Raw genomic sequence first — 53,523 nt, 5'->3', positions numbered from 1 at the left:
ACCCGCAAGACCCCACGCACCTGATCGGCGCTACTGCCGATGTATTGCAACAGGTGGGCAAGGAACTCGGCCTGAAAATCGACCTGCTCTACGGCGGCAAGCGCTCCCTGGCGTTGGACGAAGTGCGCAGCGGGCGCATGGACATTCTTGCCGACGCGCCGCTGAACCTGGGCGAATTGGAAACCCTCGACTATATCCATCCGGCACTGGTCCAGACCGACTATCTGGTCTGGACCCGCAAGGATTCAACCTTGGCCTACACCACGGCGGCCGACCTGCACGGCCACAAGGGCGCCGTTTCGGAGCGCGCACGGTTGAGCGCCGGCTTCGAAACCTTCGCCGGCCAACAACTGAGCCTGCAGCGCCTGCCGAGCCTGACCCCGGCCTTTCAGAAGTTGCTGCTGGGGGAAGTGGACTACGTTCTCGCCGGGCGTTACTCGGGCATGGCCATGGCCCAGACGCTCGGGATGAGCAATGACCTGATCGCCCGTGATGTGCCCATCGATCAGCCGGGACTGTACCTGGCGATCTCCCACAACTCGGCCTGCAATGATCCGTGGCTGCGCGGACAGTTAGCCAAAAAGATGACAGAATTGCCCGCGTCCGGTGTGGCGCAAGCAGCGTTGCAGAGCAATCTGGAACGTTGGAAAGCGCAATTGCAGCAACCCGTCGGCACCCCAGCAAAGTAAGGATTTTTAGTGACTATTCGACCTCTTTTCGCGGCCCTCGCCGTTGTCGCCCTGGCGGGATGTGCCACCGATCCTGCGCCGAATGAACAAATGCGCCTTACCCAGCAAGCCTTGGAGCAAGCCAGCGCGGTAGGCGCCAACGCCGATGATTCGCCCGAGTTGAAACTGGCCGAGGCCAAGTTCGCCCGCGCCCAGGGCAGTATGGCCGACGAGTCCTACAAGAACGCCCGCATGCGCGCCGAACAAGCCGAACTGGACGCACGCCTGGCTGAAGCCAAGGTGCTGACCCGCAAGAGCCAGGAACAGTTGAACGTGCTTAACACCCGTATCACGCGCCTGCGCAAGCAATTGCAGCTGGGGGAAGCCCAATGAACCCGATGATCCGTGGGTTGAGCTGTGCAGTGCTGTTGGGCTCTGCAGTACTGGGCGGTTGCGCCACCCATGCCGACAGCGAACAGGCCTTGCAACAGGCGGGCAATGACTTCCAGAAGGTCAAGGAAGACGCCAATGTGCTGCGCTTTGCACCCAAGGACGTGATTCGCGCCGGTGAGTCCCTGGCCCGTGCCGACCGCCTGTCTACTTACTGGGGCAGCGGCGCCGACGTGGCGCACTACGCCTACCTGAGCCAACGCTACAGCGCCATCGCCCGTGAACACACTGAGCAGGCACTGAATACCGAGCGTGGCACCAAACTCGAACTGGAACGCCAGCGCCTGCAACTGGCCCTGCGTGAAAACAAGCTGATCAGCGTGCAGCAGCAGGGCAAATGGCTCGAAGAGCAGATCGCTAGCCTGGCCACCACCCAGACCGATCGCGGCCTGGTCATGACCCTGGGTGACGTGCTGTTCGATACCGGCGAAGCAGAACTGAAAAACTCGGCCAACCGCACGGTGCTGAAAATCGTGCAGTTCCTGCAGTTGAACCCCAAGCGCGTGGTGCGCATCGAGGGTTACACCGACAGTACCGGCGGCGAGCAGGAAAACCTCAAGCTGTCCCGTGACCGTGCGCAGTCGGTGGCCGATGTGCTGGTGGACCTGGGGATTGATGAAAAACGCATCCAGGTTGAAGGCTATGGCGACCAGTATCCGGTGGAAGCCAATGCTTCGGAACGGGGCAGGGCGCAGAACCGTCGGGTGGAGATTGTGTTCTCTGACGAAAAAGGTCAGCTGGGCGCCACGCGCTAGAGGTTTGAAGCTGACCAAAATGTGGGAGGGGGCTTGCCCCCGATAGCGGTGGATCAGTCAGAAAATTTCTAGCCGACCCACTGCAATCGGGGGCAAGCCCCCTCCCACATTTGTATTGTGTGTATCTGCAATTCTATTCATCACCCCTACAGTTTTTATTGTCACTCCCGCCCGCGCTCGACTATTGTGTGAACTGTGCCCGTACACTTCCCAACTGTGCCGGTATGTTTCACACAAAAATAAAATGCCCGTGAAATCGAGTGCTGCGTCATGACCAATCTGTTGCTTTACCAACGTATCGCCCAGCAACTGGCTGAGGACATCCGGCGCGGTGTCTATCAACCGGGTGAGCGCGTGCCTTCGGTGCGCAAGATGAGCTCCCAGCTCAATGTGAGCCATGCCACGGTATTGCAGGCCTATGCCAACCTGGAAGACCAGGGACTGATCCGCGCGCGGCCGCAGTCTGGCTACTACGTGCACCAGACGCCGGCGCTCACCGCGCCGACGCCAGACATCGCGCGGGTCGAGCGCCCGGGGTTGGTCACCCGCAGCAGCATCATCCAGCAGGTATTGGTCGAGTCACGGCGCGAAGGGGTGTTCCCATTGGGCGCCGCTGTGCCTAGCGTGGATTATTTGCCAGTGCGGGCATTGCACCAGCAACTGGCCAAGGTCACGCGCTTCCAGAGCCCGCGGGCGTTCAGCTACATGTTCAGTCCCGGTTTCGAGCCGCTGCGCCGCCAAGTGGCGATTCGCATGCGCGATGCGGGCGTGGTGGTGGACCCTTCCGAAGTGGTCATCACCCACGGTTGTGTTGATGCATTGCAGATGTCGTTGCGGGTGCTCACCCGGCCCGGCGACCTGATTGCGGCGGAATCACCGACCTATTACGGCCTGCTGCAATTGGCGGATCTGCTTGGTCTGAAGGTCATCGAGATCCCCAGCGATCCCGCGTCAGGCATGAGCCTGGAAGCCCTGCAACTGGCGGCCAACCAATGGTCGATCAAGGCCTTGGTGCTGACTACGCGCTTGAGCAATCCACTGGGCGGCACCATGCCCGAGGAGCGCCAGAAACAGTTGCTGCGCCTGGCTTCGGACTTCGATATCCAGATCGTCGAGGACGATATCTATGGCGAGCTGATGTTTGAAGTCGGCCGCACCAAGGCCCTCAAGGCCTATGACCGGTTGGACCGGGTCATCTACTGCTCCAGCTTTTCCAAGACGCTGTCTCCCGGCGTGCGCATCGGTTGGATGATCGCCGGCAAGTACCAGCAGGAAATCCAGCGGCTGCAGATGTTCAGCACCCACTCGGCCTGCAGCGTCACCCAGATGGGCGTCGCCGCGTACCTGGAGAACGGTGGCTATGATCGGCACCTGCGCTACATCCGCCAGGAATACCGCAAGAATCTCAACGCCTTCCAACTGGCGGTGCAGCAGTATTTCCCCGAAGGCACCCAGATGACCCGTCCCAGCGGCGGCTTCATCCTGTGGGTCAGTTTGCCCGGACGGGTCAATACCCAGGAACTGCACGTACGCGCGTTGCAGCAAGGCATCAGCATTGCGCCAGGGCTGATCTTCAGCAATACCGAGCAGTTCAACCACTGTATTCGCCTGACCTGTGGCACGCCGTGGAACCGCGAGGCAGAGCGGGCACTGATGACATTAGGGATGCTGGCCAACCAGTTATGCCAGGAAACGGCAGCGGGCCTTTGAGCCCCGCCACGGGCGTAACTCCGATAGCTGGCTAATCACCAGGCTTGTCATGCCGCGCACAACAAGCGAGCATATGGCCCTCTGCCGTTAATGCTGTTGGCGATATGACCTCTATTTTTCGTGCTGCCGTGGTGATTGGCCTGTTAAGCCTGTGTAACGTCGGCACCGTGCTGGCGGCATCGCCTGTGACGCCAGACAAGCCCACCGCCAGCACCCAGCAAAAAACGCCCGCGAAGAAACCGGCCCCGGCCAAAAAAGCCCCTGAAGCAAAGAAAAAAAACGCCACGGTCAAAAAGCGTGCGGCCAAGACCCAGTCGTCCCGTGAAGTGGCGCAGACACAATTGCCCCCGGCACAGTTGGACCTGACCCTGCCTTCGGACATGGTCAGGCACTTGCAACCCCTCGGCACCGTGCCCAAACCCAAGAGTGTGCCGTTGCTGCCGCCGATGTTTGGCGAAAAGCCTGCCGACAACAGTGCCTTCCAGATCAACGGCCGCCTGCTCAGCAATGAGATGAAACTGCAGTTGCGCAACGAAGAGCGGCGCGACGTGGAAGGCGCAGCGCTGGAATTCGAGTTCAAACAGTAAAGCTTTCAGCGCAAACGTGACGTAGGGCTTCGACCGTGTGTCGCAGACTGGTCAGTCACCTTTGTTTTCCGCGAAAAACCCCTGTTAGACCATTTTAAAACGGCTGTTTAAGGGCGTACTCTAGCCCAGCCATCCACATTGAGTCGTCGAGGACCTGCTGGTCATGAATTGCCGTGAAGGCTGTGGCGCCTGCTGCATCGCCCCCTCCATCAGTTCGCCCTTACCGGGAATGCCCAACGGCAAACCTGCGGGTGAACGCTGCCTGCACCTGTCAGTCGAACAGCTGTGCCAGTTGTTCGGGCAACCGGAGCGACCGGCGGTGTGCAGCGATTTCAAGGCGGACATTGAGGTCTGCGGCACCGACCAGGCTGATGCGATCCGCTTGATCGGCTGGTGGGAGCAGATGACGGCGGCTTGATGGGCTCTACTATCGGAACTTCAACAATAAGGAATACAACAATGGGTTCGCTGAAACGAATGGCTGTGCTGTGCGGTTTTACGGTGTTGTTTGCGGCCACTGCCCAGGCTGAGGATTGGCAGGTTGCCAAGGACGAAGACGGTATCAAGGTTTCCCTGAGCGAAGTGGCCGGCTCCAAATACAAGGCCTATCGCGGCGTGACCACCATCAAGGCGCCTGTCGCCAAGATCCAGGCCCTGCAGGAAGACGTAGCCGGTGCCTGCTCGTGGATCCACGAGTGCAAGTCGCAAAAGCTCATCGACAAGAAGGGCGATGAGGCTTGGACATACACCCAATTCAAGGCGCCGTTCCCGGTGACCGACCGTGACTCGTATATCCATGTCACCACCACCAAGAATGCCGACGGCAGCGTCACCCGCACATTGCAGGGTGTACCGACCTACAAGCCTGAAGAAAAAGGCTACGTACGGGTGGCCCAGGTAGAAGGTTTCTGGAAGCTGGTTCCCAAAGGCGACAACCTCACTGAAGTCACCTACCAGGTGCACACCGAGCCAGGCGGCAGCGTGCCGTCGTGGTTGGCCAACAAGTTCGTGGTGGACGCGCCGTTCAACACCTTGAAAGCCCTCAAGGATCACGCTGAAAAGTAAGCGCAGTTGATCAGGTGTCCAGGGCCTTGAGTGGAACGTTTGGCGAGCCCTCAAGGTCCAGATAGAGGTAAGCCCACACATGGGCTTAATCGAGGAGGCACTGATGCAAAAGTGGCAAATTACCTTCGTTGATGATCATGGCGAGACCGCCGTGGAGCAGGTGACCTGCGATCAAAAGCCCAGCCTTGAAGACGCTGCGCACATGATCCGCAACAAACTGGTGCCTGTTGCCGCCGAGCTGGACCTCAATGACCTGGAAGGTCGCAAACCCGAGCCGACGGTCAAGATCCTCAAAGACCAGAACAGTATCCAAATCCTCGACATCTCGCCTGCCGCCTGAACAATCCCTGTATGTCTTTAAAGCGCCGCTGGTGGAGGTGAAAGCTTCGCGCTACTCTGCAATCGAGATCAGCGAATGAATCGCTAAGGTCTGGTCTTGTCAGCTACATGCTTGTTTTCCAGCGGTGATGTTATTGCCGTAGTCCCTGCGCCAGTACGGCGCGGGCTTCGGGAAGCACGGAAAGTCTATCCATCGGTTAGAGGAGCACTTTTCATGAGCACAGCCTATCAAGAAGACATCAGCACCAACGTTCTGCGCCGCATGAAAGAAGGCGGTTTCGACTTCTCACGTTTCCACCCCATCGAGTTCTACGCCATTTTCCCGGATGAGGAACGGGCGCGCAGGGCGGCGGGTGAGTTTCGCGGGGAATCCCTCAATGCTCAGGTCAGCGCGCGCGACGACGGCGCCTGGTACCTGGAACTGAGCAAAATCATGTTCGCCACCTACGACGGCATAGGAGACTTCGAGCAAGACTTTGGGGCGGTGGTCGAGCCGCTGGGCGGGATCATCGAGGGCTGGGGCGTCAAGCAGGAGGTGCGTGGTTTACCCATGTAGCGTTATGAGAAACACAGCGTATCGGCTGACCTTTGGGTCGGCCGATTTTGTTTGTGGCGTGGGAAAAGTTTTTGGAACTTGCGCTGTGTTTTTCAGCACCAAAAAAAAGCCACCCAATGAGGGTGGCCTAAAGGGAAGAGCATTTCGCTGAAGGAGCAGTTCAGCCGATGGACGCGATTATCCGCAGACGCGGCCGGGCAGTGAAATCAACTCTGACTATGCTGTTGATAGTCAAAGCCCGCATTGCGATGAAGCGCGGCACAGGACGGCGGGCTTTCTGCGCACCAGGACGGTGCAAATGGATCCCTGTATATATTTAACTCACTGTTTTTTAAGTGTTTATGCCGCTGGCACGGGCCTTGCGATGGTTCTTGCGTCCGGGTGACAAGGAGTTCGGCATGATCCGCACTTATTACGACGAAATGTACGATGGGGCAGGGCAGGTACGCCCCCATTACCGCGAGTTCGCCCGCTGGTTGGCCGACACCCCTGCTGAACTGCTGGCCCAGCGCCGGCGCGAAGCCGATTTGCTGTTCCACCGCGCCGGCATCACCTTCACGCTGTACGGTGATGAACAGGGCACCGAGCGCCTGATTCCCTTCGACACCATCCCGCGCAGCATCCCGGCCAGCGAGTGGCGGATTGTCGAGCGCGGCTGCATTCAGCGGGTCAAGGCGCTGAATATGTTCCTCGCCGACTTGTATCACGAGCAGCGCATCATCAAGGCCGGGATCATCCCCGCCGAGCAGGTGCTGGCCAACGAGCAGTATCAGTTGGCGATGCAGGGCCTGAATCTGCACCGTGACCTGTATTCCCACATCTCCGGCGTCGATCTCGTACGTGATGGCGATGGCACCTACTACGTACTGGAAGACAACCTGCGCACACCCAGCGGCGTCAGCTACATGCTCGAAGACCGCAAGATGATGATGCGCCTGTTCCCCGAACTGTTCGCCGCCCAGCGCATCGCACCCATCGACCACTACCCCAACCTGTTGCTCGATACCCTCAAAAGCTCAAGCCCTTTGGATAACCCCAGCGTGGTGGTGCTGACCCCTGGCCGTTTCAACAGCGCGTTCTTTGAACACGCCTTCCTCGCCCGGGAAATGGGGGTGGAACTGGTGGAAGGCGCCGACCTGTTTGTGCGCGACGACCGTGTGTTCATGCGCACCACCGACGGCCCTAAGGCGGTGGACGTGATCTACCGCCGCCTGGACGACGCCTTCCTCGATCCGCTGGCGTTCAACCCGGCCTCCATGCTCGGCGTGCCCGGCCTGCTCGCGGCCTATCGCTCTGGCAACGTGGTGCTGGCCAATGCCATTGGCACCGGGGTGGCGGACGACAAATCGGTGTATCCCTTCGTCACCGAGATGATCCGTTTTTACCTGGATGAAGAGCCGATCCTGAAGAACGTTCCCACGTTCCAATGCCGTAAGCCCGACGAACTGTCCCACGTACTGGCCAACCTGCCGGACCTGGTGGTGAAGGAAACCCAAGGCTCCGGCGGCTACGGCATGCTGGTGGGCCCGGCGTCCACGGCGGCAGAAATCGAGGCCTTCCGTGCCCGCATCAAGGCCAAGCCCCATGCCTACATTGCCCAGCCAACCCTGTGCTTATCCACCTGCCCGACCTTTGTCGAAAACGGCATTGCACCGCGCCATATCGACCTGCGCCCGTTTGTGCTGTCTGGCAAGGAAACCCGTGTAGTGCCCGGCGGTTTGACCCGTGTGGCGCTGCGTGAGGGCTCGTTGGTGGTCAATTCGTCCCAGGGCGGCGGCACCAAAGACACCTGGGTGGTAGAGGACTGAAATGCCATGTTGAGTAGAACTGCCTCGGATTTGTACTGGATGTCGCGCTACCTGGAGCGCGCGGAGAACCTCGCGCGCATGCTTGATGTCAGTTATTCGCTGTCGCTGATGCCCCAGGACGGGCGCGGTGATGGTCTGCACGAGTTGGCCATGCCGCTGCTGATCACCGGCACCCTGGACGACTACCACGAGCGTCATGGCCAATTGCACGCTGAACGCTTGCTGCATTTTTTTGCCCTGGACGCGGCCAACCCGGCCAGCATCTACAGTTGCCTCGGCGCTGCGCGGGCAAGCGCCCATGCGGTGCGTGGGCGAATCACCGCCGACATGTGGGAAAACATCAACGCCACCTGGCTGGATATCCGCGATATCGCCCAGCAGGGCCTGAGCCGCTACGGCATGAGCCGGTTCTGTGAGTGGGTCAAGGAGCGCTCCCATCTGTTTCGCGGCGCCACCTACGGCACCATCATGCGCAACGATGCGTTCCGTTTTATTCGGCTGGGCACGTTTATCGAGCGCGCCGACAACACCCTGCGCCTGCTGGACGCGCGCTATGAAATGGCCGGCGACCGGGCCGAAGCCGTTACCGATGGCACCGCCCACGCCTACTACCAGTGGAGCGCCTTGCTGCGGGCGTTGTCGTCGTTCGAGGCCTATACCGAGATCTATCGCGATGCCCCTGGCGCCCGGCAAGTCGCCGAATTGTTGCTGTTGCGCGCCGATGTGCCGCGCTCCCTGCGCGCCTGCAGCGAAGAAATCGACCAGATCCTCGCCAGCCTGCCTGGCCTCAACGGTCGACCGGCCCAGCGCCTGGCCGCCGAGATGGATGCGCGCCTGCGCTTTACTGCCATTGACGAAATCCTGGAGGAAGGCCTGCACGCCTGGCTGACCGACTTCATCCCCTTGGTGCGCCAGTTGGGCGACGCCATCTACAGTTCCTACCTGGAGGCCGCATGAGACTCTCCATCAGCCACGAAACCACCTACCACTACGACGACCAGGTGCGCGCCAGCATCCAGTATCTGCGGCTTACGCCACACGACAGCGAGCGCCAGCATGTCCTGAGCTGGCAACTCGACCTGCCACGGCCGGTGCGCGCCCAGGTGGACCCGTTCGGCAATATCCTGCATGTGCTGACCCTGGACGAACCCCACGACGCCATCATCATCGGTGCCCGTGGCCAGGTGGATATCGACGAGTTGCGCGAGGCCGAGCACGAGAGCCAATCGGCGTTCCCGTTCCTGCGCAGCACGCGTTTGACTGAACCGGATGACGCTCTGCGTGGGTTTGCTGAACAGCATTGCCATCAACGTCGTGACCGCACCGCGTTGATTGACCTGATGCATGCCCTCAACCAAGCGATGATCTACACCCCGGGCGCCACCGAAGTCGACACCAGCGCCGCCGAGGCCTTCGCCGGCCGTGCGGGTGTGTGCCAGGACCATACCCACGCATTCCTGGCCTGCGCCCGCAGCCTGGGAATTGCGGCGCGTTACGTGTCGGGCTATTTGTATACCGAAGACAGCGCACACCTGGCCAGCCACGCCTGGGCCGAAGCCTGGCTGGACGACGCCTGGTACAGCTTTGACGTGACCAACCAACTGGCGCGGCCGGAGCGGCATTTGAAGCTGGCGGTAGGGTTGGATTACCTCGACGCTTGCCCGGTACGCGGGATGCGCCGTGGCGGCGGGCATGAGCAAATGCATGCCAAGGTGTTTGTGGCGCCGACGCCTGTTATCTTGGTCCAGCAGCAGTAACAATATGGGAGGGGGCTTGCCCCCGATGACTGTGTGTCAGCAGATATTTCATTCGCTGAACCACCGCTATCGGGGGCAAGCCCCCTCCCACATTAAATCTGTGCACATCTCAGGGTTGTGGTTTACGCCCGGCCATATGCTTCAAATACCCCACCAACATTTCCAGCTCATTGTCCGGTAGTACGCTGGCAGCAAACGCCGGCATCTTCGCCTGCGGCCAGTGCCGCAAGCTCTGTGGGTCGCGGATATACCGCTTGAGGAAATCCCCGCCGAAATATTCGGTGGGGTTGTAGGGAATATTCAGGTCCGGCCCCACCTGGGCATCCCCGGCGCCATTGAGCCTGTGGCAAGCCAGGCAGTTTTTTTGGAACAGCGCAAAGCCCTGGTTGATGGGATCATTGGCCGTCAATTTCGGGTCGGGCAACAGCGCGGGAAAGCGCTCGGCCACGGTCTTCAATTGCTTGATCCCCGAGATCTGGAACGGCCACTGCTCCGGGCTGATATGCCCGGCCTGCGGGTCGGTCCATACCAGGTAGAACGGCCCGGCGCTGGGCTTGCCATCCGCCAACGCAGGCCATGGGTGCGCCGGGTCTTCCACCGCGAGCCAGGCGCGGGCGCCGGTTTTTTTCAGCAGGGGGGCGGCCGTCAGTTCGGCGGCGAACCCATCCAGGGCAACGGCTTGCAGATGGCTCTGCGGCGCCAGGCCTGGCAGGAGCACCGCCAGCGGCACGGCGCGATAGGTCATGCCGCGCTTGTAGGACACGTCATCAACGATATGTACGGTTTGCGCATCAGGGTGCGCGAGCAGTTCGGCGGTCTGCCAGGTCTTGCTGGCATGGTCCAGTTCGATGGTGAGTTGGGCTGCCGAAACTGGCAGGGCGATCAGCAAGGCGAGGAGGGCGAGGATCGATTTCAAGAGAAGGGCCCGATGCAAGGTGGCGATGGGGCCCACGATACCGGAAATTTGCGCGCAAAAAGACAGCCCCTGCAACAGGACCGCTATGAGCAATGTCCCGGCAGGTGCTGCCAAAAGCTGCAGTCCTGATGCTGTGTGTACACGTAATACGAGGGTTGAGTGGTTACCCGATAACCTTGGTTAAATTGGGCAAGATCAGAATCAATGTGGTGGCGAAAAGAATAAGCCCCGCCTGGCGTACTTTCGTATGTTTGAACATGGCTGACTGCCTTTTGTTGTTATTCCTGAGCGTCAAATGCGTGCCGGTCAATTTCAGTATCGCGATGTGACGTGACACTTTTCTTACGGCTGCTCCAGCAAAACCCGGCAGCAGCTTCCTACTGATTCAACCTTAGAGCCCTCGTTCTGCGTGGCTTAGATCCATTTCATATCAGCTAATCCACAATTGCGCTAAAAACGACATGAGGCCTAACGCCATCTTGGCGCCAGACCCTTGGCTAGACAGCTAAAACGATTAATCACGCGGCAGCCACGGGGGCCTACCGTTCGTCCGAGCGAGGGGGTCAAACGCAATGAGCGCATCGGTCATTGAAACCGTGTCAATCGGGCCTAAGGTAGGGGCACACACCCACAGCGGTTCGAGGACATCATGACCCAGGCTTTGATCTTTGATGCGATACGTACGCCCCGTGGCAAAGGCAAGGCCGACGGCGCCTTGCACAGCGTCAAGCCGGTAAACCTGGTGGCCGGTTTGCTCACCGCGCTTGCCAGGCGCAGCGACCTCGACACCCACCAGGTCGATGACATCGTCCTGGGCTGCGTCACCCCCATCGGCGACCAGGGCGCCGACATCGCCAAGACCGCCGCGCTGGTGGCGGACTGGGACATCAGCGTCGCGGGCGTACAAATCAACCGCTTCTGCGCCTCAGGCCTGGAAGCGGTGAACCTTGGTGCGATGAAAGTGCGCTCCGGCTTCGAGGACCTGGTAGTGGTGGGTGGCGTCGAGTCCATGTCCCGCGTGCCCATGGGCAGCGATGGCGGTGCCTGGGTGCTCGACCCGCACACCAACCTGCACAGCCACTTCACGCCCCAGGGCATTGGCGCGGACTTGATCGCCACGCTGGAAGGCTTTACCCGCGAGGACGTCGACGCCTTCGCCCTACACTCCCAGCAGAAAGCCGCACGGGCGCGCGCAGACGGGTCCTTCAACAAGTCGCTGATCGCGGTGCAGGACCAGAACGGTATCGTGCTGCTGGACCATGACGAATTCATTCGCGCCGACTCCACCCTGGAAGGCTTGGGCAAGCTCAAGCCCAGCTTCGAGATGATGGGGCAGATGGGGTTCGACGCAACCGCGTTGCGGGTCTACAGCCATGTGGAGCGTATCCAGCATGTGCATACGCCGGGCAACAGTTCCGGGATTGTCGACGGCGCCGCACTGATGTTGATCGGCTCCGAGGCCAAGGGGCGCGAACTGGGCCTGCAACCGCGAGCGCGCATCGTTGCCACGGCCGTTACCAGCACCGACCCGACCATCATGCTCACCGGCCCCGCGCCTGCTACGCGCAAGGCCTTGGCCAAGGCCGGTCTGCGGGTGGAAGACATCGATCTGTTCGAGGTCAACGAAGCGTTTGCCTCGGTGGTGCTCAAGTTCATCAAGGACATGGGCATCGACGCCGGGCGCGTCAACGTCAACGGCGGCTCCATCGCCATGGGCCACCCCTTGGGCGCCACCGGCTGCGCGATTCTCGGCACCCTGCTCGATGAACTGGAGGCGCGCCAGCAGCGCTACGGCCTGGCCACCCTGTGTGTGGGTGGCGGGATGGGTATCGCCACCATTATTGAGCGCCTCTGAGCCCAAGGAATTTGTCATGACCCAAGCCATTCGTTACGAAAAAGGCCAGGACCAGATCGTGGTGCTGACCCTCGACATGCCCGGCCAGAGCGCCAACACCATGAACGGTGTGTACCGCGACGCCATGGCCGCCACCGTGGCGCGCCTGGAGGCGGAAAAAGACAGCATTGCCGGCGTGGTGATCACCTCGGCCAAGAAGACGTTTTTTGCCGGTGGCGACCTTAATGAGCTGATCAAGGTGGAGAAGGCCCACGCGAAGGGGTTCTACGACAGCGTGCTGGTCTTGAAAGCGCAACTGCGGCGCCTGGAAACCCTTGGCAAACCGGTGGTGGCCGCCATCAACGGGGCGGCCCTGGGCGGTGGCTGGGAGATTTGCCTGGCGTGCCATTACCGGGTCGTGCTGGACGACAAGTCGGTGCAATTGGGCTTGCCCGAAGTGACCCTGGGCCTGCTGCCGGGCGGCGGTGGGGTGGTGCGCATGGTGCGTATGCTGGGGCTGGAAAAGGCGTTGCCCTACTTGCTGGAAGGCAAAAAGGTGCGGCCGCAGCAAGCACTGCAAGCGGGTTTGATTCATGAGCTGGCAGCGGATCGCGAAGAAATGCTGGCCAAATCCCGCGCGTGGATCCTGGCCAATCCTGAGGTTAAACAGCCTTGGGACAACAAGGGCTACCAGATCCCCGGCGGCACGCCTTCAAGCCCGAAAGTCGCGCAGATGCTCGCCATCGCGCCGTCGATCCTGCGCAGCAAAACCAATGGCTGCTTCCCGGCTCCGGAGAAAATCCTCTGCGCTGCGGTGGAGGGCGCCCAGGTTGATTTTGACACCGCACACCTGATCGAAACCCGTTACTTCACGGAGTTGGTGACCGGCCAGGTGGCGAAAAACATGATCGGCACCTTCTGGTTCCAACTGAATGAAATCAACGCGGGCCGCTCGCGGCCGCAAGGCGTTGCGCCCTATGTCACCCGCAAGGTCGGCGTGCTTGGCGCAGGAATGATGGGCGCGGGGATCGCGTATGTCAGTGCCAGTGCGGGCATCGACGTGGTGCTCAAGGACATCAACCTGGCAGCCGCCGAAAAGGGCAAGGCGCATTCGACAGCCTTGCTGGACAAGAAGGTCAGCCGTGGACAACTAACCGCTGCGCAGCGGGACGCCACCTTGGCGCGGATTCATCCTACGGCATCCGATGCCGACCTGGCCGGCTGCGACCTGGTCATCGAAGCGGTATTTGAAGACCGCCAGCTCAAGGCCAAGGTCTCGGCCGCCGCCCAAGCCGTGGTCGGCGCCGCTGCCGTGATCGCCTCCAACACCTCCACCTTGCCCATCAGCGGGCTGGCCAAGGCGGTGCCTGATCAAGGCAGGTTCATTGGCCTGCATTTCTTCAGCCCGGTGGACAAGATGCCGTTGGTGGAGATCATCAAGGGCGCCCATACGTCAGACGAAACCCTGGCGCGTGGTTTCGACTTCGTACTGCAAATCAAGAAAACCCCGATTGTGGTCAACGACAGCCGCGGTTTTTTCACCTCGCGGGTATTCGGCACCTTCACCAATGAAGGCATCGCCATGCTCGGCGAAGGCGTGGCGGCAGCCATGATCGAGACCGAAGCGCGCAAGGCGGGTATGCCGGTAGGGCCGTTGGCGGTGTCGGACGAAGTGTCCCTCAGCCTGATGAGCCATATCCGACAGCAAACCACCCAAGACCTGCAGGCCGAAGGCAAGGCACTGCCGAGCCATCCGGCGACGGCGGTAATCGATCTGTTGGTGAGCGAATACAAACGCATGGGCAAGGCGGCAGGTGGCGGTTTCTACGACTACCCGGCCGGTGGCCAGAAACACTTGTGGCCTGAGCTGAAAAGCCGTTTTGAACGGCCCGATCAACGGATTTCGGCCCAGGATGTGCGCGACCGCTTGTTGTTTATCCAGGCTATCGAAACGGTGCGCTGTGTGGAGGAGGGGGTGTTGTTGTCTACGGCGGATGCCAACGTGGGGTCCATCTTCGGCATCGGCTTTGCCGCGTGGAGTGGTGGCGCGTTGCAGTTTATCAACCAGTATGGCTTGAACGACTTTATCGCCCGCGCACGCTATTTGGCTGAACAGTATGGTGAGCGCTTCACCCCGCCTGGGTTACTGCTGGAAAAAGCCGCACAAGGTTCGACCTTTTAGGTGATCAAAATGTGGGAGGGCTGCCTCCCACAGGGGACTTGCTTTGCACCTGGGTTTCGAGGCAGGCTTGGGTGTGCATTATTCCCTTCACCGTGTCAGGTATTTTTTATGTCACTACGCGTCTGCATTCTGGAAACCGATGTCCTGCGCCCGGAGTTGGTGGATCAATATCAGGGTTACGGGCAGATGTTCCAGCGTCTGTTTTCCCAGCAGCCGATTGCGGCCGAGTTCACCGTGTACAACGTGATGAACGGTGATTACCCCGCTGATGACCAGGTGTTCGACGCCTACCTGGTCACTGGCAGCAAGGCCGACTCCTTTGGCACCGACCCGTGGATCGAGACCCTCAGGACGTACCTGCTCAACCGCTACGAACGTGGCGACAAGTTGCTGGGGATCTGCTTTGGCCATCAACTGCTGGCGCTGCTGCTGGGTGGCAAGAGCGAGCGGGCCAGCCAAGGCTGGGGCGTGGGTACCCACAACTACAAGATGGCCGCCAAGGCGCCGTGGATCAGCCCCAGGGTAGAGGAGTTGACCCTGCTGATCAGTCACCAGGACCAGGTGACTGCGCTACCGGAAAACGCCACCGTGATCGCTTCCAGCGATTTCTGCCCGTTTGCCGCGTATCACATCAATGACCAGGTGCTGTGCTTCCAGGGCCATCCGGAATTCATCCACGATTACTCCCGTGCGCTGCTGGATATCCGCCAGCAAAACCTCGGCGAACAGATCTACACCAGCGGCGTGGCCAGCCTGGAGCACGACCACCACGGCGTCACCGTGGCGGAATGGATGATGCGCTTTGTGGCGCACAAGCCTGAGGCCAAGGCTTAAAGCCAGCCAGACCGCTTGAAGCTGGCCCACAGGCCGGTGCAACCCAGCGCGATAAACCCGAGCACCGCAAAATAGCCGTAGTGCCATTGCAGCTCGGGCATGTTCTGGAAGTTCATCCCATAAATCCCCGCCACCGCCGTGGGAAACGCCAGGATCGCTGCCCACGCAGCGAACTTGCGCTGCACCACGCTCTGGCGTGAGGCCTCCAGCAATACACCGATCTCGATGGTCTGGCTGGCGATATCGCGCAGGGTGGTGAGGTCTTCCATCTGCCGCGTCACATGGATCTGCACGTCACGGAAGTACGGGCGCATATTCTTGTCGATGAACGGGAAGCTCAGCTTCTGCAGTTCCTGGCTGATCTCCACCATCGGCGCCACATAACGCTTGAGCCGCAGCACATCGCGACGCAGGCCGTGAAGGTTCTGGATATCCCGCTCATTGAGCGAACTGCACAGCACATTGCGCTCCAGCTCATCGATCTCGGCATGGATGGCTTCGCTCACCGGCTGGTAGTTTTCGGTGACGAAATCCAGCAGCGCATACAGTACGAAATCTTCCCCATGTTCCAGCAACAAAGGCCGCGCCTCACAACGCTGGCGAACAAAACCGTAGGACGCTGAGTGACCATTGCGCGCCGTGATGATGTAGCCGTTGCCGGCAAAAATATGGGTCTCGATAAACTCCAGCTTGCCGTTCTCGCGCACCGGTGAGTAGGTGACGATAAACAGCGCATCGCCGAAGGTTTCAAGCTTGGGGCGGCTGTGTTTTTCCAGGGCGTCTTCGATGGCCAGTTCATGCAGGTTGAACTGGCGTTGCAGGTTGGCAAGCTCTTGGGCGCTGGGTTCTTCCAGGCCGATCCACACAAAATGGTTGGGTTTGGCGGCCCAGGCCGCGCCTTCGTCAAGGGTGATATCCGTGACTTTCTTACCGGCGCTGTAGACAGCTGCCGCAACAACTCTACCCATGGTGCTGATCACTTCTTGTTGGGAGGACAGATGTTGGGCAGCTTAGCCTGATTGACGTTCCCCTGTAGCTGCGGCTTTGTAGTGAGCGAGCTTGATCGTGCTGTGGTGCGAAGCGCCCTCAACAGATCTCAGCCTGCCCGCAGTTCCCGATCCATCTGCGCAATACAAGCCTGCATCTGCTCCTGACACGCCTGCATCAGCGCGGGTACGTCATCCGCTGTCATCCCAACCGTAGGAATCGGCGCCAACGAACGTATGAGCACATCTCCACTGTTCCACCTATTAAGCTTCATCTGCGTCACATAATTGCTCACGCACACCGGCACGACAGGCACCCCAGCGGCAATCGCCATATGGAACGCACCTTTCTTGAACGGCAACAGGCCCTTGCCCAGATTACGCGTGCCTTCCGGGAACACCCAGATCGACGTGTCCTCATGCTGCAAGGTGTGAGTCGTGGTCAACATCGCCCGGCGCGCCTTGTGCGCATTGCCACGGTCGATCAACACATTGCCCGCCAGCCAGAACAACTGACCGAACAGCGGTACCCACTTCAGGCTCTTCTTGGCGATGCACACCGTGCGATGGGGCACCACATTGCCAAACACAAACAGGTCGTAGTTGGACTGGTGGTTGGCGATCACCACACAAGTGCCGGGCTTGTTGCGCAGGGAGTCCACATCGGCCTTCACCTTCAAGCCCAGGATCCTCATGGCCGGTACGGCGTAAAGGCGAGCACACAGGCGGCTGTTGTCCGGGTTGAACGGCCGGCAGACTCCAACCAACACGCCCAACACGCCAGCGATCATAAAATGCAGGCCCATCAACAACATACGCAACAGAAAAAGCATCGACACGGCCCATCGAGACAAAAGGTCGCGCAGTGTACGGTTGTGCACTGTATTCGGCAATTAGTGGTGTAGAGGTCGGAGATAGGCGATGTTTAAGTACATGTTTCAACAAGTACCGACACTGCCCGGCTAGAGCGGCTGAGGATGTTTCGGAATTCCATGTAAGAAAAAGCCCGACGTAATGCCGGGCTCTAGAGAGTTGTTGTAGGGCTTAACTCAAAATATGGCCCTGATCCTGGATGATCGCGTCATCCAAAGCCTCCAGCAGCGCCTGGCGCACTTTCAGCTTGGTGTGCTTGTGGGCGTTCATATTGATCTTCTTCAACTGCCGCGCCGCTTCCAGTGCTGCCGCGTGCAACTCTTCGGGTGCCACCACCTTATCCAGGAAGCCTGCTTGCAACGCGCCCTGCGGGTCAAACATCTCGGCATTGATCACCGAGCGGTGAAACGCCGACTTGCGCAGGCGATCCCGCGCCAGCTCGATGCCCGCATGGTGCATGGTCATGCCGATGGCCACCTCATTCAGGCCGATGCTGAACGGCCCCTCCACACCAATCCGATAATCCGCTGACAGCAACAAGAAGGCACCCTTGGCCACCGCATGCCCAGGGCACGCCACAATCACCGGAAACGGATGCGACAACAAGCGCCGCGCCAAGGTCGAGCCGGCAGTCACCAAGCCGATGGCTTCTTTAGGGCCGGCGGTCATCACCTTCAAATCATATCCACCCGACAAAATCCCCGGCGTACCGGTGATCACCACCACCGCCCGGTCTTTTTCCGCCTGGTCCAGCGCTTCATTAAACGCACTGACCACCGCAGGGGAAATGGCATTCACCTTACCGTTGCTCAACGTCAGGGTCGCGATACCGTCTTCGAGGTGGTAAGCAATCAACTCACTCATGACGCGGTTCCTTGTAGGACTTGTTATAGAAGTGCATGCACAAACGTTACCCACCACGCCCGCCCCGGTAAAGCGCCGTGACTGACTACCCAGTCAGCCTTTTCCCACATCCCCAACGCTAGACAGCCTAGGGCAGGGCACAAAAGCCATTCCAGACACGGGCCGCTGGTGCCTGAGAATGGCAGAATCATCGCCCTCTGGTGGGCGCGTTCCGACATATCCAGCTAACCGCATGAAAATTCTGAAAAAAACCTTTGCCATCGGAAAGGCTTTCGACTACATTAGCGCGCCTCGACAGACTGAACTGGTTTGACGAGATACGGTGAAGTGTCCGAGTGGCTTAAGGAGCACGCCTGGAAAGTGTGTATACAAGAAATTGTATCGAGAGTTCGAATCTCTCCTTCACCGCCAAATTACGAAAACGCAAACCCCTGATTTTCCTAGAGAAAGTCGGGGGTTTGTGGTTTTTGGCGTCCCAAAAATAGCCCCATGGGACCACCATGGGACTGGCGCTCTATTTTGGTGCGAAATTGCGCCGTTCAGTGACTGAACTTGAGCGTCGTATTTCGCACGTCGCATTGAGGACATGAGCGGCCCCGGTTTTGCAGCCGCCATGTGGTTCCCGTCTCTGCTGAGGTGGCATAAAATTCTTAAGCCATCTTAGGGTTGAGCGGGGGTTATGTATGGACAAGATTGGGATGCGCCTCAAAGAAGAGCGTGCTCGGTTGAATTACACACAGCAGAGGTTCGCAGCCATTGGCGGCGTTCTGGCGAATGCGCAGTCTAAGTATGAGCGGGGTGAGCGAAGCCCGAGCGCGCTATATTTGGCGCAGCTAGCTCAAGTCGGCGTCGACGTCTTATATGTGTTAACCGGTCAACGGTTAAGTCGCGCTGAGGACAGTGATTTTGGTGTGGCATTTAACGGATTACCCGCGCGCGAACGCAGGGTGATAGCTGAACTAGTTGAATGCATTACTAGGCGCGCTTGAGAGAAGAATCCAATGCCCAGCGCTTATGAACTCTGAATCTTTTTAGCGATAGCTTGCAGCTCGTCCCATGGCCTGTGTTTCTGACCCTGGTACCAGCAGCTCGGAGCGTGCAGGAACAGTTCGGTCTGATTGTTTTCACATTGTTGGGAACCGCAACTCCTACAGGAAACGACCCCTCCAGAAATTTGCCATCTACTATTCCAATTTATCAAATCGTCTTGCGCGGTCATGAAAATCTCTACAAACGCGTACTTTTTGTAAAGGATACTGGAGTCTGGCATTTGTTCCGCAAAATTTTGGCGGATAGCCCGCGTCACAACTGATTCTGATAACGCCACTTATGTAAAAAAGGCCCCTACACTGATATCAGGTGTGGGAGCCTTTTTTTGTGGGCATGGAAACCACTACCCCCCAGTCTGGTGTACCAGACGCCCTAGCACTGGTTTCACGCACTGACCGCCACCGGCTCGATAAGGATACGACCCGTGAAAGCTACGTTGGACCCTGACACGCAACACGCCTTAGAACTATTGTTGACCACCGCCCAGTACGACACTGAGCAAGGCCGTGTGGCGGCCAGCTTTCTGCTGAGCTGGTGGAACGATATCGACCCCCCCAGATTTGCCCTCACTGATGTTTGGGTTCTCAATCAAGAGCTGGCCCAAGCCTGCGCTCAGCTGTTTTCATGGCTGGCAGTTCACCATGTCCCCCCTGACCTCCTCGGCTTTCGCGTGCCCTTTGAAGCACTGGCCAGCGCCTGGCGGGACCGCGTATGAGCCTCATATTTTCCATTAGCGGCATCAGCCTCCCTGATCTGATCCGCACTAAACTGGCCAATCATCTAGCACGCTTGAGCCGGGCGGTGGATCTGCAGGCCCTCGACTTGGCGCAGGAACGCGCCGAAGGGTTTGTCGAAGGGGCAGAAGCCGCACGTGCGCTGACCCCATCTACCATTGAGGCGCTGTTTATCGCGGTCGAGGAAGCGGCGGCGCAACGTCGCCTGGAGCTGACGCCATGAATGGCGGGGCGATTCAATCGGATACCCTAAAAGCGTTGGTGGCCCAGCATGCGATCCGCGAAGCGGTGGTAGGCCGTGTCGCCGGTGATAACAATAAGTGGACGCTGTCCATTCGCCTGGGAGGTCCCACGGCCCGCTTGGTGCCGGTGCGTTCCCGGCGCGAGCCGTTACGCACCTGGGCGAGTCTGACGGCCGTAGGTCGCTTTGCCGATGGGGTGGGCCTGCGCGGATTTACGGTTGAGCTGTGATCGGCGAGAGATTGAGCGCGAGCTGCAACATCCCCACCACGTCGGGCCCATCCTCATTGATCCACGTTCCGTAGTGCTGACGGATCATGTTGCCGTTGGTATGCCCCATCTGTTCGGCGATCCAATCAATCGAGGCGATGCCTGTGGTCAGTAACTGACTGGCGTAGGTGTGCCGGCATTGACCTGGTCCACGATAACGAACCCCTGCAGCGAGTAGGTGTGCTTTGAAAAAACGGTCGCGTACGACAAAGTCGTTGGCGTGTGGCAGACCGCTTTTGGTATTCAAGAACACAAAATGCAGCGTATGCCGGCGTACCGTTTTGTTGTCCCGCTCAACAATCTCCACGGTTTCCGCATTCCGCTTTCGAGTCAGTGCATCGATCTTGCGCAGCGCGTCCCAAGCGGGAGCGAGCAGACGAACCTTGCGCATCGAGCGACGGGTTTTGGTGACTCGATAGGCGCCGCGTACCTTCGATCGGCGAAAAGTCACCGTCCCCTGTTCCAGGTCGACGTCTTCCCACGCCAAGGCGATGGTTTCAGAAACCCGGGGCCCGGCCCACAGCATGAATTGCACCATCAACAGTTCATAGGTGCGCGTGGTTGGCGTGTCCAGGATCTGTTTGATTTCGGCCCGGGTGAACGGGTCCGGCGCCTCGGGATCGGGCAGGCGCACCATCAAGCCCTCGGTGGGGTCATGGGCGACCTTCATTCGGGTACGGTAGAGGCGGAATACCTGGCGCACGTTGCTGATGATGTCGCGGATGGTCTTGTTTTTGAGTGTCTTGGACAGCGTGTCCTGAATCCACACCTGCAGGTCCAGGTGGTCGATTGCGTTGATCTGCACCTTGCCCCAGCGCGGCCGCACGTGCACTTCGGCCTTGTTGGCGTAGCCCCGATAACTGGAGGCCGCCACGCTGTTGGCCTTAATCCGCAGCCACAGATCCAGGTAGTGGCCGAAGGTGTTTTCCACGAGCCTGGCTGAGTTGGGAAAATGGCGCGCGTAATCAAAGGTGCCTGAGTCGATCTCGTATTCAATGATGGCGAGCAAGCGCTTGGCCTGGGCTACCGTCGCCGGTTTGTTTCCTCCTGGTATCGATTCACGGCATTTTTCGCCGTCGTATTGAAAATAGATTCTCACGGAATTACCGCGAGCTTCGACCCCACTCATGTAAACCCCTAACGCTGTGCTCGTATAACGACAGTCTGACGATCGGAAACAAAAAGGCCCGTTTCCGGGCCAAGTATCTGGAAGCGCATCTTCTGGTGGACGCGGCCTACCGTTTGGGCGTGTTGTTGCGTAGATGCGCGTTCTGCAGCTGGCGCCGCTGACTGCACTTGTCATGGTTACCTTGGGCGCGCCACCTGCCGCACTGATCGCAAAGGCTGGTGTAGTCGATGTTCCAGGGGAAGCGCCGTGCGGGTGTTGCTGCCGGACTATCAGACATTGCGCGATACGCCCCGGGTTGCCGGTTTGGCGAGCAGTTGCGCGACGACGGCGGCATCCGTTGCGCTGAGTTCGCCCAGGGTGCTGGCCATCTTGCTGAGGCTTTCGAGGCGGGTTCGTGATTCAGGGGTTTTGTGTACCAGGTAACCAATGACGGCCGCGCCGATAATCGCGGTGGCCACCAGGTGGCGTGCCGGTGTGGTAGCCTTCGCGCCGCTGCTGCTTAGGTTCTGTGCTTGCATGGTATAGCCCTCTGTTGCGGTTAGGTGTCGGGGAGCTGCAACTCCTCGGCACTGTTTCTTTTAAGGTCAGTCCTTACGGGCCAGGTGGATCACCAGGCCGTCAAAATCCGGCTCATGCTCAACGCATGATTGCCACTCCAACACCTTCAAAATCTGTTGCCTGCTGCAGTCGTCCACCAGGATTTCACGCTGGCCACCGGCTGCCCGGACTTCCAGAATCTCCAACAAACCATCTTCCCCATAAGCACCGGCCTGGATGATCGGCGCGCTCTCGCCGGTGAACTCCAGGCGGTCCTGCACGGACTGCAGCTTGCTTGTTTTGCCGTCGCCGGCATTGCCCATAAACACTTGGATCTGCATCTGTCTTGCTCTCCTTTACGCCTTGAATGTCCAGCACTTCACTGTGGTCGGCCGGGGTTGGGAACACGGGTTGCGGCCGTTGAAGGCAGCACGTACGGCGCTGTGTACGGCTTTGTTGCTATCCAGGAACTTGCGGGAACGGGACTCTTTGAGCAGGTCGCGCAACGTGGCCACGTCGGCCAGCTTCTGTTTGTGTTCGGCGGCGCGTTCGCAAAACTCGTTGAGGTTGATAGCGATCACGCTGGGATCGCTGCTGTGGTCGACCACGGGGTCTTCGCTCAAGGATTCGAGGTAGTCGTAGACCTCCCAAAACTCGGCCACGGCTGCGTGGTCGGAGCTGATCGAGGCCTGGCGCTCGATGGCCATCCGCACGATCTGGCGCTGGGTAGCAGCGACCTGGGGGTCACTCAATTTCAGTACCAGGCGAATGCCGTCCAGAAGAGAGAGCATTTGCGCGTGGTTTTTGCTGATGCGCTCCACGCGGATGTAGCCGCGCAGGTCATAGCCGCAACTGGTGCAATTCCCCTGGTCACTGGCATAGGCCGTGCTGCAGGCGAAGCAATGGGTGTGCAAACGGCGCAGTTTCGATTCGTGTTCGGGCATACGTTGGGCGAACAGCTCAAGCACCGCGGATTCTTTGCCCACGGCCCGCAACAGGAAGTGGCTGAGGGTGCCGCCGTTCAGGGCGTTGAGTTGATCCGCTGCAGCACGGCTTTCAGGTGTGACGGTCGGGCGCACGAAGTGCAGCTTCACAATGCGCGTCATGATTGCCTCGTGAGCGACCACAGCTGCGTTCTGGCTGATGGCGATCGTTCCCCGGAATGGTGGCTCGTACGTTTCGTTGCCGGCGGTCTTGACGCCTTTGGTGGCCAGGGTGCCGCCACCGTAGAAGTCTTTCAGCTCGTCCCATTCGAAGGTTTTAGCGTGTGCCCGATCATCGCCGTGGCGATCCGCTTCCAGGAACACCACCGGCATGCCGGAGACCTGGCCCATCAGGCGAGAGCGCCCGGCCTTGGTAGATTTCATAGGGTCAAATCCTTCGTAGCCTTCGCGGCCCAGCAGTTTCCAGAGGAGGTTCAGCAGGGTTGTTTTGCCGGCGCCGGCCTCACCCGTGGCTTCCAGGAACGGGAAGGACTGGTAACGGGCGCGGATCTGTTCGCAGTACAGCGAACCAAAGAAGAAAACCAATGCGACGAAGCCCTGGGCGCCGAAGCAGGTCCACAGCAATTGCACCCACTTCTCGTCAAAGGCCTTGGCTTCGCGCTGCAGCTTGATCGGGACGCCTTTCTGCAGGGTTTTCAGGCGCAGCTTGCCGAACTCGAAATAGTCTTCACTGTTGACCTTGTAGGTGGTGCCGTCCTTGATCGCGATGTCGCCGTAGACGTAGCAGGCGTACTCCTTGCTGTAGCCCACGTAGTCGATGGTCGAAACGGTTTTGATGCCGAACAACTGATCTTTCATGAGCTTGTCGAGCTGCTGGCCACTGCCGGTAAACATTGCACCCGCCGCCATACCGAGCAGCCGCTTTTTGAATTCGCTTGCGGCCGACAGCTGGCCGCTGGTGAACGTGTTTTTCACGCTTTCGGAGTCGTGGGGGAAGTCCACGCGCATGTAGTACCAGGACTCGTCTGTTACCTCGTTGCGTTGGAAATACAGGGCCTGGGGGTAGCAGTTGGCAATCTCCACGACGCTGCCGGACTGCTGCAGTGCTTTTTCGCGTTGCTGCGCCTGGTTGAGCAGCTGGTCGTCGTGGTTCTCGCTGTCCTCGATGTCGGACATGGCGCGGTTGAATTTCTCCATGTCCAATTTGAACCAGTACAGACGGTTGCCGAAGCCCAGGTGAAATTCCCCGCGCTTGTTCCAGTCGTACATGAGCAAAGCCTTTTCCGCAGCGCTCTCGGCCAGCAGCAGGGCACCCTGGTGACGCGCTTGCTTGAGGTCGGTGGCGATCTGGTCAGCACGTTTGGTTTCGTCCTGGATGAAGTTCCAGCGCTGGTGAAGATCGTTCCAGTCAGACTTGCGGCCGTCGCGTTGCGGGATCTGCGCGGACTCGCAGATGAAGCCCAGGGCACGGGCTTCGCGCACCCAGCGCCGGGTGTAGGCGTTTGCGCTCGGTTCATTGTCCAGAGCCCAAATCAGTTTGGGCAGCTTCCCGCCTTCCCGGGTTTTAACCAGCTCCTTAAGCGAGTCCCCAGGGAATGCATTGGAGGACATGGCCGATACGGCGGCAATGTCGTTATGCACCAGGGCGATGGCGTCGAAGATCCCTTCAACGATCCAGATTTCCTTGGCCTCAAGCAGATCGACGCAGGGCGGGCACCACCAGACGCCGCGATAGCTGTCCTTGGACTTGAAGCGAGCCTTCATCTTGCCGAAGCGGTGCGGCTGATCTATCAGTCGCTCCCACCAGCCACCTTTATCCAGGGCGAAGCGCACGGTCGCGCTGCCGGCGTTGTGTTCGACGGAATAGAACGTTTCCTGGGTGAACCATCCCTGGATCAGCTCAAACCGAAAGCCCCGGGCGAACTCCAGGTAAGCGCGTGCGGTGGCGTTGGGATGTTGGTCTGTCGCCGGCGCACGTTTGCTCCAGTCTTCAAACAGATCGTCGTACAGCTCTTTCACGTGCAGGGTGTGGCCACACTTTTCAGGGCGACCACAGATGACCATCCATGGCGTGTCAAACCGGGAGTACAGCTCCTTTTTTTTGCACTTGGGGCAGGTGCCGCCGCGCATGTAATCGGTGCCTGTGCGGTGCTTGAGCCCGAAGTCGGACTGGAGGCGTTGCAACACGTCGTGGCGAAGATCTTCTTTCATGGGGTTACTTCACTGCTTTGAGGCTGTGGGACAGGGCTGCCATAAGGCGTTTTTGCGCAGCCATTACCGGGACGTGAGCGAGAATTGCGCCGTGGCGCAGACCGTCCGCAACAAGGCGAAATTGGTCGGCGTACCAATAGTCGTTGAGGCTCAAGCGATACTGTTCGCGCAGGTTGGCCAACAACGCTTCGGCCTCTGCGGGTGGCAGTTGGGTGGTGACAATTACGGCGGTTGCCATCGTGAAGCCTCGTTTTTGGGCGCAGCTCACCCAAACCCACGGCAGGTAGGCTCAGGACATTGGTAAAGGGGTGTTAGGTAGCGGGGGTAATGCGAGTGGCGCGGCCGGCAGCTATCAGGTGTTCATAGATCAGGTGGACAGGCACTGACCAGGTGCAGCCGCGTATAGGATCGGTGATGACCACCGCATCTGATTTGCTGGCTTTGAAGTCGATCTGTTGTCGAACATTGATTTCGGCAAGATCTCCCAAAGCCTCACAAGTAATTCGAATCGCAAACGGTTTATCGGCCTGGAAGCTATCCACCAGGTGGTTGACAGTCCGTTCAATAAATTGACCCTGATCGCCCAGGTGTTCGGCTTGATGGCGTTCCAGAAATGCGAGTGCAGCGGCCCGGATGGTGCTGCGATAGTCCATGTCCGTGGAGGCGTTATTCATTTGGCTTTCCCCGATTTGACGCGGTAGAGATCGATCGCTGCATAGACTTCAGCAGTACGTGCTGCCATGTGCAACGTGTGGGCGTTCTGAATCAATTCGGCTTCGGCGTCAGTGATCACACCGTCTTCAAGCGCCTGGGCAATGGCTTGATCAACCGTTCCCTGTTTGGCCGAACTCTGCATAGCCCGTGCATACATCTCCACGTTGTCCAGGTTCTCGGGGTGGGTAACTGGTACGAACATTCCCCCGTACATCGCCGCCACATAGTTGGGAAAGTGCTGGGTGCCGGTGACTTGCTCTAGCTGGAAAATCTGCGCATCCGTCAACGGACGACAGTTGTTGTTCTCATATGCGTGGTTATCAAACTTCTTAAGTGGCAGGCCGATCCTGGCGGCGGCACATTCGCGGCCACCTTCGAAGGTGCAAATAATTGCACTGACGACTTCGCGGCGAGTTTTTAGAACCTGGCTTTCCATCTTCTGCTGTTCCTTCAGGGCGCTGGCCATTACTGTGCGATCACGCCGTCTTTGATGCCTAGTAGTACGGCGGCGCGATGTGCCTCCCCACGGCGACCTTTTCGACGACCGTTCAAAAGGTCGCTGACCAAATTCTTGTTCAGATCATGGGTGCGACTAAATTCGGCAATGCTCATACCTTTCCTATCAAGCGCGGCGCGGGCTTGCTCGGGTGTAACTGGCGCGGGCATAGTGTTCACTCCTGTTGAAACGGGTTGTTTTGTGTTCATTGGAGGTGATTATGCACTTAAATTTGGTCTTGTACAGGGTCTTAGCTTGAAAAATTGTGCATCCGATTCAGGGAATGAAGGTTCTGTAGGTAACCGTTTGCGCGAAGAACGCATACGGTTGAGCTTGAGTCAGGAGGACTTAGCACAGGCAGGAGGTGTGAATCGAAACACTCAAGGTAGCTATGAGCGCGGTGGACGGAACCCGGATACCTCATACCTTGCGGGCGTAGCGGCTCTTGGAGTCGATACGGTCTATGTGATTTCTGGGCAGCGTCTGCTAAGCACGGGTTTAAACGAGATTGAAAGCAGAGTGGTCGAGCAGTTTCGCAGTATCCCTGATGATGATCAGCGGACAATTGTCCGAATTTTAAGGGCCATGGCTGATGACGTAGCACGACACCCCAAATAGCGGGTGGTAGAGTTTTCATCATTTCTCAACCTACTCCTTTCAAAGTTTTACGTGGTCGATACCTTCGATTCAGCAATGCATATATGGAGAAACACGCATGTTGGATCACGTTCAAATTGACTGCCTTACCTCGACCACCGACGATCTCGACTGGAGCAACTTAAACGACCGTGAGCGTCGTTTGATTCGGCTCTTTCGCTCGATGAACGATGGCGATAAGCAGAAAATCCGCCGAGTCACGGAAGTTATCGTGATGAGTTACGGGGGCGATGACCGACTGTAACGATCTGCACTTACCCGCCGGCCTCTCGCGTCGGCGGTCTGTACATCAAGCCGAAGGCCGCGAACTCAACCTGTCGAAAAGCTCGCGTTGCTGAGCCATCGGCATTTCCTGCAGACGATCTATCAACATCCGTTCGAAGGTTTGAGCTGATGGGCTGATGGTGTGTGAAAAGGTGAGATTTGCTACCCAGGTGTGCCCGCACTGGGCATCAAGGCATTGGCAGTAGAGCTTTGAGAAATCCTCAGATAGCGCCTCCCTGGACGCTATCCTTCCCTTGTGCCCGCATTTACAAGTTACTCGCATGTTTCCCTCCCCAGGGTGTAGCAAGGCGCCACTATTTTGGCAGAATAAACAGTGTTTAATGCTGTTTGTTTGTGTTTATGTAGTTGAATTGTCTGGTGTTTTTTGATTTCTCCAGGAAAATTTTCGATCTTTTCTAAGAGTGTCATTCAACTGGTCGAACAATTGGCAAATCGGCCTGATCTCATTGCTGGTGTACACGCGATCAATCTTTTCAATGTCCCCAAACCCTCCGCTGTTTTCCGGGATGATCCCGGCCAGGGCAGGGTTCATTCGCCAAGCGGCGATCACGTCGTTGCGCGTGATGTTTTTCACCTTCTCCAGCTCGTCTTTGGCCTGGAAATCACCCACGGGGATGATCTGAATAGCGTTTTCTTTGCCGTTGGGGATGTTCACAAACATCGAGCGAAAGTTACCCACACCCTTACTGGCGCTGATTTGGGCGCGCAGGTTGTCTTCGTCTTCCTCGGTCAGGTCCGGGTCGTTGGTGTAGAAGATGTAACCCGCGTGCGCGCCGTTGCTGTAATAGCGCCGGCGGAACAGGGTCGCGGCTTCGTTGAGCAATAGCGCCTGCAGTCCGCCCAGGTAGTCGGGCACGCCGTAGATGTTCTGTTCCACGTCGTAGTCCAGGACGTGTTCGATTTCATCCTGGTTGAAGTCCATGTACTTGCTGTCGGGTAGCAGCATTCTGAAACCGCCGTCGACCTTCACCCGCATGTTGATCGCCGGTAGGTGCTGCATCTCCAGGACTTCGCCGAAGGCGTTGGTATCGCGGTAAAAATACGCCTCGCCAAACACCATGTAGTCCAGGCTGGCCCGCCCCATGGTCTGCGTGCTGCAGCCCTCGGACGGGATGAATTCACGCAGCAGCAGATTGCGCTTGAACTTGGGAATGGCGCCGTGGTGCGCGTTGGCGCGCAGCAGTTTGGCCAGGCCCGCCCGCGACACTGGCGGCTTGTAGATTTCGCCGTCGTCGCTGAGAAACACCCCCAGGTACTCGCCGATGTTGCCGGACAGCACCTGTTCGGGTTCCCCGAAGGTGAACGCCCGCATGGGCTGCGGCTGCTGCACCTGTTGGCTGGCTTGGGGTTTTTTGTGTCGTGGCTTGGGCATTGGTTCCGCTCGTTACGTAGCGGCTACGGCGCCGCTTGTTGGTGTTGAGGGGTTCATTGAACAGGGCGTGCATGATCGACCAGGCGATATCGGCGTGGCCGGTGGCGTCGGTGCGCGAAGCGCTGTAGGTGACTTGGCCGCTGTTCGTGGTACCGCGCTTGATGGTCAGGAACGCCTGGGCGATGTCGGTCCAGCCGGCGTCCCACTCGATGCGGCTGCCCTGAATCGTGTCCTGAGCCTTGAGTACCAGCAGGTTTTTAGTCTCAAGGCTGTAATGGATTGGCGTCGCTTTCGGGTAGAAGTCGCGCACCAGGTCGAACACGCCATAGCCCACGCCGGTGATATCGATGCCGATGTGCTGGACGTTGAAGCGCTCGGTGAGCTTTTTGACCTGGGCGGCCTGGTAGTTGAACGAATGCCCCCGCCAGCTGTGCTTTTCCAGGATGCGGAATTTCGCCCCGGGTTCCAGTGGCGGGGCGACCACCACGCACGTCGCGTCGTCGCGGGTGCGGCTCGGATCGTAGCCAAGCCATACGGGGCTGTTGCCGAATGGCCGATCCAGTTCCGGGTTGTAGTCTTCCCATAGCGATAGATCGGAGTAGCAGCGCTCCAGATCCTTGAGGCCGAACGCGCTCTGGCTGCTGTCGATGAACTTGCAGTAAAACAGCTGCTGGAATTTGTCTTCGTCGTACTCCAGCTGCAGCTGCTCTAAGTCGAACAGGTCGCAACCGCCATCGATCGCATCCTGGATGGTGATGGTCTTGCGCCATTGGCCATCGGGGCACAGTGCGCCTTGGGTGTACGCCGCCTCGATGGGCCAGGTACCGCCGGCCTTCTTGCCGCGTTTGCTGTTGCGGAACTCCTCGCCCGACCAGAAAGGATATGCCTGGTGCGACACTGCGCTGGGCGTCGAAAAGTAGGTTTTGCGCCACTTCTTGTGTGTGCCCATGGCGCTGGCCACGGTGCTGAGTTTTTCGAAGTCACGTATCCAAAAATACTCATCCACGTACACATGGCCATGGTAGCCCTGGGCGGTGCTGCTGTTGGTTGACAGGAAGCGCAGCTCGGCGCCGTTGCTGAGAGCAATCGGGTTACCGGTTAGCTCAATGTCAAACCATTGCTTGGCGAATTGGATGATGTAGCTGCGGAAAATCTCCGACTGCGAGCGGCTGGCTGACAGGAACACCTGGTTGTCTCCAGTCAGCACCGCATCCATGAACGCTTCGCCGGCGAAGTAGTAGGTCAGGCCTACCTGGCGGCTTTTCAGGATGTTGCGGATACGGCAGGTCAGTGGGTTTTGCTTGGCCGCGAACAGCTCTTGCTGATAGCGGTACATCTTGCTGATGAACTTATCCAGGAAATCGACTTCGGTTAGCCCGCTGATGTCGTTCTTGGCCTTCTTTTCCTTTTTCTTGCCGCCACCTTCGCTACGGCCCGAACGCTCGCCACGTGGGCCTGGGCGACGTTCCTGTGGCTCGCCGTCAGATTCCCCGGGGGTCGCCGGCAACGGTTTGACCGCTTGCTTTAACAGGCGCTCGCGAACGGTCGTCAACCGGTCCAGCTCGTTCAGTTCGTCTTTGTTCAGGCTGCCGGCTTTGTCGAGCAGTAGGGTGATTCGCCGGCCAACAGCGGTCAGCGGTTCCTCGTCCGACAGCATGTCCTCCCACCCGCCCTGGCGTATCCAGTAGTAGACGATTCGGATGTTGGGCAGGTTGAGCTGCGCCTGAATTTCCTTGGCCTTACAGCGGCGCAGAAATAGGCGTTTGGCGGCTTCTTTAACTTCGGTCGAGTAGTACATGGGCCGCAGTCTATGCGGCGAAATCGCTGGAAACGCGGGGTTAAATTCCGTGATCCGCCTATATCGCGAATATAGGAGAAACGCGCATTTGAACCGTTTGTTTGAGGGCTGACGGCTCCCTATCTTGGCGGCTCATTCAGCGATTGAGCGCAGTTAAACCCATGCCCCGTTCCCTTGTTTCGTTCTGGAAACGTGTCGCCACCAGCGGAGCCACCGTTGATGGGCGCGTAATCCTTCCCCAGGAACTGCGCGACATCGCTGAAACCTACAAACCGTCCTTCTACACGGCGGTGATCTGGTGCGACCACGAACGTTGGCCAGGCTCCCACGGCACCGTATACGCGGTGCGTCTGGTGGAAGAAGCCGAAGACCTGGAACCCGGCGAAGTGGCGCTGGAAGCGCAATTGAAGCCCAACGACCGCCTGCTGTATCTGAATGACCAGGGCCAGAAGCTGTTCAGCAGCATCGAAATTACTCCGGACTTCCGTGGCAAGGGCAAAGCCTACCTGACTGGTTTGGGCGTTACCGACCAGCCTGCCAGCGTGGGTACTCAGGAACTCTACTTCTCCCACAAGAACAACCGCGCCTCCTACTACGCCGCGTCGGTCGAACTCGGCCGCCTGCAGGACGACAGCCCAAACACCGCCGAAACCGGACTGATCGATGCCCTGACCGGCTTCTTCAAGCGTTTCGCGGCAGGTGGGCTGCCCACCGAAACCATTCCACCCAACACAGAGAGCAAACCCCCAATGGATGAAGCTACAGCAACGGCTTTGACGGCCCTGGTGGAGCAGCTGCTGGTTGTCGCTGCCGGCCTTCAAGCCGTTATCGAGCCCGCCGCCGCCGATGCGCCTGAACCCGATCAAGACCTGATCGATGACGTTAGCACGGCCGTGGACGAGATCGTGGCTACCGCCGAGCAAGAGCGCGAATTCCGCCGCCAGAGCAAGGGCAACCAGTCCGTACTTGCCAAGCTGGATGCACTGCAGAAGCAGTTCAGCGCCCTGCAGAACAACTCAACCGGACGCCAGTTGCCGCGCAATCCCGGCCCGGTAACCACCGTCAAAAAGCGGGTGCTCTGACATGGCTTATTCACTGAGCGCCTACGGCGCCAAGATGTACGCCGAACTGCAGCTGGCCATCGCTGAAAGCTACGGCGTGGAGTTGGCCAGCAAGCACTTTAGCGTCGACCCGACCATTGCCCAGGAGCTGAACGACGCCATCACGGCTAAGTCGGACTTCCTGGAGCGGATCAACGTCATTCCGGTGACCGAGATCAAAGGCCAGAAGGTCTTCATTGGCGTGTCGGGGCCGGTCACTGGTCGCACCAACACCAAAACCAAGGACCGCGAAGCCAAAGACGCGTCGGCCCTGGATCAGTCCACCTATGAGCTGTCTTCCACCGAATCCGATGTGGGGCTGCCGTACGCCAAGATTGACGCCTGGGCCAAGTTCCCAGACTTCCACCAGCGTTATTCCGCTGCTGTGCAAAAGCAGATCGCGCTGGACCGCATCATGGTCGGCTTCCATGGCACCCACGCTGCAGTGCAGACCGACATCGAGCAATATCCGATGCTGCAGGACGTCAACAAAGGCTGGCTGCAACAGGCCCGTGAGCAGATCCCGGCCCAAGTTCTGAAGGAAGGCAAGGAGACCGGCAAGGTCACCCTTGGCGCCGGTGGCGACTATGCCAACCTCGATGCCCTGGTGCACGACACCAAGCAGTTGGTGGACGAGCGTCTGCGCGATGCAGGCGACCTGATCGCGATCATCGGCACCGACCTGCTGGCCGCCGACAAGGCCAAGCTGTATTCGAAGCAGGGCGACACCCCGACCGAGAAAGAGCGCATCGAAGAAGCCCAGGTGATCGCCACCTATGGCGGCTTGCCGAGCTTCAGCGTGCCGTTCTTCCCGGTCAACGGTGTGGTCGTCACCAGTTGGGACAACCTGTCGATTTACTTCCAGGACTCCAGCTGGCGCAAACAGACCGTCGACAATCCAAAGCGCTCCCGCGTTGAGGACTACAACAGCCGCAATGAAGGTTATGTGATCGAGCAGCTGGAAAAGTTCGCCATGACCGAAAACGTGGAGCTGGTTGCGTGAGTCTGGCACTGGCGCACAAGCGCCGCACCATCGCCCTGGGAGGCGCCGCCGTTGTAGCGGCTGCCGTCTCCGCAGCTCTGCCTTACTCGCCGGCGGAAGCCCTGAGTAGCCCCGCCAATGCACGCAAGCACTTGCTACTGCAGGAAGCCGCATTGGACCAGGACCTGGCGCGACTGAGCGACCTCAAGAACCTGGCCAGCAAACAGTCGCTCAAGCGCGAAGAGCTGCTGCCCAAGTATCAGGAGTACGTCCAGCGTTATTGCGAATCGGGGCTGAACTTCCCGAACCGTGTTGCGGTGCAGGTCATGGTCTGGCTGTTCGATACGGCCCAGTTCGATGACGCCTTGGAGCTGGCCGACTTCCTGATGGAGCAGGGCCAGCCGATGCCGGAGCGCTTCAGACGCCGGGATCTACAGACCTTTGTAGCTGACGCCGTATGTGAGTGGGCCTACGCCGAATACAAAGCCAACCGCAGCCCAGAGCCTTACCTCTCTGACCTGCTGCCCCTGGTTGACGGTAAGTGGCAACTGACGGAGCAGATCCCGAGCAAGTACCACAAGTTGATCGGTATGCGCGCCATGGAGGCAGGGCAGTTTGAGGTCGCACTCAAGCACCTGGAGCGCTCAACGGAGCTGTACGCCCAGGCCGGCAACGACACCCGCATCGAAAAGATCCGCAAGGCCCTGGCAAAACAAGCGGCCGCTAACCCGGCCACCGAGTAACCGACTACCCCCCCCAGCGGGGACCTGTGGAAGTGAGCCGACCATTTATGGCCCGTACCACTGAAAACAGGCTCCCCGCCCTATTTGAGCGCCCAGCAATGAGCTTTTCCGGTAGACCCACCAATCTGGTGGAACAGCAGATCGAGAACGACGGCTTTTGGCCGAACCTCTCCGTGTCTGAATTCCAGAGGGGGTATCGCCTGCCGGCGGAGTATGTGCTGGACATGCTGGGCGCTGACCTGACCACGGCGATGACCGAGGTCAATGCCGACCTGGCCGAGTTAAAAGCGCGCTGGCAAGGCCGTGGAGTGTCAAACGTTGAGTCTGCAGACACCACGGTCCTGCCGGAGCGCACCTTTCAAGCGGCGACGTACAAGCGTGCCGTGTACTGCCGAGCCAAGGCCAGTTTGTTGACCCAGTTCGCAACCATTATCCGCCGTGACAGCGCGGAGAACCTGGGCAAGGAGTTGCCCGATCGCCCGGAAACCTTCCTGGCTTTCAGCCAACAGGCTGTGCGCTCGCTGCAGGGCCGTGGCCGCATCACGGCGGCGCTGCTATGAACAAGCTGCGCGCCCTGACCGCCTACCTGATCGGCCTCAACCTGGTACTGCCTGAGCAGATCGACAGCTGGGCCGAGCAGGTCAACCTGGATCTGATCTGGAAGGACACCACCCAAGGCCTGCACATGGGCGATATGCGTTATCGCGCCGTGTTCGTGATCGAGCGTTTCGGCGGCAACCCGGCGTTGCTGATGGCGCTCCTGGGCGGCTGGTTGGAATCCAACGACCCCGACCGGGACGACGATCTGCCGTCGCCGACATTCGCCGTCGACCAGGTCACCCCGGACGAAGCGGACTTGGAACTGACCTTGGAGTTTGTCGAGCCGCAGCACTTGGCCGAAGACCCCAACGGCCTGGTCGACGCGTTCGGGAAAAAGTGGGGCCTGGTCGCCTTCGATCTGTGGACCGCTGAACATGGCGAGGTGCAAAACCGTGGCGCGTAGCACTTTCGAGCTGGACGTACGTGGCCACCTCGGTGTTCGCGAACAACTCGCCCTGTTGAGCCTGCCCCCGCAGCTGCGCCGGCGTTTGCTGAACAACGTCACCAAGCGCGTGCGCACCATGAGTCGTAAGCGCATTCGTGAGCAGCGCAACTTGAACGGTACGCCCTTCGAGACACGCAAGGGCGACGGCAAGGGAAAAAAGAAGATGGAAGCCGGCCTGGGCAAGTTGCTCCAGGTCACCAGTGTGAGCGCGGATGCCGCGACCCTGGGCTGGCGCAACGGCCTTACCGGCTGGGTTGCTGCACAGCAACACCACGGCGCAACCGAGCGCCGTACTGCAGCGCAGATGCGCCGGTGGAACAAGGTGCCCGAGGGCCTGGCCGCGACGGACAAACAGGCAAAACGCCTGCGGCGACTGGGTTTCAAAGTGCGCCAGAAGGGCAAGAAAAGCCTGGCCCGGCCAACCGTCGCCTGGATTCAAGAACACGTGAACTACGCCAAGGCAGGCCTGCTGATACGCATCCTGTCCGACGAAAAAGCCGAGGGCAACGGCGCGCAAAGCTGGGAAATCACCCTGCCAAAGCGCCAGTTCCTGGGCGTCAGCTCCGATCGGGATACCAGCTTGCTGGTTAACCAGGTGCTGGAACAAATCCTCAACTCCCCCAAATAACGAGGCCCTGCATGGCACTTGGCAAAGTCAGCGTCAACAATCTCAACCTCGGCCAGGGCGCCGTGACCGAGATCGAGCGCTATTTCCTGTTCATCGGCCCCGGCGCGAAGAGCGTCGGCAGCCTGATCGCCCTGAATACCGACAGCGACCTGGACGAAATGCTGGGTCAGCCGGTCAGTGATTTGAAAACCCAGGTCGCAACCGCCAAAGCCAATGGCGGCGATCGCTGGGCATGCCTGGCTGCGCCTGTCGCTGCAGATGGCACCTGGACCGAAGCCCTGGAAGCAGCGCAACAGCAGGGATATTCCGTTGAAGCGGTGGTGATTACCAAACCTGTGGCCTCTGGTGCCGAACTCTCCGCGATGCACGACGCGGCAATTGCGGTCAGCAACACGTACGGCCGTCGGATGTTCGTGATGGCCAGCACTGCCGGCATCGTCGCGGAGCAGTCCTGGTCCGACTACGTGAAAGAGCAGAAAGCGATCACCAAAGACCTGGCCGCGCCGCGTGTCCTGGTTGTGCCCCAGTTGCACGGCAATGACCTGGGCGTCTTGGCTGGGCGCCTGGCCAATGCCGGCGTCAGCATCGCTGACAGCCCAATGCGTGTGGCCACCGGTGCCGTTATGGCCCTGGGTAACGTACCCAAGGACAAAGACGGCGTGCCGTTGCCATCGGCAGTCCGCTCGGAACTCGACAAAGCCCGCTTTTCGGTTTCGCAAACCTACCCCGACTACCCGGGTGTGTTCTGGGCTGACGGCAACATGCTCGATGCCCCAGCGAGCGACTTCCAGGTTGTGGAGTACCTGCGATTGGCCGACAAGGCCGCGCGCCAGGTCCGTCCGCTGTTGATCCTGCGTGTTGCCGATCGGCGTTTGAACAACACGGCCAACAGCATGGCGGCCGCTGTCAGCGCCTTTATGAAGCCGTTGCGCGTGATGGCCAAGTCCACGACGTTCGCCGGCCAGGTGTTCCCGGGCGAGATCGAGTCCCCCAAAGACGGCGACATCCAGCTGGTCTGGCACACCAAAACCAAGGTCGAGGTGTACATCAAGATCAAGCCCCTCAATTGCCCGAAAGACCTCACGGCGAATATCGCCCTGGACCTTTCCAACGACGATTCGGAGTAATCCCGTATGTCCCGTATTGGCGGTAAAAACTTCGACATCAACCTGGGCGACCTGCAGGTCCACGTCGAAAGCTGCACCCTGGATATCACCGATAACACGGCCGTGGCACAAAGCCGGGGCGTGCCCAACGGCCATGTCGATGGCGACGTGGCAGCCAGCGGTGAATTTGAGTTCGATACCAGCAACTTCAACCTGCTGATTGAGGCCGCACGCACTGCCGGCAGCTTCCGCCAGTTGGAGCCCTTCGACTCGGTGTTCTTTGCCAAGGCCGGCGAGGAAGAGCTGCGCATTGAAGCCTTCGGCTGCAAATTGAAGGTGTCCAGCCTGTTGAGTGTCGACCCTAAAGGCGGCGAGAAGTCCAAACACAAGGTGCCGTTTGACGTCACCAGCCCGGACTTTATCCGCGTCAACGGCGTGCCGTACCTGGCGTCGGCTGAGATCGAGGGTCTGCGCTGATGGTTTGCCCGTTCGATCGCGCCCAGGCCCTGGAACAACGTCAGCGTGATGCTGCGATCGCGGCCGCTCGAGCTACCGCGCGGCCGAGCGGGCCAAGCCTCACCCACTGCAAAGATTGCGATAAGCAGATCCCGGAAAAACGCCAGGCGCTGGGTGGCATGACCCGTTGCGTGCCGTGCCAAACCATTTTTGAGAAAGAGGTTCTGCGATGAGCGCGGATCAGGTCGCCCAGGACACTGCCATTGCTCTGGCCAAGGTGTCGCCCGCAATCGGCGTGGCCGCTACAGGTGTAACGGGAACCGTCGATTGGTCGGCGGTGGCTTACATGCTGACCGCGCTCTACATGGTGCTGCAGATCCTTCTGCTGGTTCCCAAGTATCGCCAGATGCTGCACGACTGGAAGGGCAAGTCGTGAACCTGCGTATCAAGATCGCCACCGGTGTCCTGGTGCTGGCCAGTGCTCCTTTGCTCGCTTTTCTGGGCAAGTGGGAAGGGGAGGGCCAGAACGTCGTCTACGCCGACCAGTTGGCCCGTGGCCTGCCCACCGTGTGCAAGGGCATTACCCGCTACACCAGCCCGTACCCGCTGATCGTCGGCGACTACTGGTCGCCGGCGCGCTGCGCCGAGGTGGAGCAGCTGGTGGTCGAGAAAGGCCAACTGGCGCTGGCTGACTGCCTGACCAATCCCGCGATCGGGCAGAAGACCTTCGACGCGCTGAGCAGTCATGGCCACAACTTCGGCGTGTCCAGCACGTGCGCCAGTCGTGCAGTTGGCCTTATCAATGCCGGCAAGATCGCCGAGGGCTGTAAGGCGCTGGCCTGGGGCCCCGATGGCAAAAGCCCGGTGTGGTCGTCGGTCACCGATGCCCAGGGCCGCAAGCGTTTCGTGCCCGGGCTGCATGCGCGCCGGCGGGCGGAAGCCGCGATGTGTGCAGACGGCCTATGAACATGCGTGATGCGCCCTTCCTACTGCTGTTTTGCCTGTTGGTTTGGGCTGGCTATGACCGTATTGCTGGCCAGCGCGACCAGGCGCGGGGCGAGCGTGACAGTGCTTTGTTTGAAGTGACGGGTCTTCGTGAAGCCGCCCGAGTCAGCGGGGAAATGCTGGCAGAGCGTGACGCGATCGACCTTAAACGAACCCTGGAGCTTGACCATGAACGCGCTTCAAACCTTGAGCTGCAGCGCGCTGTTGACGGTCGCCGTCAGCGGCTGCGCGTCAACGCCACCTGCAGCGCCGCCGGCACCGAAAAAGCCAGCGCCGGCAGCGTGGCTGATGCAACCACCGCCGAACTCGCAGCAAACGCTCGACCGGATTATTTCACCCTCAGAGATCAGCTTGCCCGCAGCAAGCAAATGATCCTGGGCCTGCAGGACTACGTGCACCAGGTCTGCCTGCGCTGACCTGAACCCACTTCAAACCAACCACCACAACGGATACGAACATGAGCCAGACCCAAGCCCGCGACATCACCCTGGAAATCGGTACCAAGGAATTCACCTTCACTCTGACGCCACAGGACGTGACGAAATACTTCAACGCCATGACCGCCAACAACAAAGTCGCACCGTCTTTCAACCTGCTGAGCAGCACCGTGCTGCCGGCAGAGAAGGCCGGTCTGCGCGAACTGCTGGCTAACCCCGTGATGACCATGCAAGTCGCCGGCGCGCTCCTCGAGGAGTACTCGCCCGACGTCGAGATCATCGTAAAAAAGCCCTTGAGTACGCTGAGCGCCTGACCGAGGACGGCCTGGGCCAGTTGCTGGCCCTGACCAACCGTTGGCTACCTGGTGCCGAGCCCAGCATTGAGAACATGGGCACGGCCAAGTGGCTGGAAGACGAACACTGGAAACGCATGGAATTTGCCGTAGCAAACGGCATTGCCCATGCGTTGAACGGATAGGAACCACATGGCCGATCGTAGCGCCCGCCTGGACTTCATCCTCGCCCTGACCGACAAGGTGACCGCACCTTTGGGCAAGGTGAAGATGGGCTTTTCCGAGCTGACCGAGCAAAGCGAAAAGAACATCAAGACCATGGGCATGGGCCTGGCCGGTGTGACGGGCGCTTTTGTCGGCATCAACCAATCGCTGCAGCCTGCGCTGGAAATGAACCGCGCCCTGGGCGAGGTCAAATCCCTGGGCGTGGCCGAAGACGCGCTGACCGCGCTGAATCAGAAAGCCCTGGAGTTCTCGGTGAATTATGGCGAGAACGCCCGGGATTTTGTGGCGTCGGCCTACAGCATCGAGGGTGCTATCAAGGGCCTGACCGGCAGCCAGTTGGCCACTTTCACCAACACCAGCAACCTGTTGGCCAAGGCCACCAAGTCCGACGCCGACACCATGGGCGCCTACGTGGGCACCATGTACAACCTGTTCAAAGGCCAGGCAGACGCAATGGGCAAGGGCGAATGGGTTGAAAAACTCGGCGGGCAGACCGCCCTGGCCGTGCAGCTGTTCCGCACCGACGGCGCCCAGCTCAAGGACGCCTTTAAGGAAGTCGGCTCGATCGCGACCGCTGCCGGTGTCGATATCGCCGAACAGTTCGCGGTGATCGGTTCGCTGAGTAGCACCATGGAAGGGGGCGACGCCGGCGGGCGCTATAAGGCGTTCTTCGAAAATCTGGGGGCCGCGTCCGAAAAAATGGGGATGAAGTTCACCGACTCCAACGGCAAGGCGCTGCCCATGCTGCAGATCATGGACAAGCTGCAGGGCAAGCTGGGCGACCTGACCAGCGCGTCGGCCAGCGCCAAGCTGATGGACGCATTTGGCGGGGAGGGAGCCCAAGTGATCAGCTCCCTGGCCAAGGACACCGACCGCTTGCGCAACAGCATGGACAAGCTGGGCAAAGTGCGTGGTCTTGAGGACGCGCAGAACATGGCCATGGCCATGGTCGACCCGTGGCAGCAGTTCGGGGCAGCGGTCGAAGCGCTGCGCATCGCCTTTGGCCAGGCGTTGATTCCGATCCTGACGCCGCTGATGGCCAAACTATCAGGAATCGCCGGCACCATGACCCGCTGGACGCAGATGTTCCCCAACATCACCCGGGTGATCGGCATTGTCACGCTGACGATTCTGGCCCTGATTGCCGTCATGTCCCTGCTGACCTTCGCCGTCGGCGCCGGCCGTATGGCGTGGTTGGCCATGGTGACGGTCTGGAAAGTGGTGCAGATGATCAGCCTGCGAACCACAGCGGTATTCATCCTGCAGAAGGCTTTCATGCTGGGTTACATCACCGTGGTGTACGGCCTGACTGCGGTGCTGGGTCTGGTTCGCGGCGTGATGCTCATGTGGCAGGGCGCGATTTGGCTGGTCAACGCCGCGCTGCTGGCCAACCCGGTGGTGTGGATCGTGATCGGCGTTATGGCCCTGGTCGCGGCGGTGATTGCGGCCGTTGTGTACTGGAATGAGTGGACGGACGCGCTGATGAACAGCGAGGCGTTCAAGTGGGTCAGTGATCAACTCACCGCGCTGTCGGAGTGGTTCGCTTCGATGGGCGGTTGGTCCGGGATGGCCAAGGCCGCATGGGACGGGATCGTCGCGATCTTTCACACGGCCATCAACGGCCTGATCGAAATGCTGAACAAGATCCCCGGCGTGGACATTGAAACCCGCTTTGGCGCTATGCCCGAGGTTCCCGGTACCGACATCGGTGTCAACAACGTGGACGCCACTGCAGCTGCGCAAAAGGCCCAGCAGACCATCAACGCGGCCATTCCGAGCCTGTCGCCGGCGCGCCCTAACGCCGTGCCCCAGGGCGGGCTGCTAACCAGCATCCAAAACAACAACAGCAGCCAGAACAAAGGCATGCACGTGGAGAAAGTCGAGATCCACAACAGCAAGCCTATGACGTCCCTGGAGATGGAAAACATGGTCGCCATGTCGGTGGGCGGATGAGCGAATACATCGATCTGCTGATTGCCGGCAATGACCTGGTGCTGGACCCATCGCGTCAGCCGCTGCTGATTGATGACCGGGCCAGCATTGCCCAGGACATCGCTCACATGATCCGCGACAGCGGCCTGCTGGTCACCCTGGTGGCCGAGCGCGATCGGCTTAAGCAGCGCGACTGTATCCAGCAACTGGAACTGTTGGTGGAGGCTGATGAGCGCCTGGTGCCGGGCACCGCGCAGATCACCCAGCTGCAGCCTGGCCAGTACCTGGTCACGGCGACAACCCTGAAATTCGGCAACATCGAGGTGGATTTGTGAGCGACGTAGATTTCAAGCAGGCGCTGGCCGACGCCGGCATTCCCACCACCGAGGCCGGGCTGCAGCAGGCGTGGGAACAAGAAGTGGCCGCCCAGGGCAGCAAGCTGAGCAACACCAGTGCCTACTCTCCGTTCTGGCGGGTGGTGCGCGCCCTGGTGACCAAGCCGGTGCTGTGGATACTGGATTTTTTCGTGGCCACGGTGCTGCCGAACTTTTTCGTCAAGACCGCTGCGGACGCCTGGCTCGACATGCTGGCCTGGGCGGTCAACGTCGAGCGCAAGGGCGCGACCAAGGCCAAGGGCTTTTTGCTGTTCACCCGCGAAGCCGCCGGCGGTGCGCTGGAAGTCCCGGCCGGCACCCTGGTGCAGTCGGCATCGATCAATGGCCATATCTACCAAGTGGTGACCACGGCTGTGGGCATTTTCGGCGATGGGCTGATGCAACTGCAGATCCCGGTCGAAGCGGTCGACACCGGCGCCGGTTTCAACCTGGCCCCGGGGTATTACGCGATCTTGCCCGTGCCGGTGCCGGGCATCGCCCAGGTGGTCAACAGCGACGGCTGGTTGACCACACCTGGTGCAGATCCTGAACCCAATGACGAACTGCGCCTGCGCACCCGTAATCAGTTTTCGGCGGTCAACCAATGGCACACCGACGCGGTGTATCGCGCCATGATTTCGGCCTTCCCGGGCGTGCGCCCCGACGGCGTGTATTTCGAGCATGGCGCGCCACGTGGCCCGGGCAGTGCCAATGCCTTTGTGCTGTTTGAAGCGGACGTGCCGGCGGCGACGTACCTGGAGCAAATCAACGCGCATATCCGCGACCAGGGCAACCATGGCCACGGTGATGACCTGTTGGTGATGGTCATGCCCGAGACCCAGCACGTGCTGCAGCTGGAGATCTGGCCGCGCTCCACGCTGACCACCGAGCAGCGTGAAACCCTCAAGGACAACGCCGCGCTATTTGTGCGTGCGGCGTTTCGCGACAGCACGGCCAGCGACTACCAGCCGACGCTGACCTATCCGCAGTCGCGGTTTTCATTCAGCCGCCTGGGCGAAGAACTCCACCAGCAGTTCGCCGGTATCGAGTCGTTGCGCTTCGCCACGGCCGACATCGTCGCCGAGCTGAACATTCCGCGTATCCAGAGCCTGGAGGTGCTTCTGCATGATTAAGCTTGAACTGCCGTTCTGGCTCGATGGCACCGAGCTGGCCAAGCTCAAGGCAGCGGCCCAGGCCTGGTGGGAAAAGGTCGAGGGCTGGCTGCGCTGGCCCTTGCTGCAGATGGACGCGGACACCTGCCACCTCACCGTGCTGGACCTGCTGGCCTGGCAGCGCGATATCACCCGCTTCAAGGGCGAACCCGAGGGTTTGTATCGCCTGCGGGTCAAGCACGCGTTTATCAACGCCGTGGACGCCGGCAGCACGGCCGGCATGAAACGCGTCCTGGAGCGCCTGGGCGTCGGCTACGTCGAGATCGAGGAGCGTCAGCCCGATCGGGATTGGGACGTGGTGCTGCTGCGCTTTTCCGATTCGCAGCTGTCGCAAAACCCCGAGCTGCTGCGCGTTCTGATCCAGCAATACGGCCGCACCTGCCGCCGCTATGACTTCTCCACCATCACCCCGGTGCAGTTATCCGTCGGCATCGTCCACTTCCACGACGACCAGCAAACGCTGGTTGCCAGCCTGTAGGAGCCCCCATGGGAGCCAGTATTACCCTTGCAGGTGAAAGCCTGATCGCGCAGAAACAAGCCGCCAACACTGGGCTGAAGGTCGCCAAATTCATTTTTGCCAACGTCCCCGGCCTTGACCCGAACGGGCCGGTTGACCGTGCCGCCGCCAAGCCAGCAGCAGCGCAGATCGTGTACAGCTATGTGATCCCAGACGCCAACGCGGGTTATGTGAACCCTAATCAAGTCGTCTACAGCGCGCAGATCGGCTCGGACGTAGGCGATTGGGATTTCAACTGGATCGGCCTGGAGAGTGCCGAGGGCACGTTGTTTGCCGTTGCCTATGTGCCCGTGCAGCAAAAGCGCCGCAATATTCCGCCCCAGCAGATCGGCAACAATCTGACACGCAACTTCCTGGTGGTGTTCGACGGCGCCCAGGCGGTGACTGGCATTACGATCGATGCCAGCACCTGGCAGCACGACTTTACCGTGCGCCTGGCCGGCGTTGATGAGCGCGAGCGCCAGAGCAACCGCGATGTATTTGGCAGGGCCTGCTTTTTCGGTAGCTCCCTGCAGGTGGAAAAGGTCGGCAGCGCCTATCAGCTCAAGCCCGGAACGGCGTACATCGAGGGTGTTCGTGTTGTGCGAACCACCGTACTAGCTATCGCACCGCCGGCACTGCCAGCCACGGCATGGCTGGACGTCTGCCTGCAGCGAGAAATGAACGACGTGGTGGCCACCTGGCAGGTCGTGTTTGGCGCTGACAAAGCTGACTACACCGATAGCCTTGGCACCAAGCACTATTGTGTGGCTCTCGCTGACCTGGTGAGCACCAATACGCTGACTGATCGCCGATCGGTTGAGGCCATCAGCGGCCCGTTGGTGGCTCATTTTGCTGCGCGTGTTGGCGACTACGAGCTATTGCGTGCGAGAGCCACGACTAAGGACGACGTGGACCTGGACCAGATCCCTAATGCGATCAGCGATGACCAGGACACCAACAGCAGCGCCATTCTAGCGACCACAAAGGCGGTCAAGTCTGCCACTGCGCTGATCTGGACCGGCATCGCCAATATCATTTCCGGCGCCACAATGGTGGGCAAGGCTGCCAAGTGGGCTACGGCTCGCAAGATCACCGTCACCGGCGCCGTAACCGGGAATGTCAGCATTGATGGCAGTGGGGACGTGTCCCTTGCCGTCACGCAAACCGCTGCGTCGGAAGGCGTGGTGGGTGGTGCCAAGGTGGCGACTCAAGCGCTGACGGATGGTGGTGTGGATGACACCGTGTTTGTGAGCCCAAAAAAACTGCGCTGGGGGTTCAGTGCGAGCCTGACCACCAACGGCTATGTGGTCTTTCCTACCTGGTTGGCCGGCTTCATTATCCAGTGGGGTGAAGGTGTGGTGAACGTGTCAACGGACTCGGTGCAGACAGTTGCCTTTGCTTTGACCTTCCCGAATGCCTGTTTTCAAGTGTTCCCATGCACCGTAGCTACCGGGTCGACGGATGATGCACATTACATTCTTACCGGCAAGACACTGTCCGGCGCCACCTTCAAACAAGAGTCGGACAACCTCTCTGCTCACAATATCAAACCCGCTTTTTTTGCAGTGGGGCGCTGACTGATGAAAAACTATTACGCACCATCCACTTGTGGCTTTTATCGCGACTTGATCAATCTGGAGATACCAGCGGATGCGATCCTGATCACTCAGGAAACCTATCGGTTGCTCGCGCTTACGCCGTTACCAACTGGCTTCGCGGTTGGGCTTGATTTGGCTGGCTACCCAGCGTTGGTAACCGTAACGCCCAACCTTGATGACGTATATGCGCTAAAAACGGAACAGATCAACCGGAGCTGTGAGCGTGCGATTGTTGACGGGTTTTGGTCAGGCGCCCTGGGCGAGCGCTATCTGTACAACAGTCAGCTTGAAGATCAGATGAACCTGGTCGGAGTAGTTTTGGCCGGCCTGGACAGTTCCTATGCCTGCCGCGATGAACAGGGGGTCAATGAGTTTCGTCCGCACACCATCGCGCAATTGCGCCAGGTCAGTGATGATTTCACTTTGTTCAAGTTCCAGTTGCTGCAGCGTGCCAGCGTGCTCAAGCAGCGACTTGACCAGGGGCTGGCTGCCAATGATCTGAACGCCCTGGATGCGATCACCTGGGAGACACCGCTTTGAGCGCCTGGGCACCGGTGACCATGCGCTGGCCTGAGCAGTCCACACAATGGATGGGCGACCTGGCAGCGTCCCAAGAACTGGCGGGCAGTGAGTTGGCCAGCACCAGCCAACGCCTGGCCGGACTGGATGGCATGACCAGCACCAACCCGGGGCCGGTGGGTGATGCGGCGAAGGGCGCGATCGAGGCCGGCCGCGCCGCACTGGCGGGGCAGATGGGCGAGGCGCCGGCGTGCCTGGCCGTCACCCCATTTCAAAGCGGGGTAGGGCAGGGCCGTGGTCACCAACGATTTCTGTCGGCGCCGAACTTGCTGCAGCAGCTGGCCGCCAAACTGGACGACGCCAGTGACAGCGGCCGACCGGCTGGCCCTCAATATGCGCTGTCGCTGATGTTCCTGGGCACGCGCCTGGATCAGTTCGCCGAGACCCTGGCGCGCTTCAATGCCCTGCTGCCGATCCCTGACCTGGTGCGCGCTGAACGTCGGGCGCGCAATCTGTCGCGGCTGGAGGCCGAAAAGTGGGAGATCCCCAGCGCTGGGCCTTTGCCGCGCTGGTCTGCGCTGCCCCTGGATCGCTGCACGGTGGTCAAAGCGGCCAAACAATCCATGGCAGGCCAGATCGCCGTCTTGGAGAGCTACGCGGCCGACAGCTCGCCCATGGGCGATCTGGCCGCACTGGCCGGGCGCAAAGCGGCCCAGCAGTTGGACCGCGACAAACAGTTGAATGATTTGAAAGCCCTGCTGGCCGATGGCAATGCTGACCACAGCATGCGCGCGCGGATCCTGGGCCCAGGTGACAACAACGAGCTGCGCCGCGCCTTGCTGGAGGGCGACGCACCTGGTCATGAATGGGTGCTGTGCGCTGGCGTGCTGCTGGTGGGCTCGCTGGATGGTTTGAGCTTTGTTCGGGAGTTGGTCGGCCTATGACGCTATTACTCGACGGCCAGCAAATCATGGGCAAACGCCTGAAAATCACCGCCAACCTGCGTATCGAAAGTGATGATCTGTCCGGGCAGACCAGCAACAGTCAGACCGCCCACAAGGGCTTCAAGCCCAAAACCCTGGCGGTGTCGCTGACCATCCCCTTTGTTGACCAGGTGCAACTGCGCAGCCTGATGCGCTTGGCCGAGGCTACGGCCAGCGGTGGCCAACTGCACATGTACCGGATCGTCAACGACACCGCCACCGCGTTCGGCATCCGTGAGGTGCAGTTCTCCGACGGCGTGAGCGCCCGGGAAGACGACACCCTTAACCAATGGCTGGTGCAGTTCACCCTGTCTGAAAAGCTGTCCAACCCCGAGCGGGTGGAAAGCCGCCGCGCCGGCAACAGCGTGACGGCGCAGTCCGGCCCGGGCTCGGCCGTTGGCGGTGCCGCTGGAGGGGGCGAAGGTACCGGCACCCCCGAGGAATTGAGCGGCTTCGAACGAACCTTGAAAAAGGTCGACACCTGGCTGGGTCCGACAGCATGAAACTGCACCAGGTACTGACGATCAGCGGCACGCCTTACACGCTGATCAAGGGCGAAGTACGGCTGGACCTCAAAAGCCCCGGCCGGGGGACCTTCACCATCCAGGCAGACGCCCCAGTCAAAGGTCTGGTGACCCTCGATGTCGGTTACAACGACGGTCCCCTGCAGCGCCACTTCATTGGCTTTGTTGAGCGCTCCACGGCGATCAACAGCGTGCAGCAGATCCTTGTCTGTCGCGAACTGGCGGCGATCCTTTCCCAATCCATGCCGCTAAATCTGCGCCACGTCGACCTACAGGGCGTACTGGCCGAGGTCAGCGACAAGACCGGTCTACGTTTTCGCGTCCCGGACAAGGCCTATGCCAAGGTCAAGGCGCCGTATTTCTACAGCCTGGCTGCCGGCTATCTGGCCATGGACAGCCTTGCCAGCGTGTTCAGCATTCCCGACTTCATCTGGCAACAGCAGGGCGACGGGGAAATATTTGTGGGCAGTTGGGCCGACAGCTTCTTTGGCATCCGCTCGCCGCTGCAGCTGCCGGTCGAATTGTTTGACGGCTACCAGGGTAACCAGAGTGCAATGATCGCGGCCCTTCCAGGACTGCGCCCAGGTGCAACCATCAACCAGGGCGAGAGGATCACCAGTGTGACCCTCGCCGGCAACCAAATGGCGATCAAATGGACGACGCAATCCGTCGCAGCGTAGAGCGACAATTCCCCGAACTCACCGGCGGCTACCACCTGCCACGCTTTGGCCGCGTGGTGGCCGTGCCTGATGCACCGGCCGCACCTGGTCTGTGCGACGACTTCCGGCCGCGCTTTGGTGTCGACGTGGAAGTACTCCTGCCCGATGGCGAGCCAGATCCCGCGCTGCCGATCCTGACCGGCCTGCCGCTGCCGGCACCGATGGGTGGGCAAGAGGCGGGCATGTTTGGCTTCCCGGAAGAGGGCACCACCGTAGTGGTCAGCTTTGCCTACGGCCTGCCGCATAAGCCGTTTATCACGCAGATCCTGCCCCACGGCCTGAGCCTGCCCCGGGTGCCGAAGGGCGACCAGGTGTGGCAGCACAGCGAAGCCTGCCAGCAGCGCGTCGACGCCGATGGTAACTGGTTGCGCCAAACGGACGGCAAGATCCAGGACAAGGCGATCGAGCGCGAAGTGGAGGCGATGCAGAACACTGAGAGTTTCCAGAGCCACACCAGGACGGTGGACGACCATTCAAGCGAATCGGTGGGTGGGATCAAGAAGATCGAGGCGCTGGGCGCGCTCAAGCTGCTGTCGGGAGGATCTGCGAGCCTGGCGGCGGTGGATGATTTGCATCAGGCGACCGGGCGGGATTTGAACCTGGTGGTGGGGCAGAAGCATAACGCCACGGTGGGTGGCGATATGGAGGAAAGGATTCAGGGGCTGCGTAGAAGTGTATCGGCAGTCAGCCAGCATATGGTCGCGCCCAAGACGTGGTTGGGATCCGGCGGGGTGAACGTCCTGCAGGTGCTAGGTGACTTGCTCGACCTGGTGCAGCAAATGAATACCCAACTTGCTGCGCATACCCATGTACCAGGGCCGACACCAAGCCCTGCGGACGCCGCTCAATTCAGCACCAAAGCAGCCCTAGCAAAGGTGCTTGCCGATAAGCTCAAACCGATTACAGCCTGACGGTGGGTTGGATTTCCCCCAAGCCAGGCTGTTCTAAATAACTACGCCGCAGATGGTGCGAGCTTTGGGCTCAAAACATTTCTGAGGCGTTTTTGCATTGGTAATTCAAAGAGGTAGTAGCTAGCAAAACATAGCGGTATGAGTATTGATATAAATACAATGAAAGATGATTTGGTGTAAAAATACTCGCGGTCAATTCCAAGCATGCCGGCAACAATTATGAAAAACAATTGAAGTGGGAAGTGAATAAGATATGACGAGTAGCTTAGATGCCCAATGAACGAGAATCTACGGCCTAGGCTGCCTCTGCGTGTTTCAATGAGCGCGAGCGATATGATCGTCATAGGAAACAGAAGAATGGTAATTGCATAGAGCCATCCTTTGTTGGCGATCAAGACAATAATATCTTGAAGCTTCTGCGGGGCTATATTACCTAGCAGCTCCATAGAAACCTTTGAGGGTAATCCTGTTTGAAACTCTAGAACCACCCACAGCCAAGAAGCCGTGACAACGAGCCACAAAGCAGGGGCTAGCCGATTCTCAGAGGGTGACTGCCGAAGCCAATTGTACGCATGGAAGGCGATCCCTCCGGCAAAAAAAGACACTACCCCGCGCCCGATCTCGCTGTTTACCTTGGCGAGTCCCATACCTAAAATCACCAAGATAATGAGAACCGGGACACGTGCCTTTCCCCATATGCAAAGCATGAAAAATGCTACGTACAAAAGGACTTCAACCGATACAGACCAAATTGGCCCGTTGAAAGAAACTCCATTTTGTAAGCCCCAGTTTGAAGCCATGAATATATTCAAAACAAAATGGTATATGTCATTGTTTACGTATGTGAAGAATGCGCCTTGGGACGAGTGATAAATGTATTGCCCAATGATGACAAGGGTTAGAGTTAAAAAGTGTAAGGGGTATAGTCTCGAAAATCGCATTACAAAGAATTTGTAGCTGCTGATTTCTTTGGCTGCTACAGAGTTTGCATATAGCCAAAAGAAAACAAAGCCCGACAAGGAAAAGAAGAAGTCTACTGCGAGCCATCCCCAGTGATAAAAGATTGACAGCTGCTGATAGAACGGCTGGTCGACCATACTATAGCTGGCGGTTTCTTGGCCCGCGTAAAGGAAGTGCTGCCAGTGCCAGAGTAGTACAGTCAGCGCTGCAATGCCTCTAATTACATCTAACGAATAAAAGCGGGACGGGATTGGCTTATTAAGCAAGTGCATTCAAACAGAACTCATTTCGGATTCAAACACTAATAGGGGCGGTGATTCATGCGTGCTCCTGCATGAAAGTCGACACACAATAGTACTTTTCCGTACAAATCCTAAGCACTTCTTGCTGATGCAGCCTATTTACCCCCTGCCTAGAGGGGAGAATGGAGAATTTGCCGCATTGGGGTTGCACCCATTCAACAGGAGGCCGGGGCCCAAGGGTGCTGTGGATGCCTACTCTGATCGCTGAATCCGGCGTCGACGGCTTCCATCCCGCCAGCCGAGCAACCACCACCACCATCTATTGAAACGACCAACGGTGTAGAACTTGTCGCCGGTTGCAAGAGCAACAAATAGGCAGTGCCTAGAAAAATCGCCCTTGGCACACTGGAGTCGAAAAGCCTGGCTAGTGCTAATAGGTATGGAAGCTTCGTCTCTTGGGTCAATACGAACTCTTAAGCTATGTTCCCCCAGCAGTGTGCTGCGGTGGCCGTCCGGTCCAACGAAGCCGATGTCCGTTATCGTAACCGCGTGAGGGCTGTTATTGGTGACATATAAAACGATGCCCCGTTGGTCCCCTCCCTCGTAAAGGCTGAGCGAGTTTCGATTTAGGCGGTACGCTAACCCGGATAGCAATAGTGCCAGCCCAGCCACCACGAGCGCTCCCAGCGCAATAAGGTCGCTGACTTTGAGGTTGTAGCCCCACATTGTGACGGTTTCCATCTGCAGCCTCCGATCTATTATCCTGCCTGCATGCTAACGGCGATAAAAACTCAGTGGTAAGAAAAAATCTCGTGAAAAAAGCACTTATCCCCCTCCCGCCGACGGGGTTTGCGTCCTTTTTTTGTGCAAACCCAGATGTGGTGCAAACGAACCGGCAGCCCAGGCGGGACGGGGGGCTCTAGGGGCGGGTGGCAGTTTCATAGATTGCAAAGTTTTGAAGAGAAGTGCAGTGCGACTGCATAGAGGTGCAGCTGACTATCACGGACGGGGCAAGGCTGGAGGCCCCGGGTTCATTGATCCGTACACAGAAAAATATAGGAATGTGAGTGTTTTCCAAAACGAGATAGATCTTTTTTCTCGCCGTCCGTGGCTGCCTTCGATGAGGTCGAAAGCTGCCATAAGCCATGGATCGTGTGGGTTTCGCCGAGATTGGGGCATTTCACAATTTGTCTCGATTCCTTAACTGGCGCCTGATCTTCTCAATCGAGCCAACCCTTGCTTGATATGCCCCGCGTTCTCACCGAGCGCCTCTAAGGCACCACGCACGTTTTCACCTACTTCTACTGAGCCTTGCTGTTCCAGGCGGAGCGTGAGTTCCATCACAGCGGCTTCAAGTGCCAACTGATTTTCATACATCCTTTCAAGCACATCTGAGAGCGAATATTCATGCGCCATACGACGACTCCTGTTCGTTACACCTCATGCTAGTCGCCAGTTCTAGGACGTGCCCATTTGATGGCTATTTTGGAACCAGGGCTGGGAAAAAGGTAATTTTGGTTAGGAATGGCACTAGCCCTGCTGTAGGCCCCGTATTCCGTGGGTTTGACGTATTACCTTGAGGGGTAATATTTGGTAATGGCAAAGGTAATATTTGTCCAAGTGCCCGATTTTGCTGGGGATTGAGGCTGGCAGGAATTACTCGGTGTAAAGGTAATGACCTAACCTATAAATTACCAAATTATTACCTTTCTAATTATCCTTCAACCTACTGAATTTAAAGGGTTTTATTCTATTTTTCTAAACGTATTACCAATATTACCTTTTTCCCATGCCTCAACATAAATCGCAACGGATGATGTCATTCGACCCCTTTCCACCCTCGCGCACTAAGTTGGTGCAAAACCCATGGGACTACCATGGGACTGAGAATGTCTGTTTTTCTGAGACGGAGCATCGCTACAGCCCGCGTAAACCGGGTACTTGCATAATGAAAGTGACTTTGCGGGTAGTTTCGAATCTCTCCTTCACCGCCACATTCGATGTAGACAAGACCCCTGGTTTCGAAAGAAACCAGGGGTTTTTTCATTTCTGCGATGTAAAAAAACGCCGTGATTGTTTTTTTGCCCAGCAGATGCCTGGCATGCGAGCACCGGCTGCCCAAACAAAAACACCGGGCAATACCCGGTGTTTTTGTTTGGCGCGCTGCGCTTTACTGCGCGGTTTTCAGCTTGATCACATCACCAGAGATCTTGGTGGTGTAGCCGCTGAGCACCCAGGCCCAAAACCATTTTTCCTGGATCTGAGTGTTGATCAGTGCATCGCCGCCTTTGGCCTTGATGGCTTCATCCTGGGCGCGTACGAAACGGCTGTTCTGGCCAATCGGGATGATGCCGAACAGCATGATGCCGGTGGCGCTGGCTTCGCTGTGGCCCAGCACGGTGTATTGAGTGCTGTCGTATTGCGGGGATTTGATGGCGGTGCCGGTGCAACCTGCGAGGGTGAAACCGAGAACGGCGGCTGCAACCACTTTACTGACGTACTTCACTGTAAAACTCCATGGGCTAAAGCCCGAGATTCAATTCTCGGGGGCAGCACTTTAATCGCTCCTGTAACAGATTGAAAACAATCTGCCCCTCACGCCTGCACATATACCCAAGCGGTCAAGCCTGACGCCAAACCCACCGCTACGCGCTTGTAGTCCGACACTTCATACGCATCCGCCGCCGCCAACTCGGCCTCGGTAATCTGGAACACCATCCCCTCGACCCTGGCGCCTGGCGCGGTTGTCGGCGCGACGATGGGGTGGTGGGGCTTGCCGCTGCTCGCCAGCACTTGTGGGTCGGTGATTTCTACCCAGCTTTGCGAATAACCGAGCATGGCGTCGTGCTGGCCGACCAGTTCTCTGCCGAAGTTGGCCAGTTGTACGGATTTATCCTGCAGTGTGCCGTAGGAAAAAAGCAGTACGGGGGATTTGTTGGGGCGTGTCATTTGTGGTCCTTAAAGGGTCAAGCCAGTAGGTCTTCGTAGAATGCGCCGTAGGGCTTGGTCGGGTGGGCGATCTGGATTTCCAGAATCCAAAGGCCTGCGTTCGGGTAATGCTCGAAGTCGCCCAGGTCGCCACCGCGATGAATGGCGTGGGGAAAGTCGCTGACGCGGTGGCCCTTGATGTCCAGGTTCAGTTGCCAGCCCATGGCCCGTGCTTGTTCTTCGGCGAAGCGATAAAGCTCCAGGCCGACGACGTGGTCGTTTTTCCAGCGTGCTTGTACGCGGTCGAACAGCTCTTTGGCAGCGTTGGCACAGGCGATCATCTCCGGGTCGTTGCCGATGCTGAAAGTGGCGCCGGCGTCGCCTTCGTGGCCTTGCCAGACGGCGCCCATGTCGATGAAGAAAATGTCGTTGTTGCCCAGCACCGGGTCGCCGTCGGAGCGCTGTTTGAATGTCTTGAGGGTGTTGGCACCGAAGCGCACCAGCAACGGGTGCCAGATGCGTTGCATGTCGAGGTCGGCGAGGACTTGTTTACCCAATTCACGGGCTTCGGATTCGAGCATGCCGGGGCGGATGCGTTGGGCGAGTTGTTCGATGGCTTGCCAGGTCATGGCCTGGGCATAGCGCATGGAATCAATACGGTAGGCGGCGCCTACGGCTTCTTTGGGTTGTGCACTCATCAACGTGTTCTCGGCTTTAGCGTTATACGTTTAACTATATAGCGCTGAGATGACGCAGCAAAAGCTCAAATTGAGCGTCTACGCCGTATTAGCCGCACATACACCGCTACGTTGACCAGCACCACAACAGCCCCCAGCACCAGCTGGATATTGGGCGTCAGCCCAGCCGGATAGATCAGCGTGAGAATGTAGTGCTCGATAAACCCGCCGCCATAGCCATCCTGCCCCGCCAGATGCCGAAACAGGTTTTCCCAGCGGGTGAGCGGGCAGGGCAGGTGCAGCAGCTCCACTGCGATGCCCCAGGCCACTGCGGGCAGGTGCAGCCACATCACCCGGTGCCATTTGAGGACGAGCAACCCGCCAAACACTACGAACAGGATAAAACTCAGGTGAAACAGCACCAGGCTGTCGGCGGCTAGACGGTAGAGCATCGCGGGCACTTCGAAAGGGTGGGCGAACAGTCTAAAGGGTTGCCTGCCGGCAAGCGTGGCCGTTATTGTGCTGAATCCTTTTAGTCCTTCCCCCCAAGGATCTGTTTTGATGAACGCACCGCGTACCGCCGGCCCGATCAAGGCCGTGATTTTCGATATGGACGGTTTGTTGCTGGATACGGAAGGCATCTACACCGAAGTCACACAGATCATCGCAGAACGTTACGGCCGTACATACGACTGGGGAATCAAGCAACACATCATCGGTCGCGGTGCCCAGGACTTGGCCGACTACGTGGTCAAGGCGCTGGATTTGCCGATCACGGCGGCTGAATTCCTGAAAATTCGCGAACCCTTGATGAGCGAGCGCTTCCCTAAGGCCCTGGGCATGC

67 protein-coding genes and 1 tRNA gene (1 of these 68 only partly in view) are annotated in these 53,523 nt (G+C 59.0%); 47 read left to right on the top strand and 21 right to left on the bottom strand.

What is annotated here, in order from left to right; translation table 11 throughout:
• The 12 genes from DYL59_RS24575 to DYL59_RS24520 form a co-directional block, all read left to right on the top strand.
• Positions 1-689 carry the 3' portion of a substrate-binding periplasmic protein gene (locus DYL59_RS24575; RefSeq protein ID WP_135291506.1) on the top strand. It extends 127 nt beyond the left edge of the window, so the window shows 689 of its 816 coding nt (coding positions 128-816); the start codon falls outside the window, past its left edge; the stop codon is at positions 687-689.
• A 9-nt stretch (positions 690-698) separates the two neighbouring features.
• Positions 699-1,061: a DUF4398 domain-containing protein gene (locus DYL59_RS24570; RefSeq protein ID WP_135291505.1), complete on the top strand. Its 363-nt coding sequence runs from the start codon at positions 699-701 to the stop codon at positions 1,059-1,061.
• Positions 1,058-1,873: an OmpA family protein gene (locus DYL59_RS24565; protein ID WP_135291504.1), complete on the top strand. Its 816-nt coding sequence runs from the start codon at positions 1,058-1,060 to the stop codon at positions 1,871-1,873. The genes DYL59_RS24570 and DYL59_RS24565 overlap by 4 nt, the downstream gene beginning before the upstream one ends.
• A gap of 270 nt (positions 1,874-2,143) precedes the next feature.
• Positions 2,144-3,583 carry an aminotransferase-like domain-containing protein gene (locus tag DYL59_RS24560; RefSeq protein ID WP_135291503.1) on the top strand — a complete coding sequence of 480 codons (1,440 nt, stop codon included), beginning with the start codon at positions 2,144-2,146 and terminating at the stop codon, positions 3,581-3,583.
• A 104-nt stretch (positions 3,584-3,687) separates the two neighbouring features.
• The gene (locus DYL59_RS24555) at positions 3,688-4,170 is read left to right on the top strand and encodes a translation initiation factor 2 (RefSeq protein WP_135291502.1); all 483 of its coding nucleotides are present in this window, start codon (positions 3,688-3,690) and stop codon (positions 4,168-4,170) included.
• 163 nt (positions 4,171-4,333) lie between these two features.
• The gene (locus DYL59_RS24550) at positions 4,334-4,588 is read left to right on the top strand and encodes a YkgJ family cysteine cluster protein (RefSeq protein ID WP_003175569.1); all 255 of its coding nucleotides are present in this window, start codon (positions 4,334-4,336) and stop codon (positions 4,586-4,588) included.
• A 41-nt stretch (positions 4,589-4,629) separates the two neighbouring features.
• Positions 4,630-5,235: an START domain-containing protein gene (locus tag DYL59_RS24545; RefSeq protein WP_135291501.1), complete on the top strand. Its 606-nt coding sequence runs from the start codon at positions 4,630-4,632 to the stop codon at positions 5,233-5,235.
• 103 nt (positions 5,236-5,338) lie between these two features.
• Positions 5,339-5,575: a hypothetical protein gene (locus tag DYL59_RS24540; protein ID WP_135291500.1), complete on the top strand. Its 237-nt coding sequence runs from the start codon at positions 5,339-5,341 to the stop codon at positions 5,573-5,575.
• A 213-nt stretch (positions 5,576-5,788) separates the two neighbouring features.
• Positions 5,789-6,130 (top strand): ribonuclease E inhibitor RraB, encoded by a 342-nt coding sequence (locus DYL59_RS24535; RefSeq protein ID WP_025854181.1) that lies wholly within the window; start codon positions 5,789-5,791, stop codon positions 6,128-6,130.
• 398 nt (positions 6,131-6,528) lie between these two features.
• On the top strand, positions 6,529-7,938 hold the full coding sequence (locus DYL59_RS24530; RefSeq protein WP_135291499.1) for a circularly permuted type 2 ATP-grasp protein: 1,410 nt from the start codon (positions 6,529-6,531) through the stop codon (positions 7,936-7,938).
• Positions 7,939-7,944: 6 nt separating this feature from the next.
• The gene (locus DYL59_RS24525) at positions 7,945-8,895 is read left to right on the top strand and encodes an alpha-E domain-containing protein (protein ID WP_135291498.1); all 951 of its coding nucleotides are present in this window, start codon (positions 7,945-7,947) and stop codon (positions 8,893-8,895) included.
• Positions 8,892-9,695 carry a transglutaminase family protein gene (locus DYL59_RS24520; protein ID WP_135291497.1) on the top strand — a complete coding sequence of 268 codons (804 nt, stop codon included), beginning with the start codon at positions 8,892-8,894 and terminating at the stop codon, positions 9,693-9,695. The genes DYL59_RS24525 and DYL59_RS24520 overlap by 4 nt, the downstream gene beginning before the upstream one ends.
• A gap of 109 nt (positions 9,696-9,804) precedes the next feature.
• Here DYL59_RS24520 and DYL59_RS24515 read toward each other — a convergent pair whose 3' ends face one another.
• Positions 9,805-10,611 carry a c-type cytochrome gene (locus tag DYL59_RS24515; RefSeq protein WP_135291496.1) on the bottom strand — a complete coding sequence of 269 codons (807 nt, stop codon included), beginning with the start codon at positions 10,609-10,611 and terminating at the stop codon, positions 9,805-9,807.
• A gap of 649 nt (positions 10,612-11,260) precedes the next feature.
• Between DYL59_RS24515 and DYL59_RS24510 the strand changes: the two genes are divergently transcribed.
• From DYL59_RS24510 to DYL59_RS24500, 3 genes are all read left to right on the top strand, one after another.
• Positions 11,261-12,466, top strand: coding sequence for an acetyl-CoA C-acetyltransferase (locus DYL59_RS24510; RefSeq protein WP_135291495.1), 1,206 nt, complete (start codon positions 11,261-11,263; stop codon positions 12,464-12,466).
• A gap of 16 nt (positions 12,467-12,482) precedes the next feature.
• Entirely contained in the window at positions 12,483-14,627 is a 2,145-nt protein-coding gene (locus DYL59_RS24505; protein WP_135291494.1) for a 3-hydroxyacyl-CoA dehydrogenase NAD-binding domain-containing protein, read from the top strand.
• A 108-nt stretch (positions 14,628-14,735) separates the two neighbouring features.
• Positions 14,736-15,461 carry an amidotransferase gene (locus DYL59_RS24500; protein WP_135291493.1) on the top strand — a complete coding sequence of 242 codons (726 nt, stop codon included), beginning with the start codon at positions 14,736-14,738 and terminating at the stop codon, positions 15,459-15,461.
• Here the strand turns inward: DYL59_RS24500 and DYL59_RS24495 are convergent.
• From DYL59_RS24495 to DYL59_RS24485, 3 genes are all read right to left on the bottom strand, one after another.
• Positions 15,458-16,429 carry a magnesium and cobalt transport protein CorA gene (locus DYL59_RS24495; RefSeq protein ID WP_135291492.1) on the bottom strand — a complete coding sequence of 324 codons (972 nt, stop codon included), beginning with the start codon at positions 16,427-16,429 and terminating at the stop codon, positions 15,458-15,460. The genes DYL59_RS24500 and DYL59_RS24495 overlap by 4 nt on opposite strands.
• Positions 16,430-16,557: 128 nt before the next feature.
• Entirely contained in the window at positions 16,558-17,280 is a 723-nt protein-coding gene (locus DYL59_RS24490; protein WP_135291491.1) for a lysophospholipid acyltransferase family protein, read from the bottom strand.
• 211 nt (positions 17,281-17,491) lie between these two features.
• Complete coding sequence (locus tag DYL59_RS24485) at positions 17,492-18,184, bottom strand: crotonase/enoyl-CoA hydratase family protein (RefSeq protein ID WP_135291490.1); 693 nt, start codon at positions 18,182-18,184, stop codon at positions 17,492-17,494.
• A 321-nt stretch (positions 18,185-18,505) separates the two neighbouring features.
• Between DYL59_RS24485 and DYL59_RS24480 the strand changes: the two genes are divergently transcribed.
• The 5 genes from DYL59_RS24480 to DYL59_RS24460 all read left to right on the top strand — a co-directional run bounded on the left by DYL59_RS24480 (position 18,506) and on the right by DYL59_RS24460 (position 20,439).
• Positions 18,506-18,595 (top strand) — tRNA-Ser (locus DYL59_RS24480).
• 272 nt (positions 18,596-18,867) lie between these two features.
• The gene (locus DYL59_RS32155; protein ID WP_135291489.1) at positions 18,868-19,173 is read left to right on the top strand and encodes a helix-turn-helix domain-containing protein; all 306 of its coding nucleotides are present in this window, start codon (positions 18,868-18,870) and stop codon (positions 19,171-19,173) included.
• 485 nt (positions 19,174-19,658) lie between these two features.
• Positions 19,659-19,949 carry a DUF7673 family protein gene (locus DYL59_RS24470; protein ID WP_135291488.1) on the top strand — a complete coding sequence of 97 codons (291 nt, stop codon included), beginning with the start codon at positions 19,659-19,661 and terminating at the stop codon, positions 19,947-19,949.
• Positions 19,946-20,191, top strand: coding sequence for a hypothetical protein (locus tag DYL59_RS24465; protein WP_135291487.1), 246 nt, complete (start codon positions 19,946-19,948; stop codon positions 20,189-20,191). Before DYL59_RS24470 ends, DYL59_RS24465 begins: the two co-directional genes overlap by 4 nt.
• Complete coding sequence (locus tag DYL59_RS24460) at positions 20,188-20,439, top strand: hypothetical protein (protein WP_135291486.1); 252 nt, start codon at positions 20,188-20,190, stop codon at positions 20,437-20,439. Before DYL59_RS24465 ends, DYL59_RS24460 begins: the two co-directional genes overlap by 4 nt.
• Here the strand turns inward: DYL59_RS24460 and DYL59_RS24455 are convergent.
• From DYL59_RS24455 to DYL59_RS24420, 8 genes are all read right to left on the bottom strand, one after another.
• Positions 20,423-21,607, bottom strand: coding sequence for an Arm DNA-binding domain-containing protein (locus DYL59_RS24455; RefSeq protein ID WP_135291485.1), 1,185 nt, complete (start codon positions 21,605-21,607; stop codon positions 20,423-20,425). The genes DYL59_RS24460 and DYL59_RS24455 overlap by 17 nt on opposite strands.
• 269 nt (positions 21,608-21,876) lie before the next feature.
• A complete protein-coding gene (locus DYL59_RS24450; protein WP_135291484.1) occupies positions 21,877-22,125 on the bottom strand; it encodes a hypothetical protein in 249 nt (82 codons plus the stop codon).
• A 66-nt stretch (positions 22,126-22,191) separates the two neighbouring features.
• Positions 22,192-22,485 carry a hypothetical protein gene (locus DYL59_RS24445; protein WP_135291483.1) on the bottom strand — a complete coding sequence of 98 codons (294 nt, stop codon included), beginning with the start codon at positions 22,483-22,485 and terminating at the stop codon, positions 22,192-22,194.
• Between the two features lie 15 nt (positions 22,486-22,500).
• Positions 22,501-25,299, bottom strand: coding sequence for a toprim domain-containing protein (locus DYL59_RS24440; protein ID WP_135291482.1), 2,799 nt, complete (start codon positions 25,297-25,299; stop codon positions 22,501-22,503).
• A 4-nt stretch (positions 25,300-25,303) separates the two neighbouring features.
• The gene (locus DYL59_RS24435) at positions 25,304-25,537 is read right to left on the bottom strand and encodes a hypothetical protein (RefSeq protein ID WP_135291481.1); all 234 of its coding nucleotides are present in this window, start codon (positions 25,535-25,537) and stop codon (positions 25,304-25,306) included.
• A 73-nt stretch (positions 25,538-25,610) separates the two neighbouring features.
• Positions 25,611-25,973, bottom strand: coding sequence for a hypothetical protein (locus tag DYL59_RS24430; protein ID WP_135291480.1), 363 nt, complete (start codon positions 25,971-25,973; stop codon positions 25,611-25,613).
• The gene (locus DYL59_RS24425) at positions 25,970-26,449 is read right to left on the bottom strand and encodes a YmfL family putative regulatory protein (RefSeq protein WP_272948893.1); all 480 of its coding nucleotides are present in this window, start codon (positions 26,447-26,449) and stop codon (positions 25,970-25,972) included. The genes DYL59_RS24430 and DYL59_RS24425 overlap by 4 nt, the downstream gene beginning before the upstream one ends.
• A gap of 29 nt (positions 26,450-26,478) precedes the next feature.
• On the bottom strand, positions 26,479-26,679 hold the full coding sequence (locus tag DYL59_RS24420; RefSeq protein WP_135291478.1) for a DNA-binding protein: 201 nt from the start codon (positions 26,677-26,679) through the stop codon (positions 26,479-26,481).
• A gap of 1 nt (position 26,680) precedes the next feature.
• On the opposite strand from DYL59_RS24420, the gene DYL59_RS24415 reads away from it, so the two are divergent.
• Positions 26,681-27,127 carry a helix-turn-helix domain-containing protein gene (locus tag DYL59_RS24415; RefSeq protein ID WP_238340766.1) on the top strand — a complete coding sequence of 149 codons (447 nt, stop codon included), beginning with the start codon at positions 26,681-26,683 and terminating at the stop codon, positions 27,125-27,127.
• A 97-nt stretch (positions 27,128-27,224) separates the two neighbouring features.
• Entirely contained in the window at positions 27,225-27,410 is a 186-nt protein-coding gene (locus tag DYL59_RS24410) for a hypothetical protein (protein WP_135291476.1), read from the top strand.
• Between the two features lie 45 nt (positions 27,411-27,455).
• Here the strand turns inward: DYL59_RS24410 and DYL59_RS24405 are convergent, their stop codons facing one another.
• From DYL59_RS24405 to DYL59_RS24395, 3 genes are all read right to left on the bottom strand, one after another.
• Entirely contained in the window at positions 27,456-27,713 is a 258-nt protein-coding gene (locus tag DYL59_RS24405) for an ogr/Delta-like zinc finger family protein (RefSeq protein WP_135291475.1), read from the bottom strand.
• A gap of 75 nt (positions 27,714-27,788) precedes the next feature.
• Complete coding sequence (locus DYL59_RS24400) at positions 27,789-28,658, bottom strand: phage portal protein (protein WP_167496713.1); 870 nt, start codon at positions 28,656-28,658, stop codon at positions 27,789-27,791.
• A complete protein-coding gene (locus tag DYL59_RS24395) occupies positions 28,570-30,621 on the bottom strand; it encodes a terminase large subunit domain-containing protein (RefSeq protein ID WP_135291473.1) in 2,052 nt (683 codons plus the stop codon). Before DYL59_RS24395 ends, DYL59_RS24400 begins: the two co-directional genes overlap by 89 nt.
• Positions 30,622-30,782: 161 nt before the next feature.
• Here DYL59_RS24395 and DYL59_RS24390 point away from each other — a divergent pair, with 161 nt between their 5' ends.
• The 24 genes from DYL59_RS24390 to DYL59_RS24280 all read left to right on the top strand — a co-directional run bounded on the left by DYL59_RS24390 (position 30,783) and on the right by DYL59_RS24280 (position 47,872).
• Complete coding sequence (locus DYL59_RS24390) at positions 30,783-31,703, top strand: GPO family capsid scaffolding protein (protein ID WP_135291472.1); 921 nt, start codon at positions 30,783-30,785, stop codon at positions 31,701-31,703.
• Between the two features lies 1 nt (position 31,704).
• Entirely contained in the window at positions 31,705-32,724 is a 1,020-nt protein-coding gene (locus DYL59_RS24385) for a phage major capsid protein, P2 family (RefSeq protein ID WP_135291471.1), read from the top strand.
• Positions 32,721-33,446, top strand: a complete 726-nt coding sequence (gpM, locus tag DYL59_RS24380; protein ID WP_135291470.1) for a phage terminase small subunit — start codon at positions 32,721-32,723, stop codon at positions 33,444-33,446. The genes DYL59_RS24385 and gpM overlap by 4 nt, the downstream gene beginning before the upstream one ends.
• A 98-nt stretch (positions 33,447-33,544) precedes the next feature.
• Complete coding sequence (locus DYL59_RS24375; RefSeq protein ID WP_135291469.1) at positions 33,545-34,006, top strand: head completion/stabilization protein; 462 nt, start codon at positions 33,545-33,547, stop codon at positions 34,004-34,006.
• Positions 34,003-34,449 carry a phage tail protein gene (locus tag DYL59_RS24370; protein ID WP_135291468.1) on the top strand — a complete coding sequence of 149 codons (447 nt, stop codon included), beginning with the start codon at positions 34,003-34,005 and terminating at the stop codon, positions 34,447-34,449. Before DYL59_RS24375 ends, DYL59_RS24370 begins: the two co-directional genes overlap by 4 nt.
• Positions 34,439-35,119 carry a virion morphogenesis protein gene (locus tag DYL59_RS24365; RefSeq protein WP_135291467.1) on the top strand — a complete coding sequence of 227 codons (681 nt, stop codon included), beginning with the start codon at positions 34,439-34,441 and terminating at the stop codon, positions 35,117-35,119. The genes DYL59_RS24370 and DYL59_RS24365 overlap by 11 nt, the downstream gene beginning before the upstream one ends.
• Positions 35,120-35,130: 11 nt before the next feature.
• On the top strand, positions 35,131-36,246 hold the full coding sequence (locus tag DYL59_RS24360) for a DUF2586 domain-containing protein (RefSeq protein WP_135291466.1): 1,116 nt from the start codon (positions 35,131-35,133) through the stop codon (positions 36,244-36,246).
• A 6-nt stretch (positions 36,247-36,252) separates the two neighbouring features.
• A complete protein-coding gene (locus DYL59_RS24355; protein WP_116626004.1) occupies positions 36,253-36,702 on the top strand; it encodes a phage protein in 450 nt (149 codons plus the stop codon).
• On the top strand, positions 36,702-36,914 hold the full coding sequence (locus tag DYL59_RS24350; protein WP_135291465.1) for a TraR/DksA C4-type zinc finger protein: 213 nt from the start codon (positions 36,702-36,704) through the stop codon (positions 36,912-36,914). The genes DYL59_RS24355 and DYL59_RS24350 overlap by 1 nt, the downstream gene beginning before the upstream one ends.
• Positions 36,911-37,117 (top strand): hypothetical protein, encoded by a 207-nt coding sequence (locus tag DYL59_RS24345; RefSeq protein ID WP_116626006.1) that lies wholly within the window; start codon positions 36,911-36,913, stop codon positions 37,115-37,117. The genes DYL59_RS24350 and DYL59_RS24345 overlap by 4 nt, the downstream gene beginning before the upstream one ends.
• A complete protein-coding gene (locus DYL59_RS24340; RefSeq protein WP_135291464.1) occupies positions 37,114-37,647 on the top strand; it encodes a lysozyme in 534 nt (177 codons plus the stop codon). The genes DYL59_RS24345 and DYL59_RS24340 overlap by 4 nt, the downstream gene beginning before the upstream one ends.
• A gap of 2 nt (positions 37,648-37,649) precedes the next feature.
• Complete coding sequence (locus tag DYL59_RS31540) at positions 37,650-38,102, top strand: lysis system i-spanin subunit Rz (protein ID WP_135291463.1); 453 nt, start codon at positions 37,650-37,652, stop codon at positions 38,100-38,102.
• A gap of 41 nt (positions 38,103-38,143) precedes the next feature.
• Entirely contained in the window at positions 38,144-38,437 is a 294-nt protein-coding gene (locus DYL59_RS24330; protein ID WP_135291462.1) for a putative phage tail assembly chaperone, read from the top strand.
• A 20-nt stretch (positions 38,438-38,457) separates the two neighbouring features.
• The gene (locus tag DYL59_RS31430; RefSeq protein WP_154401798.1) at positions 38,458-38,601 is read left to right on the top strand and encodes a DUF6890 family protein; all 144 of its coding nucleotides are present in this window, start codon (positions 38,458-38,460) and stop codon (positions 38,599-38,601) included.
• A gap of 7 nt (positions 38,602-38,608) precedes the next feature.
• Positions 38,609-40,594 (top strand): phage tail tape measure protein, encoded by a 1,986-nt coding sequence (locus DYL59_RS24325; RefSeq protein WP_135291461.1) that lies wholly within the window; start codon positions 38,609-38,611, stop codon positions 40,592-40,594.
• Positions 40,591-40,908, top strand: coding sequence for a DUF2590 family protein (locus DYL59_RS24320; protein ID WP_078834470.1), 318 nt, complete (start codon positions 40,591-40,593; stop codon positions 40,906-40,908). Before DYL59_RS24325 ends, DYL59_RS24320 begins: the two co-directional genes overlap by 4 nt.
• On the top strand, positions 40,905-42,080 hold the full coding sequence (locus DYL59_RS24315; protein WP_135291460.1) for a baseplate J/gp47 family protein: 1,176 nt from the start codon (positions 40,905-40,907) through the stop codon (positions 42,078-42,080). Before DYL59_RS24320 ends, DYL59_RS24315 begins: the two co-directional genes overlap by 4 nt.
• Positions 42,073-42,597, top strand: a complete 525-nt coding sequence (locus DYL59_RS24310) for a phage tail protein (protein WP_135291459.1) — start codon at positions 42,073-42,075, stop codon at positions 42,595-42,597. Before DYL59_RS24315 ends, DYL59_RS24310 begins: the two co-directional genes overlap by 8 nt.
• 8 nt (positions 42,598-42,605) lie before the next feature.
• Positions 42,606-44,195 (top strand): phage tail protein, encoded by a 1,590-nt coding sequence (locus DYL59_RS24305; RefSeq protein ID WP_135291458.1) that lies wholly within the window; start codon positions 42,606-42,608, stop codon positions 44,193-44,195.
• Between the two features lie 3 nt (positions 44,196-44,198).
• On the top strand, positions 44,199-44,756 hold the full coding sequence (locus DYL59_RS24300) for a DUF4376 domain-containing protein (RefSeq protein WP_135291457.1): 558 nt from the start codon (positions 44,199-44,201) through the stop codon (positions 44,754-44,756).
• Positions 44,757-44,776: 20 nt separating this feature from the next.
• The gene (locus DYL59_RS24295; RefSeq protein ID WP_135291510.1) at positions 44,777-45,679 is read left to right on the top strand and encodes a hypothetical protein; all 903 of its coding nucleotides are present in this window, start codon (positions 44,777-44,779) and stop codon (positions 45,677-45,679) included.
• The gene (locus DYL59_RS24290) at positions 45,676-46,221 is read left to right on the top strand and encodes a baseplate complex protein (RefSeq protein WP_135291456.1); all 546 of its coding nucleotides are present in this window, start codon (positions 45,676-45,678) and stop codon (positions 46,219-46,221) included. Before DYL59_RS24295 ends, DYL59_RS24290 begins: the two co-directional genes overlap by 4 nt.
• Positions 46,218-46,922, top strand: coding sequence for a hypothetical protein (locus DYL59_RS24285; RefSeq protein ID WP_135291455.1), 705 nt, complete (start codon positions 46,218-46,220; stop codon positions 46,920-46,922). The genes DYL59_RS24290 and DYL59_RS24285 overlap by 4 nt, the downstream gene beginning before the upstream one ends.
• Entirely contained in the window at positions 46,895-47,872 is a 978-nt protein-coding gene (locus tag DYL59_RS24280) for a hypothetical protein (RefSeq protein ID WP_135291454.1), read from the top strand. The genes DYL59_RS24285 and DYL59_RS24280 overlap by 28 nt, the downstream gene beginning before the upstream one ends.
• 41 nt (positions 47,873-47,913) lie before the next feature.
• On the opposite strand, the gene DYL59_RS24275 is transcribed toward DYL59_RS24280, so the two are convergent.
• The 6 genes from DYL59_RS24275 to DYL59_RS24250 form a co-directional block, all read right to left on the bottom strand.
• On the bottom strand, positions 47,914-49,104 hold the full coding sequence (locus DYL59_RS24275) for an acyltransferase family protein (protein WP_135291453.1): 1,191 nt from the start codon (positions 49,102-49,104) through the stop codon (positions 47,914-47,916).
• A 1,170-nt stretch (positions 49,105-50,274) separates the two neighbouring features.
• Positions 50,275-50,490, bottom strand: a complete 216-nt coding sequence (locus DYL59_RS24270) for a hypothetical protein (RefSeq protein ID WP_122512782.1) — start codon at positions 50,488-50,490, stop codon at positions 50,275-50,277.
• A 754-nt stretch (positions 50,491-51,244) separates the two neighbouring features.
• Positions 51,245-51,580, bottom strand: a complete 336-nt coding sequence (locus DYL59_RS24265) for a hypothetical protein (protein WP_135291452.1) — start codon at positions 51,578-51,580, stop codon at positions 51,245-51,247.
• A gap of 89 nt (positions 51,581-51,669) precedes the next feature.
• Entirely contained in the window at positions 51,670-52,023 is a 354-nt protein-coding gene (locus tag DYL59_RS24260; RefSeq protein ID WP_135291451.1) for a gamma-glutamylcyclotransferase family protein, read from the bottom strand.
• Between the two features lie 17 nt (positions 52,024-52,040).
• Complete coding sequence (locus tag DYL59_RS24255; protein ID WP_135291450.1) at positions 52,041-52,700, bottom strand: M24 family metallopeptidase; 660 nt, start codon at positions 52,698-52,700, stop codon at positions 52,041-52,043.
• A gap of 65 nt (positions 52,701-52,765) precedes the next feature.
• The gene (locus tag DYL59_RS24250) at positions 52,766-53,131 is read right to left on the bottom strand and encodes a DUF2784 domain-containing protein (RefSeq protein WP_135291449.1); all 366 of its coding nucleotides are present in this window, start codon (positions 53,129-53,131) and stop codon (positions 52,766-52,768) included.
• 109 nt (positions 53,132-53,240) lie between these two features.
• Between DYL59_RS24250 and DYL59_RS24245 the strand changes: the two genes are divergently transcribed.
• A partial coding sequence (locus tag DYL59_RS24245) for an HAD family hydrolase (RefSeq protein ID WP_337678425.1) occupies positions 53,241-53,523 on the top strand: 283 nt, incomplete at its 3' end.

This window comes from Pseudomonas kairouanensis (assembly GCF_004682055.1).
Lineage (GTDB): Bacteria > Pseudomonadota > Gammaproteobacteria > Pseudomonadales > Pseudomonadaceae > Aquipseudomonas > Aquipseudomonas kairouanensis.
This window is presented reverse-complemented; position numbering and strand designations above follow the sequence as displayed.

Excerpts from the sequence above, each read along its gene's own strand:
- DYL59_RS24490 (WP_135291491.1), bottom strand. The coding sequence starts at position 17,280 with ATGCTTTTTCTGTTGCGTATGTTGTTGATGGGCCTGCATTTTATGATC.
- DYL59_RS24420 (WP_135291478.1), bottom strand. The coding sequence starts at position 26,679 with ATGCCCGCGCCAGTTACACCCGAGCAAGCCCGCGCCGCGCTTGATAGG.
- DYL59_RS24260 (WP_135291451.1), bottom strand. The coding sequence starts at position 52,023 with ATGACACGCCCCAACAAATCCCCCGTACTGCTTTTTTCCTACGGCACA.
- DYL59_RS24305 (WP_135291458.1), top strand. The coding sequence starts at position 42,606 with ATGGGAGCCAGTATTACCCTTGCAGGTGAAAGCCTGATCGCGCAGAAA.
- DYL59_RS24275 (WP_135291453.1), bottom strand. The coding sequence starts at position 49,104 with ATGCACTTGCTTAATAAGCCAATCCCGTCCCGCTTTTATTCGTTAGAT.
- DYL59_RS31540 (WP_135291463.1), top strand. The coding sequence starts at position 37,650 with ATGCGTGATGCGCCCTTCCTACTGCTGTTTTGCCTGTTGGTTTGGGCT.
- DYL59_RS24430 (WP_135291480.1), bottom strand. The coding sequence starts at position 25,973 with ATGAATAACGCCTCCACGGACATGGACTATCGCAGCACCATCCGGGCC.
- DYL59_RS24350 (WP_135291465.1), top strand. The coding sequence starts at position 36,702 with ATGGTTTGCCCGTTCGATCGCGCCCAGGCCCTGGAACAACGTCAGCGT.
- DYL59_RS24395 (WP_135291473.1), bottom strand. The coding sequence starts at position 30,621 with ATGTACTACTCGACCGAAGTTAAAGAAGCCGCCAAACGCCTATTTCTG.
- DYL59_RS24500 (WP_135291493.1), top strand. The coding sequence starts at position 14,736 with ATGTCACTACGCGTCTGCATTCTGGAAACCGATGTCCTGCGCCCGGAG.
- DYL59_RS24520 (WP_135291497.1), top strand. The coding sequence starts at position 8,892 with ATGAGACTCTCCATCAGCCACGAAACCACCTACCACTACGACGACCAG.
- DYL59_RS24255 (WP_135291450.1), bottom strand. The coding sequence starts at position 52,700 with ATGAGTGCACAACCCAAAGAAGCCGTAGGCGCCGCCTACCGTATTGAT.
- DYL59_RS24320 (WP_078834470.1), top strand. The coding sequence starts at position 40,591 with ATGAGCGAATACATCGATCTGCTGATTGCCGGCAATGACCTGGTGCTG.
- DYL59_RS24545 (WP_135291501.1), top strand. The coding sequence starts at position 4,630 with ATGGGTTCGCTGAAACGAATGGCTGTGCTGTGCGGTTTTACGGTGTTG.
- DYL59_RS24525 (WP_135291498.1), top strand. The coding sequence starts at position 7,945 with ATGTTGAGTAGAACTGCCTCGGATTTGTACTGGATGTCGCGCTACCTG.
- DYL59_RS24485 (WP_135291490.1), bottom strand. The coding sequence starts at position 18,184 with ATGAGTGAGTTGATTGCTTACCACCTCGAAGACGGTATCGCGACCCTG.
- DYL59_RS24495 (WP_135291492.1), bottom strand. The coding sequence starts at position 16,429 with ATGGGTAGAGTTGTTGCGGCAGCTGTCTACAGCGCCGGTAAGAAAGTC.
- DYL59_RS24455 (WP_135291485.1), bottom strand. The coding sequence starts at position 21,607 with ATGAGTGGGGTCGAAGCTCGCGGTAATTCCGTGAGAATCTATTTTCAA.
- DYL59_RS24450 (WP_135291484.1), bottom strand. The coding sequence starts at position 22,125 with ATGCAAGCACAGAACCTAAGCAGCAGCGGCGCGAAGGCTACCACACCG.
- DYL59_RS24345 (WP_116626006.1), top strand. The coding sequence starts at position 36,911 with ATGAGCGCGGATCAGGTCGCCCAGGACACTGCCATTGCTCTGGCCAAG.
- DYL59_RS24425 (WP_272948893.1), bottom strand. The coding sequence starts at position 26,449 with ATGGAAAGCCAGGTTCTAAAAACTCGCCGCGAAGTCGTCAGTGCAATT.
- DYL59_RS24325 (WP_135291461.1), top strand. The coding sequence starts at position 38,609 with ATGGCCGATCGTAGCGCCCGCCTGGACTTCATCCTCGCCCTGACCGAC.
- DYL59_RS24555 (WP_135291502.1), top strand. The coding sequence starts at position 3,688 with ATGACCTCTATTTTTCGTGCTGCCGTGGTGATTGGCCTGTTAAGCCTG.
- DYL59_RS24410 (WP_135291476.1), top strand. The coding sequence starts at position 27,225 with ATGTTGGATCACGTTCAAATTGACTGCCTTACCTCGACCACCGACGAT.
- DYL59_RS24250 (WP_135291449.1), bottom strand. The coding sequence starts at position 53,131 with ATGCTCTACCGTCTAGCCGCCGACAGCCTGGTGCTGTTTCACCTGAGT.
- DYL59_RS24370 (WP_135291468.1), top strand. The coding sequence starts at position 34,003 with ATGAACAAGCTGCGCGCCCTGACCGCCTACCTGATCGGCCTCAACCTG.
- DYL59_RS24390 (WP_135291472.1), top strand. The coding sequence starts at position 30,783 with ATGCCCCGTTCCCTTGTTTCGTTCTGGAAACGTGTCGCCACCAGCGGA.
- DYL59_RS24460 (WP_135291486.1), top strand. The coding sequence starts at position 20,188 with ATGAATGGCGGGGCGATTCAATCGGATACCCTAAAAGCGTTGGTGGCC.
- DYL59_RS24280 (WP_135291454.1), top strand. The coding sequence starts at position 46,895 with ATGGACGACGCAATCCGTCGCAGCGTAGAGCGACAATTCCCCGAACTC.
- DYL59_RS24310 (WP_135291459.1), top strand. The coding sequence starts at position 42,073 with ATGATTAAGCTTGAACTGCCGTTCTGGCTCGATGGCACCGAGCTGGCC.
- DYL59_RS24375 (WP_135291469.1), top strand. The coding sequence starts at position 33,545 with ATGAGCTTTTCCGGTAGACCCACCAATCTGGTGGAACAGCAGATCGAG.
- DYL59_RS24440 (WP_135291482.1), bottom strand. The coding sequence starts at position 25,299 with ATGAAAGAAGATCTTCGCCACGACGTGTTGCAACGCCTCCAGTCCGAC.
- DYL59_RS24360 (WP_135291466.1), top strand. The coding sequence starts at position 35,131 with ATGGCACTTGGCAAAGTCAGCGTCAACAATCTCAACCTCGGCCAGGGC.
- DYL59_RS24330 (WP_135291462.1), top strand. The coding sequence starts at position 38,144 with ATGAGCCAGACCCAAGCCCGCGACATCACCCTGGAAATCGGTACCAAG.
- DYL59_RS24405 (WP_135291475.1), bottom strand. The coding sequence starts at position 27,713 with ATGCGAGTAACTTGTAAATGCGGGCACAAGGGAAGGATAGCGTCCAGG.
- DYL59_RS24535 (WP_025854181.1), top strand. The coding sequence starts at position 5,789 with ATGAGCACAGCCTATCAAGAAGACATCAGCACCAACGTTCTGCGCCGC.
- DYL59_RS24530 (WP_135291499.1), top strand. The coding sequence starts at position 6,529 with ATGATCCGCACTTATTACGACGAAATGTACGATGGGGCAGGGCAGGTA.
- DYL59_RS24285 (WP_135291455.1), top strand. The coding sequence starts at position 46,218 with ATGAAACTGCACCAGGTACTGACGATCAGCGGCACGCCTTACACGCTG.
- DYL59_RS24540 (WP_135291500.1), top strand. The coding sequence starts at position 5,339 with ATGCAAAAGTGGCAAATTACCTTCGTTGATGATCATGGCGAGACCGCC.
- DYL59_RS24290 (WP_135291456.1), top strand. The coding sequence starts at position 45,676 with ATGACGCTATTACTCGACGGCCAGCAAATCATGGGCAAACGCCTGAAA.
- DYL59_RS24435 (WP_135291481.1), bottom strand. The coding sequence starts at position 25,537 with ATGGCAACCGCCGTAATTGTCACCACCCAACTGCCACCCGCAGAGGCC.
- DYL59_RS24355 (WP_116626004.1), top strand. The coding sequence starts at position 36,253 with ATGTCCCGTATTGGCGGTAAAAACTTCGACATCAACCTGGGCGACCTG.
- DYL59_RS24465 (WP_135291487.1), top strand. The coding sequence starts at position 19,946 with ATGAGCCTCATATTTTCCATTAGCGGCATCAGCCTCCCTGATCTGATC.
- DYL59_RS24560 (WP_135291503.1), top strand. The coding sequence starts at position 2,144 with ATGACCAATCTGTTGCTTTACCAACGTATCGCCCAGCAACTGGCTGAG.
- DYL59_RS24295 (WP_135291510.1), top strand. The coding sequence starts at position 44,777 with ATGCGCTGGCCTGAGCAGTCCACACAATGGATGGGCGACCTGGCAGCG.
- DYL59_RS24565 (WP_135291504.1), top strand. The coding sequence starts at position 1,058 with ATGAACCCGATGATCCGTGGGTTGAGCTGTGCAGTGCTGTTGGGCTCT.
- DYL59_RS24550 (WP_003175569.1), top strand. The coding sequence starts at position 4,334 with ATGAATTGCCGTGAAGGCTGTGGCGCCTGCTGCATCGCCCCCTCCATC.
- DYL59_RS24300 (WP_135291457.1), top strand. The coding sequence starts at position 44,199 with ATGAAAAACTATTACGCACCATCCACTTGTGGCTTTTATCGCGACTTG.
- DYL59_RS24505 (WP_135291494.1), top strand. The coding sequence starts at position 12,483 with ATGACCCAAGCCATTCGTTACGAAAAAGGCCAGGACCAGATCGTGGTG.
- DYL59_RS32155 (WP_135291489.1), top strand. The coding sequence starts at position 18,868 with ATGGACAAGATTGGGATGCGCCTCAAAGAAGAGCGTGCTCGGTTGAAT.
- DYL59_RS24510 (WP_135291495.1), top strand. The coding sequence starts at position 11,261 with ATGACCCAGGCTTTGATCTTTGATGCGATACGTACGCCCCGTGGCAAA.
- DYL59_RS24445 (WP_135291483.1), bottom strand. The coding sequence starts at position 22,485 with ATGCAGATCCAAGTGTTTATGGGCAATGCCGGCGACGGCAAAACAAGC.
- DYL59_RS24385 (WP_135291471.1), top strand. The coding sequence starts at position 31,705 with ATGGCTTATTCACTGAGCGCCTACGGCGCCAAGATGTACGCCGAACTG.
- DYL59_RS24270 (WP_122512782.1), bottom strand. The coding sequence starts at position 50,490 with ATGGCGCATGAATATTCGCTCTCAGATGTGCTTGAAAGGATGTATGAA.